The organism is Belnapia moabensis DSM 16746, from assembly GCF_000745835.1.
In the GTDB taxonomy this organism is placed as follows: Bacteria; Pseudomonadota; Alphaproteobacteria; order Acetobacterales; family Acetobacteraceae; genus Belnapia; species Belnapia moabensis.
On sequence record NZ_JQKB01000027.1, the window covers coordinates 1 to 56,843 of the forward strand.

Consider the following 56,843-nt stretch of genomic DNA (forward strand, 5'->3'; position numbering starts at 1 on the left):
TTGTGCGAGGCGCTGACCATGACGCCGAGATCGGCGCGGAGGCTGCGCGTCAGCAGGGCGATGGCGGGCGTCGGCATGGGGCCGACGAGGACGGCATCCATGCCGGCGCCGACGAAGCCGGCGGTCAGCGCGGGCTCCAGCATGTAGCCGGAGAGGCGGGTGTCCTTGCCGATCACCACGCGATGGCGGTGGGTGCCGCGGTTGAAGTACTGGCCCGCGGCCTGGCCGAGGCGGAGGGCGGTGGCGGCGTCCATCGGCGCCTGGTTGGCCTTGCCGCGGATGCCATCGGTGCCGAAGAGGCGGCGGTTGGGCTGGGTCATGCTGTTGGATTAGCGCCCGTCGGGCGGCGTGTCACCGGAAAGCGCGGCCTGGTGGACGCGGAGGGCCTGCACGGTTTCCGTCACGTCATGCACGCGGAGGATGGCGGCGCCGCGGGCGGCGGCGAAGAGCGCGGCGGCGATGCTGCCGGGCATGCGGGCCTTGCCCCCTTCTGTGGCGCCGGAGAGGCGGCCGATGGAGCGCTTGCGCGAGGCGCCGACCAGCAGCGGGCAGCCGAGGCCAGCGAGCAAAGGCAGGCGGTGCAGCAGGGCGAGGTTGTGTTCCAGCAGCTTGCCGAAGCCGAGGCCTGGATCGAGAGCGATGCGGTGGCGGGGAATGCCGGCGGCCTCGGCAGCGGCGAGGCGGGTGGCGAGGAAGGCGGCGACGTCGAGGGTGACGTCATCGTAGCGCGGGTCGTCCTGCATGTGGCGGGGGTCGTCGCCGAGCATGTGCATGAGGATCAGCGGGGCGCCGGATTCGGCGACCACGCGGGCGGCGTCCGGGTCGTGGCGGAGGCCGGAGACGTCGTTGACGATGCGGGCGCCGGCGGCCAGCGCCTCGCGCATGGTGAGGGCGTTGCGGGTGTCGACAGAAAGGGGGGCGAGCGGGGCGAGCGCCTGGATGACGGGGAGGATGCGGTGGCATTCCTCCTCCGGCGTGACGGGGGCGGCGCCGGGGCGGGTGCTCTCCCCACCGATATCGAGCAGGTCAGCGCCGGAGGCGAGCATCGCCTGGCCCTGGGCGAGGGCGGCTTCGATCAGGGCCTCGCCGGTGAGGCCGGCGGCGAGGAGGCCATCGCCAGAGACGCTGTCGGGGGTGACGTTGACGACGCCCATCACCAGCGGGGCACCGGAGCCAAGCTTGGGCACGAGGCCGGCGAAGGGTGGCGGGGCTTCGATCAGCGGCAGCAGGAGATCGCGCCAGTCGGCGGGGATGGCGGCGGCGGGGACGAGGTCTGGGTCGCGGCCGATCAGCCGGGCCAGGGTGAAGGCGGTGGGGCCGCCATGCAGCGGCAGGGCGAGACCGGCCGCGATGGCCGAGGCGGCGGCGGGGCCGGTCAGCAGGCCGAGCGGTTCGATCCAGCGGTCGGGCATGGCGTCCCCCGAAACGCAATCAGCGCGCCCGGGGGCGCGCTGATCGGTGGGTCGGTTGTGGACAGAGGCTAGGTGGCGGGAGCCGGGCCGGGGTTCAACCCGCCGCTCGGGCGAGCGGGGCGACCGCTGCTCGGCACGCTGCCGCGGCCCTGCGGCACCGGCTCGTCCGGGCGGTCGCGCACGATCGGCTCGCCGCGGATGATCAGCTTGATCTCGTCGCCCGAGATGGTCTCGTGCTCGAGCAGGCCCTTCGCCAGCAGGTGCAGCTCGTCGATGTTCTCAGAGAGCAGCTGTTTGCAGCGGGCATAGGCCTCGTCGATGATGCGGCGGATCTCGCCGTCGATCATCTGCGCGGTGTTCTCGGACAGGTTCTTCGACTGGGTGACGGAGTGGCCGAGGAAGACCTCCTGGCTGTTCTCGCCATAGGCGATCATGCCGAGCTTCTCGCTCATGCCCCACTCGGTGACCATCATGCGGGCCTGGTTGGTGGCCATCTTGATGTCGCCCGAGGCGCCGTTCGAGACCTTGTCCGGGCCGAAGATCAGCTCCTCGGCCACGCGGCCGCCCATGGCCATCGCCAGCTCGGAGAGCAGCTTCGACTTATGCTTGGAGTAGCGGTCGCCCTCCGGCAGGGACATCACCAAGCCAAGGGCGCGGCCGCGGGGGATGATAGTCGCCTTGTGGACGGGGTCGCACTCCGGGAGCTTCATGGCGCAGAGGGCATGGCCGGCCTCGTGGTAGGCCGTCATGCGCTTCTCGTCCTCGGACATGACGAGGCTGCGGCGCTCGGCACCCATCAGCACCTTGTCCTTGGCCTGCTCGAACTCATGCATGCCAACGGTGCGGCGGCCAGTGCGGGCGGCGAGCAGGGCAGCCTCGTTGACGAGGTTCGCCAGGTCGGCGCCGGAGAAGCCGGGGGTGCCGCGGGCGATGACCTTCGGGTCGACATCCGAAGCCAGCGGGACCTTCCGCATGTGGACGCGGAGGATCTTCTCACGGCCCGACACGTCCGGGTTCGGCACCACGACCTGGCGGTCGAAGCGGCCGGGCCGGAGCAAAGCCGGGTCGAGCACGTCGGGGCGGTTGGTCGCGGCGATGAGGATGACGCCCTCATTCGACTCGAAGCCGTCCATCTCGACGAGCATCTGGTTCAGGGTCTGCTCGCGCTCGTCATTGCCGCCGCCGAGGCCGGCGCCGCGATGACGGCCGACCGCGTCGATCTCGTCGATGAAGATGATGCAGGGGGCGTTCTTCTTGCCCTGCTCGAACATGTCGCGGACGCGGCTGGCGCCGACGCCGACGAACATCTCGACGAAGTCGGAGCCGGAGATGGTGAAGAAGGGAACGTTCGCCTCGCCGGCGATGGCGCGGGCGAGCAGCGTCTTACCCGTGCCGGGCGGGCCGACGAGCAAGCAACCCTTCGGGATCTTGCCGCCGAGGCGCTGGAACTTCTGCGGGTCGCGCAGGAACTCGACGATCTCCTCGAGCTCACCCTTGGCCTCGTCGATGCCGGCGACGTCCTCGAAGGTGACGCGGCCCTGCTTCTCGGTCAGCAGGCGGGCGCGGGACTTGCCGAAGCCCATGGCGCGGCCGCCGCCCGACTGCATCTGGCGCATGAAGAAGACCCAGACGCCGATGAGGAGCAGCATCGGGAACCAGGAGAGCAGGTAATGGAAGAGCGGGTTGACGTCGCTCTCCTCCGGCCGGGCGACGACGCGGACGCCCTTCTCGGTCAGGCGGGAGACGAGGTTGGGGTCTTCCGGCGTGTAGGTCTGGAAGGTGCGCCCGTCCGAGAGCTGGCCGCTGACGGTCCGCCCCTGGATGGTCACGTCCCGGACATGGCCGGCGCCGACCTCGTTGAGGAAATCCGAATAGGCGACCTGTTGGGCGCCCCGTTGCGCCGAACCGCTAGGCTGGAACACGTTGAAGAGCGCCACCAGCAGCAGCGCCACGATCACCCAGAGCGCCAGATTCCGGCCGAAATTATTCACCGATGCGTATCCCGTTCCCGCCAAGGCCCCGTTCGGGCCCTGGTGCCTCAGGCTCTGCCCGAGGCCCGCAGCCCTAAGATAGGGAGGCGAACCCCGGCCGTGAATGCCCCCGATGCGACAAGACCGTGCCGCCCGCGGAATTGACCATCCCGACCGCGAGAGACCCAACCGGAGCGAAAACGACCCCGACGCTCATGCAGCGATCCGGATCAGGATAGTCCAGAGCGGGCACGGCCACCAGCATTCCGTTGTGGCGGATGGCGGGGAGGCCGGCGAGCAGCGCGGCGGGCCAGGCGGGGGCGAGGCGGCGGAGCCGGGCGGCCTCGACGGGGCCGAGGGCGCCGAGCATATGGCCGGGGGCGCCGGGGGCGGCGAGGCGGAAGCGGCCGTCCCAGATGGCACCGGGCCGGGCCTCCACGGGCGCGGCGAGGGCGGCGGGTTCGCGGAAGAGCAGCCAGCCGCCGCGGCGGAGGCGAAGCCAGGCGCCGGCGAGGGTCCCCTCCCCTCGCCTACGGAGCGCGGCGATGGCGGCGGCGGGCGGGGCGTGGCGGGCGCCGCCGATTGCCTGGACCAGGCGGGCGAGCAGGGCATCGGCGAGGGCGTCGGTGCCGAGGGCCGTGGGGTCGATCTCGGCGAAGCCGGCGGGGCGGAGTGTGGTGCTGGCGGCGAGGCGGGCGGCGAGCGCGGCCTCCTGCCGGGCGCGGCGCAGGGCGAAGGCGTGGGCGGCCTCGGCCAGGGCCTCCGTCGCCGCCGGGTCGAGCAGGGCGCGGAGGCGGGCGCGGGCGAAGCGCGGGTCGGCGTTGCTCGGGTCCTGGATGGGGGTGAGGTCGGCGGCGACCGTCGCGGCGAGGCGGGCAGGAGGGATGGGGAGGAGCGGGCGGAGGATCAGCGCCGTATCCGTCATGCGGATGGCGGGGATGGCGGCGAGGCCGCTGGGGCCGCTGCCGCGGAGGGCGCGGAAGAGGAGCGTCTCGGCCTGGTCCGCTTGGTGGTGGCCGAGCAGGAGCCACGGCGTGCCGGCCTCGGCGCAGGCCGCAAGGAGGGCAGCGAGGCGGGCGTCGCGGGCGCGCTCCTGCAAGCCGGGGCCGGGGGCGAGGCCGAGGCGGAGCAGGCGCGTCGGGATGCTGCGGGTGGCGAGCTGGCGGAGGGTTGCCTCGGCCTCCTGCGCGCTGCCGGTACGGAGACCGTGATCGGCCACGAGGGCGAGGAGGCTGCCGCCGCGGGCACGGGCCCAATCGGCGGCGAGGAGGGCGAGGGCGAGGCTGTCGGGGCCGCCGGAGACGCCGGCGGCGAGGCGGGGAGCTCGGCCGAAGGGGCCGAGCGGAGCCATCAGGGCGGCGAATTCCTCCGCCGATAAAGGCTCAGCGGCAGCCGGCGCGGCGGCGGGCATCGGCGGCGCGCTCGGCCAGGGCGCCGCGGAGGTTGGGGAAGTTGCTCCGCAGGTCGTCCAGCGTGTCGCAGGATTCGCGCTTGTTGCCGAGGTTGTTGAAGGCACTGGCCAGGCCGAGCAGCGCCTCCGGTGCGCGGGGGCCGGTACGGCCGCGGGTATAGGCGTCGTTATAGGCCAGTGCCGCGCCGGCATGGTCGCGCTTGCCGGAGAGGGCGTCGCCGAGCAGGAGCTGGGCGTCCGTCGCGCGGGGGGAGTTGCGGTTGGCGAGGACCTCGCGGGCGGCGGCCTCGGCGGCGGGGTAGTCACGGCGGGCGAGCGCGGCCTGGCCTTCGGAGATGGCGCGCTCCGGGGTGCGGCCGGCGGCGGGGGCGGGCGTCGGCGCGGGAGCCGGGGCGGGCGTGGGCGCTGCCGCCGGGGCGCGGGGCGCCGGTGCGGACTGGCGGCCGGCGGGCTGGTTCTCGACCTGCTGCAGGCGGTAGTCGATGTCGCCCTGCATCTTCTCGACCGTCTGCTGCAGCGTGCGGTTGCGGTACTCGACCTCGTCGAGCCGGCCGCGGAGGCGGCGGGTCTCCTCCTCCAGGGCGTTGACGCGGTCGAGCAGGGTGCCGACCAGCTCGCTCCCCGGGACGCTGCCGCGCGGGGCGCTCGGCGCCGGCAGGGCGGAGGCGCCGCTGCGGCGCACTTGGTCGAGTTCCTGGCGGAGCTGGAGGATCTGGTTCTGCAGGTAGATGCCCTCGCGGCTCTCGGCCTGGGCCCAGGCGCCCTGGGCGGGCAGCAACAGCGGGACGGCGACGAGCAGGGTGGCGAGGAAGGGGCGGGTCACGGGGCCTCCGGAAGGGCGCGGGGCGGAAATGGGTGCGGGCCGGCTGGATAAGCCAGCCGGCTCGTATCGGCCAGTGGGATTAAGCTGTGGGATTAAGCTGTGGGATTAAGCTGGGGTGCTGCCCCCGGAAGCGTGCCGCCATCGCAGCGCGGGACCGGCCCCGCGATGCGATGGACGACGCTCAGCGGACGACGGTGACGGCGCGGCGGTTCTGCGCCCAGGCATCGTCGGTGGAGCCAAGGGCGGCCGGGCGGTCCTTGCCGTAGGAGATGGTGGAGATGCGGGCTCCGGCGGCGCCGTTGGCGACCAGCACGTCGCGCGCCGAGTTGGCGCGGCGCTGGCCGAGGGCCAGGTTGTACTCGCGGGTGCCGCGCTCGTCGGCATGGCCCTCGACCTGCACCGTCACCTGCGGGTAGCGGGCGAGCCAGGCGGCCTGGCGCTCGAGCACCGGGCGCTGGTCGGCGCGGACGCTGCTCTCGTCGGTGTCGAAGTAGACGCGGTCGCCGACATTGGCGACGAGGTCTTCCTGGCTGCCCGGGCGCGGACCGGCCGAGGTGTTGCTCGCCGCGCCGGCGCCGGTGGCGGCGTTGTCGGCGGTCGAGGACCCGCAGGCGGCGAGCAGGGCCAGCGCCGCGAAGGCGGTCATCACCTTGGTGTTCAGCATGGGGGTCGTCCCTTTCCTGTCTGCCATCGCGCAGCCCGGCACTGCGGAATTCTGCTCGGGGCCGTTACAACCGGTGCGCTACAGCGTCAAGGAAAACGGGCCTGATATGGCAACGGCGGCCTGGTTCCATGCTTTTGGTGCAACACAGCCGTTGCTCGTGCGAACGACGGCTGTTCCGCTTTGTCGGCCAGCCCGCCGCTACGCCAGCAGGGGCGACCAGGCCGGGTCGGACGCATCGGTCGGGGTGACGATCTGGCGCTCGTTGAAGCCGGCGATGTCGATGCTGGAGAGGCGGGAGGAGAAGCCGCTGCCGCGGGCGTCGCGCGCCGGCGTCTCGCGGAAATACATCATCACCCGGCCATTGGGGGCGAAGGTCGGGCCTTCCATCCCCCAGCCCTCCGAGAGGATGCGCTCGCCGGAGCCGTCGGGGCGCATGACGCCGATGGCGAATTGCCCGCCGGAGATGCGGGTGAAGGCGATGAGGTCGCCGCGCGGCGACCAGACCGGCGTCGCATAGCGGCCGCGGCCGAAGGAGATGCGGCGCACGCCCCCTCCCCCCGCATCCATGACATAGAGCTGCTGGTCGCCGCCGCGGTCGGAGTTGAAGACGATCTGCGAGCCGTCCGGCGAGTAGCAGGGCGAAACGTCGAGCCCGCCGCCGGAGGTGAGCTGGCGCTCGCGCCGGCTGCCGAGATCGACGACATAGATGTTGGCGTCGTTGCCGCGCGTCGAGGAGAGCACGACGCTGCGGCCGTCGGGCGAGAAGCGCGGGGAGAGCGTCATCCCCTGGAAGGTGCCGAGCACTTCCTGCCGGCCGCTGTCGAGGTTGAAGAGATAGACCCGCGGCTCGTTGCGGGCATAGGACATGAAGGCGATCTGCTGTGCGTTCGGGTGGAAGCGCGGCGTCAGCGCGGCGAAGGAGCCGTCGGTCAGGTAGCGCTGGTTCTCGCCGTCCTGATCCATGATGGCCAGCCGCCGGGTGCGGCGGTCGCGCGGGCCCGTCTCCGCCACATAGACGACGCGGGTGTCGAAATAGCCCTTCTCGCCGAGCAGGCGCTCGTAGATCACGTCGGAGATCAGGTGCGCGATGCGGCGCCAGTTGCCGGCGGGCGCGGTGAAGGCGGTGCCCTGGATCTGCGTCTCCGGCAGCACGTCCCAGAGGCGGAATTCGACGCGGAGGCGGTCGCCGGAGACTTCGGCGCGGCCGGTGGTCAGCGCCTGGGCGCCGATGACGCGCCAGTCCTGGAAGCGCGGCGTCTGCGCCGCGGCCTCGGCGGTCTGGATGTAGGCGGCGCGATCGACGGGACGGAAGAGGCCGCTGTTGCGCAGGTTGGTCTGGATCACGCCCGCGATGTTCTGGCCGAGGCGCTGCGCCTCGTCCGAGCCGCCGGCGAAATTCGGCACGGCGATCGGGATCGGGTCGGTGCGGGCCTTGGTGATGTCAACGACGGAGCTCTGAGCGAAGGTCGCGCGGGCGCCGATGAGCGGCAGGCCGAGCGCGGCGCCGCCGAAGATCGCGGCGCGGCGGGAGAGCTGGCGGATCGCAGCCTCATCCTTCCAGGTCATGCGGCTTCTCCTCTGATTTGGTTGCGCGCGGGGCTCAACGCAGGCCGAGATCGCGCGGGTTGAAGCGGAAGATGGTGTCGCGCAGCGCGGCCAGGCGCTCGCGCGGCAGCGGCAACGGGTTGCACTTCGGATCGAGCAGGGCGCGGCGGGCGGCCTCGTAGACGGCGCGGGCGCGCGGCTCGGAGGGCGGAGAGCCGTTGGGGCGGACATTGCGGACGGTGCCGCCCGGATCCACCTCGACGCGGAACTCGACGACGATGCTCTGGATGTTGAGGCCGCCGGCATCGACGCTCCAGCACTCGCTGATCTTCTCGGCGAGGCCGGCGCGCTCGCCGGCGCTGAGCGAGGCGGTGCCGGTGGGCGTGCCGCCGCCTTGCTGCGGCGCGCCGGGGCTAGGCTGCGGGCGGCCGCGCGGCGCCTCGTTCGAGGCCTGCATCTGGCGCAGGCGGTCCAGCGTGCTTTGCACGCTGTTGCTCAGCTCCTGTGGGCGCGGCGGCGGCGGCGTGCGGCCGGTGCCGGCCTGCTGGCTGGTCTGGGGCGGCGGCGGGACGGGCGTCGGTGGCGCCGGGCGCGCGTCGGGGCGCGGCGGGGCGGGCGTCGTCTGGGCCTGCTGCTGCTGCGGGCGCGGCGGCGCCGGCGGGGTGGGCGGCGTCGGCTGGGCCTGCTGCTGCGGGCGCGGCGGCTGGGCGGGCGGCGTCGGTGCGGGCGGCGTCGGGCGCGGCGGCTCGGGCACCGGGGGCGGCGGCAGGGGCAGCGGCGCGACCTCGGCCACCTGCTGCTGGGGCTGCGGGCGCGGGGGCGGTGGGGCCGGCGGTGTCGGGGCCGGCTGCGGCGGTGTGGGTGTCGGCGGGCTCGGACGCGGCGGCGCAGCCTGGGCCTGGGGCGCGGGCGGCGGCGGGGCGGCCGTAGGAGGTGGCGGCGGCGGGGGTGGCGGGGTCGGCAGGCGATCCTCGCGCACCGGCTCCGGCGCCGGCGGCTCGGGGCGCGGCGGCTGGGGCACGGAGGCCGGGGCGGCGACGGGCGCCGCCTCGGAGGCGCCCTGGGCTTGCTGGGCGGGCAGGCTGGCGACCAGCTCGACGGCGATGGCCTCCTCCTTCGGCTCCTCCAGCTTGGGAGGCAGGCCGAAGACCAGGCCGAGCAGGAGGGCGACGACATGCAATGCCGCCGAGACGAGCCCCCAGAAACGCATTCCCCTGTTCTGCATGACCGCGCCCCCGCGCGTGGCCTTTCTGTCGCTTAGCGGGTCGGACGGGTGGCGGGGCGGGCAGCCGGGGCCGCGCCAGCGGGCGGCCGGCCGGCGGGCTGCTCGGCGAGCAGCGCCACCTTGCTGAAGCCGCCGGCGCTGATGACGCCCATCACCTCCATCACCCGGCCATAGCTGATTGCCTTGTCGCCGCGGACGAAGATGCGGCGCTCCTGCGCATTCGGCCCCTGGCTGTTCTCGCCGGCGATGGCCTGGAGCTGGGCGACCAGGTTCTCGAGCGGCACCTCGGTCTCCTGGAGGAAGATCTTGCCCTCCGGGTTCACCGTGATGGTGATCGGCTCGTTGTCCTGGTTCAGCGCGCTGGCCTGGGTCTTCGGCAGGTCGACGGGGACGCCGACCGTCATCAGGGGTGCGGCGACCATGAAGATGATGAGCAGCACGAGCATGACGTCGACCAGGGGCGTCACGTTGATCTCGGCCATCGGGCGGTAGCGGCCGCGGCCCTTGCCACGGCCGGCGTTCAGGGAAGCGGCCATGGGGTTACTCCGCCACCGCGGCGGGGGTGCGGGTCTCGGTGCCGATCACCGCGCTCTCCGACTGGCGGGAGAGGATGCCGCCGAACTCGGCCGCGAAGCCCTCCAGCCGGCTGGCGAAGCGGGCGAGGTCGGTGCTGATCTTGTTGTAGGCGAGCACCGCCGGGATGGCGGCGACGAGGCCGATCGCCGTGGCGAAGAGCGCCTCCGCGATGCCCGGCGCGACGACGGCGAGGTTGGTGTTCTGCATTCCTGCGATGGCGGCGAAGCTGTTCATGATGCCCCAGACCGTGCCGAACAGGCCGACGAAGGGGCCGACCGAGCCGACCGAGGCGAGGAAGACCATCCAGCGCTCCATCCGGTCCATCTCGCGCTGCACGGCGAGGTTCATGCTGCGGTCGATGCGCTCCTTCAGCCCGGCGGCGACGAGGTCGGAGCCGGCGAGGCGCTGGGCGCTGCGGCGCCACTCCCGCATGGCGGCGGCGAAGACGGCGGCCATGGGGTGCGAAGGCTGCTCGCCCTCCTTGCGGAAGAGGTCGTCGAGGCTGCCGCCGGACCAGAAGCTGTCCTCGAAGGCATCGGCGGCGCGGTTGGCGCGACGGAGGGTGGTGATCTTCTCGAAGACGATGGCCCAGACCCAGACGGAGGCGAGCAGCAGCCCGACCATCACGAGCTTCACCACCCAGTCGGCCTGGAGGAACAGGCCCCACAGGGACAGGTCGTGCAATGCGCCGCCCAGATCCGTCGCCGTCACGCTGCGGTCCACCGCCTCTCTCCTCTCTATCCAGCCGCGCCCGGCGCATCGGCCAGGGCCGCGCGCCAGGGTTCGGGTATGCGCTTCGGCCGCAGCGTGTCCCGGTCGATGCAGGCCAGTTCCACATGCAGGGCGGCGAGCGCCTCCTCCCCCCGGACCATGCGCTGGTCGAGCTGGAGGGTAACGCCCTTCACCGCCATGACCCGCGTCTCGACCACGATTGCGTCATCGAGTCGCGCGGGGCGCCAATACTCTACTTCGATGCGGCGCACCACGAGTATCGAATGGTGACGCTCCATCATCAGTTGATGCGGCAAGCCCATGTCGCGCAAGGATTCCGTCCGGGCGCGCTCGGCCCAGCGGAGGTAGTTGGCGTGATAGGCCACGCCGCCCGCATCGGTGTCCTCGAAATAGACGCGAATCGGGAAGCGATGGGCAGGCCCGGGTGGTGGAAGCTTCACGGCTCGCCGCCCGAGAGCAGGTCGGGCTGGATTGCGAAGCTCGCGGGCGGGCTGAGGCCGAGATGGGTCCAGCCGGACATGCCGAGCATCCGGCCGCGTGGGGTGCGCAGGACGAGGCCTTCCTGGATCAGGTAGGGCTCGATGACGTCCTCGATGGTGTCGCGGCTTTCGGCAAGCGCGGCGGCCAGGGTCTCGACGCCGACCGGGCCGCCATTGTGGTGCTCGGCGATGCGGCGGAGGTAGCGGCGGTCCATCGCATCGAGCCCCTTGCTGTCCACTTCCAGCCGCGTCAGGGCGCCGTCGACCATGGCGCGATCGGCGGGGATGCCGGCGACGCTCGAGAAGTCGCGGACGCGGCGCAGCAGGCGGCCGGCGATGCGGGGGGTGCCGCGGGAGCGGCGGGCGATCTCCAGCGCGCCGGCCTCGGCCAGCTCGAAGCTCAATTTCTCGGCGCCGCGGCGGACGATCCGCAGCAGCTCCTCCGGCGTGTAGAATTGCAGGCGGAGCGGGATGCCGAAGCGGTCGCGCAGCGGCGTCGCCAGCAGGCCGGCGCGCGTCGTGGCGCCGACCAGGGTGAAGGGCGGCAGGTCGATGCGGACGGTGCGCGCCGCCGGGCCCTCGCCGATGATGAGGTCGAGTTGGAAATCCTCCATCGCCGGGTAGAGGGTTTCCTCCAGCGCCGGCTGCAAGCGGTGGATCTCGTCGACGAAGAGCACGTCGCGGGGCTGCAGGTTCGTCAGGATGGCGGCGAGGTCGCCGGCGCGTTGCAGGATGGGGCCGCTGGTCGCGCGGAAGCCGACGCCCAATTCGCGGGCGACGATCTGGGCGAGCGTCGTCTTGCCGAGGCCGGGGGGGCCATGGAGCAGGACGTGGTCCAGCGCCTCGCCGCGGGCGCGGGCGGCCTGGATGAAGACGGCGAGGTTCTCGCGCAGCGCCTGCTGGCCGGTGAAGTCGGCCAGGACCTGCGGTCGGAGGGTGGCCTCGGCGGCGTCCTCGTCGGTGCGGGCGGGGGTGGTGATGCGGTCGTCCGGCACTGCCTCGGGTGGAGGCGGCGGCGGGGGGCGACGGCGGGAGCCGCTCATCGGGCGAGCTCCTTCAGGCTGTCGCGGATCAGGGATTCGAGCGGGACGCCTTCGCCGAGGCGGGCCTGCGCGCGGTTGACGGCGGCCTGGGCTTCGGGGCGCTTCCAGCCGAGATTGATCAACGCCGAGACTGCATCGGCGGCGGCCCCGGCCGGGGGCGCCGCGGTGGCAGGGCCGGCGGCGATGCCGCTCGGGGGCTGGATGCCGCCGGCCCAATCGCGGAGTTCGGTCACCAGGCGGTCGGCGAGCCTGGCGCCGACGCCGTTGGCCTGGCGGAGGCCGGTGCGGTCGCCGCGGCGGACAGCCTCAGCCAGATCCTCGGGGGCGAAGGCGGAGAGGATGTCGAGCGCCAGCTTGGTGCCGACTCCTTGGACCGAGGTGAGCTTGCGGAAGGTGTCCCGCTCCGCCGCGCTCCCGAAGCCGACCAGGACGATGGCGTCCTGGCGCACCTGGGTCTCGACCAGCATCGCGGCTTGGCCCTGCACGTCGCGCAGGCGGTCGAGGGTCTTGGTGGAACAGGACAGCAAGTAGCCCACGCCGTTGACGTCGAAGATGCAGCCGCCTTCGAGTAGCGCGTCGAGCTTGCCGGTTAGTTTCCCGATCATGCCGGCACGTAGCCCTTGGCGTAGGCGAGCTTCGTGCCGCGGTGGTGGGCGTGGCAGATGGCGACCGCGAGCGCATCGGCGGCATCCGAGCGGCGGATGGTGGCGCCGGGGAGCAGGCGGCGGACCATCGCCTCCACCTGGGTCTTGTCGGCATGGCCGGTGCCGACCACGGCGCGCTTCACTTCCATCGCCTGGTACTCGGATACATGGATGCCGGAGAGGGCGGGTGTCAGCAGCACGACGCCGCGGGCCTGGCCGAGCTTCAAGGCGGCGCCGGGGTTCTTGTTGACATAGGTATGCTCGACCGCCGCCTCCTGCGGGCGCCACTGCTCGATCAGCACCGCGAGGCCGCGGTGGAGGGTGCAGAGGCGCTCGGCGAGCGGCTGGTCGGCATCGGTGGAGATGACGCCGTCGGCCAGGTGGCGGAGGCGGTTGCCGATGCTCTCCACCAGGCCCCAGCCCGTATGCTGCAGGCCGGGGTCGAGGCCGAGGAGGCGGACGGAGCCGGTCAGGCGGAGAGCCGCTGCGACACGGCCTCCGACACCTCGAAATTGGCGTAGACGTTCTGCACGTCGTCGCTCTCGTCGAGGCGGTCGATCAGCTTGAGGATGTCCTGCGCCTTCTCCTCGTCGAGGTCGATGCGGATATTCGGCACCCATTCGATGCGGGCGCTTTCCGGGCTACCGAAGCGGGCCTCGAGCGCGTCGCGGACGGCGAAGAAATCCTCCGGCGCGCAGGTTACCTCGTGGCCTTCCTCGTCGGACTCGACGTCCTGGGCGCCGGCCTCGATGGCGGCTTCCAGCATCGCCTCCTCCTGGCCGGGGAGGCCGGGGAACCAGAGGACGCCCTTCCGCTCGAACTGGAAGGAGACGCTGTTGGTCTCGCCGAGCGCGCCGCCCGCCTTGGCGAAGGCGCTGCGGATGTCGCCCGCCGTGCGGTTGCGGTTGTCGGTCAGGGCTTCCACGATGATGGCGACGCCGTAGGGGCCGTAGCCCTCGTAGCGGACCTCCTGGTAGTCCTCGCCCTGGCCGGCCTGGCCGGCGCGCTTGATGGCGCGGTCGATGGTGTCGCGCGTCATGTTCGAGGTGAGCGCGGCCTTGACCGCGGCGCGCAGCCGCGGGTTCATTGCCGGATCCGGCAGGCCCATCTTGGCGGAGACCGTGATTTCGCGGATCAGCTTGCCGAAGGCGCGGGCCTTCTTGGCGCCTTGGGCCGCCTTGCGGTGCATGATGTTCTTGGCGTGCGAGTGGCCGGCCATGGCCCCAGCCTTCTCCCGTTCCTGAGATTCCGAATGAAGAGCGGCTTATAGCGAGCGCGGAGCCCGAGCGCCACGGGGAGGCTTGCGGATGTGGGGCGCGGGCTGGCAGGCTTCCTCTCCATGGATGCCATGCCGCCCGCCGATCCCTTCGCTGTCGCCACGCTCGAGGAGCTGGCGCGGCATTACGACCCGCCACGCGAACTGGTGCTGAAGAAGGTGATCCCACGGCTGGAGGCGAAGGCGATGGCCTTCATCGCCGCCTCCCCCTTCGTCATCCTGGCGACGGTCGGGCCGGAGGGGGTGCATGCAACGCCCCGCGGGGATGCGCCGGGCTTTATCCAGGCACTCGACGACCGGACGCTCGCCTTGCCGGACCGGCGGGGGAACAACCGGCTGGATGCGCTGAGGGACATCATCGCCAACCCGGAGGTGGCGCTGCTCTTCCTCGTCCCCGGGGTAGGCGAGGCGCTTCGGGTCAACGGGACGGCACGGATCACGGCGGACCCAGCGCTGCGCGGGCGCTTCGAGGAGCGGGGCAAGCTGCCGGCGACCGTGGTGCTGGTCAGCCTGCGCGAGGCCTATATGCAATGCGCCAAGGCGGTGATGCGCTCCAAGCTCTGGGGCGAGCGGGAGCGGCCGGGGACGGTGCCGAGCATGGGCGAGATCATCTCGGCCCATACCGGCGGCATGGTCGACCCGGCCTCCTATGACAAGGAAGCGCCGCAACGGCTGATCGATACGATGTACTGATCAGGCTTCCGCCGGCTCACGCTCGCGGCGGGGCTGGGTCTGCGGGGCGGGGACGGGGCGACGCTGGCCGGCCTCGCGGCGGCGGGCGGCGGCCTCACGGGCGACGGCGTCGCGGAGCGCGCCCTCATAGCTCAGCCCGCCGGCGGCGCCGCCGAGGATCGAATTGCCGAGCCCGAAGCGGCGCGTGTCCTGGCGGTCCATCTCTGCCATCCCTGGCTGCCCCGCGGATTCGTGCATACCTGCGGGGGTGATCGCGATAACAAGAGCGCGATCAGAAGGGAACTTACGCCTTTACAATATGTGGCCCAATGAGGCCGAGCCGGGCGCAGACATTGCGGGTGTCGATCAGCAACGGAAGTCCGGCGGCGAGGTCGGCATAGTCGATGCCGTCATGGTCGGTGACGATGAGGCCGGCCTGGATGCCGGACAGCGCCTCCCGCCCCGGGCCGATGCCGCGGCAGCCGGCGAGGCCCGGGTGGTCGGGCTGGGGCGGGATGACCGGGACCAGCGGGTCGAGATGGAGGACCTCGGCGCCGCGTTGCACCAGCATCTCCATCAGGACCAATGCGGGGCTGTGGCGGAGATCCTCGAGGTTGCGCTTGTAGCCGAGGCCGATGACGAGAATCCGGCTGCCGCGGAGGCCCCTGCCCTGTTGGCGATCCAGCGCCTCGGCCAGGCGGTCCAGCACGTGGCGGGGCATCGCCGCATTGATCTCGCTGGCCAGGTCGATGAAGCGGGTGGCGACGCCATGCGCTCGCGCCTGCCAGGTGAGGTAGTGCGGGTCGACCGGGATGCAGTGGCCGCCGAGTCCCGGGCCGGGGAAGAAGGGCATGTAGCCGAAGGGCTTGGTGCGGGCGGCTTCGATCACCTCCCAGATGTCGATTCCCATCGGCTCGAAGACCAGCTTCAGCTCGTTCATCAGGGCGATGTTGACGGCGCGGAAGGTATTCTCGGTGAGCTTCACCGCCTCCGCCAGATCGGACGAGGAAACGGGGACGGTGCGGGCGACGAAGGCGCCGTAGGGGGCAAGGGCGAGGTCCAGTGAGGGCGGGTCGATGCCACCGATGACGCGAGGGATGCTGGCAGTGCGGTGCTGGGCATTGCCGGGATCTTCCCGCTCCGGCGCGTGGGCGAGGAAGAAGTCCTCGCCGCAACGGAGGCCGGTCGCCTCCAGGATCGGCTGCACGACGCCGCGGGTGGTGCCGGGGTAGCTGGTCGATTCGAGGACGATGAGCTGGCCGGGGCGGAGATTGGCCGCGATCAGGCGGGTGGCGGATTCGACCGCGGAGAGGTCGGGCTCGCGGTGGTGGCCGAGCGGCGTCGGGACGCAGACGAGGATGGCGTCGGCCTCGACGAGCGCCCTTCCCTCCCCGGTGAGGCGCAGGCGGTCGGTGCAGAGGGCGGCGCGGATCGAGTCGGGGTCGATCTGGCGCAGCGGGCTGCGGCCGGCGGCGAGTCCGGCGAGGCGGGCCGGGTCGGCATCGAGGCCGATCACGTGGAAGCCGGCCTCGACCAGGGCCAGGATGAGGGGCAGGCCGACATAGCCGAGGCCGATGACGGCGATGGTCGCGTCCCTATCACGGAAGCGGGCGTTGAGCGACTCGGCGAGGCCGACGGAATGCGGCAGGCATGGCGGCAGCGAATCCGGCATGCGGTATTGCTACGATATCGATACGGTATAATCAATCGAAATCGAAACGTACTGGCTTGGGCAGGCGGCAATTGAAAAGGCCGGGCTTCGGGCCCGGCCTTCGCCATGGTTGGACTGAGGGGCGAGAACCCCTCCGACCAGGCTTTAGGTGAAGATGAAGTCGCTGGTGGTGAGGATTCCGTCAGCGAGGATGGTGATGTGGTTGCCGCCGAAGGACACCTCGCCATCCGAGGTGAAGTTGACTTGGCCAGAGGTGAAGCCTTTAAGCTCCAGCTTGTCCACGCCGACCTTGAAGTCGAGGATCAGGTCGTCGCCGGAGCCACTGGCGAAGACGAAGGTGTCGGCCCCGTCGCCGCCGGTCAGCGCGTCGTCGCCCGCGCCGCCGACAATCGTATCGATGCCAGCGCCGCCAGTGATTTCGTCATTGCCGGCGCCGCCATCGAGCAGGTTGGCGGCATCGCTGCCGAGGATGGTGTCGTTGCCCAACCCGGTCTTGATCCCTTCGACCGCGACCAGGTTGAAGTCGAAGACGTCGCTGGGGGCGCGGTTCAGGTCGATCGAAAGGTCCACCGCGGCGTCGCCCATGTCGACCGTATCGAATCCGAAACTGCCGTCGATGTAGTCCGAAGTGCCATGGACGTAGATCAAGTCGTTGCCGCTACCCGCGACGACATAGTTCGAGCCCGTACCCGCGTCGATGGTATCGGCTCCGGTGCCGCCGACGATCGTATCGTTGTCCGCCCCGCCCAGGGCAGTTGCACCGACCGAGCCGACAATAAAGATAACATCGTTGCCAGCGCCACCGTCGGCGGTATCGCCACCATGGGCCACGATGTAGTCGTTGCCATCGTCGCCGTACATCTTGTCGGCGCCGTCACCACTGACGAGCATGTCTTTGTCAGCGCCGCCATGAACGGTTGCGCCAAGCGAACCGATGATGTCGATCCGATCGTGGCCGGCGCCGCCGTCGGCGCTGGCGCCCCCACCGACCACGATGTAGTCGTCACCGTCATCGCCGAAGATGGTATCGGCACCGGTCCCGGCCATATGGACGATCGTATCATCGCCGTCGCCGCCATGAACCGTGGCGCCAACCGAGCTGGTGATCTCAATTCGGTCAGCGTCCGCGCCACCGTCGACGCTGTCGCCGTCGCCGGCCAGGATGAAGTCGCTCCCGTCATCGCCGAAGATGGTATCGGCACCAGCGCCACCGATGATTATGTCGCTGTTGGCGCCGCCATGTACTTCGGCACCGTCGCCGCCAAGACGGATGTTGTCAAAACCGGCGCCACCGAAGATGGTGTCCCGCCCACCCGCACCAGTGATGGTGTCGTTGCCTTCGCCACCGATGATGCTGTCGGCACCGGCGCTGCCGGTGATCGAGTCATTGCCGATGCCGCCATCGATTGTTGCCGCGGCGCCGCCGAAGATGTTGATCTGGTCGTTGCCGGCGCCGCCCTCGATGGTAGCGAGGCCGCCCCAGATGGTGTCGTTGTAGTCCGTCGCGACGAGTTTCTCGAACTCGCCGAACCAGAGGCTCTCGCCGGCGATGTTGCCCGCCGCGGCGTAGATCACCTGGCCAGCGGCCGCGCGGGCCATGTCGAAGGTATCGGTGCCGAGGCCGCCGCGGATCTGGCCGCCGACACCCTCCTTCCAGGAGACGAGGTCCTGGCCGCCGCCGGCAACGATCCAGTTCGCTCCGCCGCCGGCATAGATCGTGTCATTGCCATTGCCGGTGGTGATGGCGTCGCCAAGCGCACCGGGCCCAGAGTCGGCGTCGGCGATCACCGTGTTGTTGCCGTCGCCGAGCTGAACCTGGTCCGCACCGGTGCCGAGGTCGACCGTGGCGTTGCCGAGGTTGCCGCCCCAGATGGTGTCGTTGCCAGCGCCGGCGAAAATCGTGTCATCGCCAGCGAAGGGGATGATGACGTCGGCATCGTCGGTCCCGTTGATGGTATCCGAATTCTGCGTACCAAACCTGTTAGCCATAAGAGGCGCCTCCGCATGAACGAAGCGAACAGGAGCCGACCCCCCTATGGGACGCCCCATTCAACCGATACCGTTTGGTTTATACGCCGTTCACAACCGCTGGTGAAGAAGGCATGCCGTCTCAATTTGTACCAGGGGTGTAGATGGCATTATCTAACGCACGCTTAAGCCTTGCCGGAACCAGAACCATCACCGTTTGTAATTTTGGTTTCGTCATGGACGGACCAGACAGAAACTGGCTGATATGGATGGGGTATGCGTGGATTGCCGCACTGCACAATGGCAATTTGAAGCGGTCCTGGGCAGGTCCGGCCCGGTGTAAAGACTTGTCGCCATGATTGCCTGCAGATTGACCAAGCCGCAACCGATGGTTAAACATTGCCCCCATAAGACGGCGCCTTACCGGTGCCCGACATCGACGGTGGGGTGTTTGTCATGGCGGATTTTGCATCGATTGCCGGGGGGCAGAAACTCAATCTGGCCGAATTCGGCTGGGTGCCGGGCGACGTGGATGCCTTCTATCACATCGAGACCGGCGGGCTGTTCATCGACCGCAGCCTCGCAACCGGCTTTACCGGCATCGACGCCAGCGGCGCCAATGGAGGCATCGCCTATAAGGGCGGCGACGTCAGCGATACCGGCGCCGGCAACATCGGCAGCCTCAACGTCGAATGGGGCTTCAAGGGCGGCGAGTACAACGACACGGTCAATGCCGGCGGCGGGGCTGACAAGATCGACGCTGGTAACGGCAGCAACTACGTCGATGGCGGCTTGGGCGACGACACCATCGTCGCGGGTAAGGACAACGACACGCTGCTCGGCGGCGCTGGCAATGACTCGATCGTCGGCGGCGACGGCCGGAACAACATCCAGGGTGGCGCCGGCAACGACACACTGGTTGGCGGCAGTAATGCCGACAGCATCTCCGGCGGTGTCGGCAATGACAGCCTCTGGGGCGGCGACGGCAACGACACGCTGCTGGGCGGCGATGGCATGGACACGCTGACGGGCGATGCAGGCAACGACCTGCTGGTCGGCGGCGCCGGGGCCGACTACTTCACCTATGAGGACGGCCTCGCCGGCAACGACACGATCCTCGGCTTCAGCTACGGTGAGGACTTCGTGCAGATCAAGGCTGGCATGAACGGCGTCAGCAGCTTGGACGACCTGACCGGCAAGATCACCGTCGACGGCTCGAGCGTGAAGATCAGCCTGAGCACCGGCGACACCATCGTCATCAAGGGCGTCACCGGCGCCTCCGCTTCCGAGCTGGCTGCCAACCCGGAGCAGTGGATCAAGATCGTCAGCTGATCCGGCCAAGGGTAAAGACTGCGGAAAGCTTTCTCTGATACCCGTGTCTCATGATGACGGGGGCAAGAGTTCTGGAAACGATGCACCCAATGCCGGCGACATCCTCGGATGTCGCCGGCTCCGCTTCTGCCCTTCTGCTGACGCTGTCGCCCGGCGTCGTGCTTCTCGTCCTGCCGGGCGGGCTTCCGGGCATCGATACGGGCAGCCTCTCCCTCGCCTCTGCGCATGGGCCGGTTCAGCCGCCGATGTCCTTGCAGTCGGTGCCGGGGGCGGCGCCGGGCTTCTCCCTTCTGTTGCTGCGGGCCCAGCCCGGCCTCGCTCCGGGCGAATGGCTGGAGGCCGCTGACGAGGCGGGCGGCCGGTTGCGGCTGCTGCCCGAGGCGGCAGCCCCCGACCGGGCCTTTGTCGAAATGCCTCCGGCCGCCATCCTGCGGGTGCTGAGCTTCCTGACGTCGCGCGGGCGTCGCCTGCTCCGCGGCACCGAGGATGCGGCCTTCGCAGCCGCCTGCCATGCCATCGCGGCCCTCGCCGGGTCACCGGAGCGGAGCGCCCGGGCGGTTGCGCTCTGCGGGGCGGATGCGTTGCTCTGGTCCCTCCCCCAGGGCCTGGCGGCGGAGCCCGCCACCTCCCATGTCGTCGGCCGGGACCGGCTGTCCCGGGTCAGCCATAGCGGCCAAGCGTTGATCCTCGGCGACTGTTGCTTCGAGGGGGCTTACCTGCTGGCGAGCGGCGCGGAGGGGCCAGTCTGTCCGGCGCCGGCGCCGGAGCGGTTGCCGACGCTCGGCGAGTTGTCGCGGCGGCAGGACCCGGTGGGGCGCCGCCTCTATCGCCTGGCGACCGCTGAACTCGCCCGGCGCGCCGTGACCGAGGAGGAGGCAAGGCGGCTGCTGCGCGACCACCAGCTGGTGCAGCCTGCGCAGCCGGCGGCACAGTTGAACCGGCTGGAGGAGCCATTCGGCGGCGCGCTCGAGCTCGCGGTCGACGACCATGGCGGTGGCTTGTTCCTGCCGGCTGGCTGCGCGACCCGCTCGGGCTTGTCGACCAGCTCACCCTGCAGGGGCGGTTCAGCGAGCAGCGGCTGCCGCCGGAGCGGATGATCCGCTTCCCGCGGCCGGACATCGTCAAGGCCTTTGCCGAGGCGCCGCATGGCCGGGCGGAGCTGAAGACCGGATTCGTCACCTATCTGCCGCGGGCGGCGCTGCGGCCCTCGCTGCAGTGGCGGCTCCAGGTGCGGCTGAGCACGGGCGACGAGGTGGCGCTGGTGGCGCCGCCGGCCATCGCCACGCCGCAGCTGGCGCGCGACCGGATACTCGGCGGCCTCGCCCCGGTGCATGTGACGCCGGAGATCATGGCGCGCTGCATCGCCCCGCCGGTCGAGCGGCTGCACCGGCAGGTGATGGCGGCGCGGCGGGCGCCGGAGGTGGTGCGCATCGGCCAGCCGGTGACGGCGCCGGTGGTCAGCCTGGTGATCCCGATCTACCGGAACGTCTTCTACCTGCGGCACCAGCTGGCGGCCTTCGCGCGGGATGCGAGCCTCGACGATGCCGAACTTATCTTCGTGCTCGACAGCCCGGAGCAGCGGGAGGACCTAGAGCACAACCTGCGCGGCCATCACGGCATCGGCGGGCGGCCGGTGACGCTGGTCGTGCAGCCGGCCAATTACGGCTATGGCAGCGCCTGCAATGCCGGTGCGGCGGAGGCGCGGGCGCCGGTGCTGCTGCTGATGAACTCCGACGTGGTGCCGGCGCGGCGCGGCTGGATCGGGCCGCTGCTCGGCATGCTGGCGGCGGCGCCGGGCCTCGCCGCGGTCGGGCCGAAGCTGCTCTACGGCAACGACTCGCTGCAGCATGCGGGATTGTATTTCGAACGGCTCGGCGGCGATGGCGATTGGTACAACAGCCACTACTACAAGGGCCTGCCGCGCCGCTTCCCGGCGGCGGATGTGGCGCGGGAGGTGCCGGGGATCACCGGTGCGGCCTTCTGCGTGCGGCGTGCAGCCTTCGAGGCGGTAGGCGGCGTCACCACCGATTACGTGGTCGGCGACTACGAGGATTCGGATCTCTGCCTGAAGCTGCGGGCGGCGGGGCATGGCATCGGCTATGTGCCGGCCTCGGAACTCTACCATTTCGAGCGGCAGTCGATCACGCTGCATGGCGGCTACGCCACGACGTTGACGGCGGCCTACAACCGGGGCCTGCATCACCGGCGCTGGGCGGGCGACATCGCGGCGCTGATGGCGCGTGGGTGGCCATCGGGCAGCCTGCCCGGTTGCGGCGAGGCGGCGTGATGGCGATGCGCGTGCTCTTCCTATGCCACAATCATCCTACGCTGCAGGCCGGGGGGACCGAGGTCTTCGCCCGCAACCTGTTCCGCGAATTGCGCGACCGGCATGGTGTGGAAGGGCTGTTCCTCGCCGCCGTCACCGGCACGCACCGCGAGCCGCTGCCCGGCACGATGGTGCAGGCAGTCGGCGAAGCGACGGACGAGATGCTGCTCTGGCTGAACAATTTCGATCGTTTCTTCCTGACGCAGCCGGACACCTATGGGCTGGCCTCGCTCATCCCGCTGGTCGAGGCGCTGGCGCCGGATGTGGTGCATGTCCACCATGCGCTGCAGCTCGGCACCGAGACCATCGACCTGGTGCGGCGGGCGGCACCAAGGGCGCGCTTCATCTTCACCGCGCATGACTTCTTCCCGATCTGCCCGCAAGAGGGGCAGTTGCTCACGACGGATGGGCGGCTCTGCAACGGGCCGACGCTGGATGGCTGCCTGCGCTGCTTCCCGGAGCGGGGGGCGACGGACATCGTCATGCGGCAGCTCGAGCTGCGCGATGTCTTCGCCGATTTCGACCATATCCTGGTGCCGAGCGAGTTCGCCCGCGGCCGCTACGTGGCGAGCGGCTGGCCGGCGGCGCGCTTCAGCGTCATGCCGAACGGCGTGCCGGAGCTGCCGGCGGCGTCGTTCCGCGCCGCGCCGGACGGGCGGCGGGACCGCTTCGGCTTCTTCGGGCATATCAACCGCTTCAAGGGCAGCCTGATGCTGCTGCGCGCCTCGCACCAATTGAGCGAGGCGGGGGTGGCACACCGGGTCACGCTGAATGGCGGCGCGGCCTATCAGTCCGACGCCTTCATGGGGGAGTTCAATACCGCCCTCGCCGCGGCGCCGGCAGCACATTACCGCGGCGCCTATGTCGCGGCGGAGCTTTCCGGGCTGATGGAGCAGGTGGATTGGGTGGTGGTTCCATCCATCTGGTGGGAGAACGCGCCGCTGGTGGTGCAGGAAGCCTTCCGCCATCGTCGCCCGGTCATCTGCAGCGGGATCGGCGGCACGGCGGAGATGGTGCGCGACGGCGTCGATGGGCTGCATGCGCCGGTGAGGGACCCGGCGGGGCTGGCCGAGGTGATGCGGCGGGCGATCGAGACCGAAGGGCTGTGGCAGCGGCTGGTCGAGGGCATCGCCCCGCCGGTGACGCTGGCCGATTCTGCCTGCCGGCACCTTAAGTTGTATAAAGCTGCGCTGGCAGTCGCGTCCGGCTAGATTGGCGCCTGATGCGGGGCGGCCTTCGCCCCGGCCTGCCGTTTCGATCGAGCGACTTCCCCGGTCTCGGGGGCCGCTCCAGGGGAATCTTCGCCGATGCCGATGGATGCCACACTGGTGGATGCCACCCTGGCCGAGGAAGCCTTGCCGGCCGGTGAGGCGGTCCCCCCCTCAGATGTCCGCGGGCTGATCGACAATGCGACGGCCGACCGGCTTTATGGCTGGGTCTGGGATGCGGCGCATCCCGGCTACCGGGTGAAGGTCGAGCTGCGGCTGGCGGGCGAGGTGGTGGCCACGGGCGTCGCCGCCAATGCGCGGCCGGACCTCGCCAAGCATGGCATCGGCGATGGTCGCCATGCCTTCGAATTCCCGCTGCAGCGCCAGTGGTTCCGCCAGATACGGGACCTCTCGGTCATCGCCTATGGCCGGGACGGCACGGCGACGCAGGTGCCGGTGCATGCGCGCCGGCAGGAGGAGGCGCTGGTGCCGGCCACGGCCACGGCGCAGTTGCAGGTCGCGGCGGAGTCGTTGGTGGCCGAACAGGCAGCCGTCCGGCAGGAAATCGAGGCGCTGCGCCAGCGCGTGGCCGGGCAGCCGGACGGCGCGGCGCTCCACGCCGTTGCCCAGGCCGGGCAGGAGATGCAGCGCCGGCTGGACACGATGGAGCTCTGGCTCACCCGGCTCGACGAGAAGCTCGCCCAGCTCGTGGCGCCCCAGGAGACGGGAGCGAAAGGCGGGGTCGATGTCTGGCAGGTGGTGCTGATCGCCCTGCTGGTCGGCCTAGGCTGCGGCGTCGTGGCCTTCATCTTCGCCCGCTACGGGGCCTAGCCCTTGGCCCGCGCGACGGTGGAGTCCGGCCTCCAGACCACGCTGTCGGAGGCGATGGGGCCGGTCAGGCTGGCCGTCCGGCGGCTGGCGGCCTTCCTGCTGATGCTGGGCCTGCTCGCTGCGGGGATCGGCTTCGCCATGGTCGAGACGGGGGCGATCCTGCTGACCTCGGTGCCGCAGACGCGAAGCTTTGAGACGACGGGCACCATCCTCTGCATTTGGGCGCTGCTGCTGGTGATTGCGGCCACGCTCGGGTTGCAGCAGGGGGCGGGGCTGCGGCGGCTGTCGCGCTTCCTGGCCGGGCGGCTGGGCGTGGCGACGGCGCTCGCCATGGTGCAGCGGGCCGGGCGGCCGGAGGCGATCGGCAGCGCCGCGCTCGAGGATTTGGCGACGATGCGGCGCGGCCTCGCCGGGCTGGCGGGGCGGGCGCTGGTGCAGATCATCACCCTGCCGGCGCTGATCCTGCTGGCCTTCGGGGTGCATTGGGCTTTCGCGGTGCTGTCCATCCTGTTCTACGGCCTGGCCGGGATGCTGAGCCTTGCCCTCATCCGGGCGCTACGGCGGGAGGCGGAGCTGGTGCGGGCCGGCGAGGCGCAGGCCCAGGGGCTGGCCGCCGATGCGATGCGGGCGGGCGAGGCGATCCTCGCCATGGGGATGCTGCCGCGGCTGGCGGGCCATCTGCTGGCGAGCGGGGCCCAGGCGGCGGGTGAGGCCTTCCTCGCGCGGCGGCGGGCGAGCCGGCTGCGGCTGGCGCTGGATGTGCTGCTCGGTCTGTTCGGCGGCAGCTTCCTGTTCCTGATGGCCGTGCTGGTGCTGAACGGGATGACCGGGCGCGGCGTCGGGATGGGGTTCTTCTTTCTCGGCCTGGCGCTGGTTGGGCCCTTCGCCGCCTTCGCCGGAAGCAGCCGGGAGGTGGCCGAGGCCATGGCGGCCTGGCAGCGGCTGCGGCGGCTGATGGCGGAGACGCCGAGCATCAATCGCGGCACGCCCTTCCCTTGCCCGCAAGCGCGGCTGGTGGCGGAGCATGTGACCTTCAGCTTCCGCGGCGTGCAGCCGGTGCTGCTGCGCAATGTCGACCTGGCACCGGAGCCGGGCGAGGCGGTGGCGATCGTCGGGCCCTCGGGCTGCGGCAAGTCGACGCTGCTGCGGGTGCTGGTGGGGCTCTATCCGCCGGCCGCGGGTGGCGTCTATCTCGACGGGCATGCGGTGCATCAGTGGGACCGCGAGGATTTGGCCAGGCATGTCGGGTTCCTGCCGCAGCTGCCGCTGCTCGGGCGGGGGACGGTGGCGGAGGTCATCGCCCGGCTCGGCGCGCCGGACATGGCGCAGGTGCTGGAGGCGGGGCGGCGGGCCGGGGTGCATGAGGCGGTGATCGCGCTGCCGCTCGGCTATGCGACGCCGGTGGATGGGGCCTGGCCGCTCTCGATGGGGCTGCAGCACCGGCTGGCGCTGGCCCGGGCACTCTACGGCCGGCCACGGGTGCTGGTGCTGGACGAGCTGGCCGGCGGGCTGGATGCGGCGGGCGAGGCGCATGTGATCGCGCTGCTTGGCGAGTTGCGACGGGAGGGGGTGGCGGTGGTCTTCACCACGCATCGGCCGGCGCTGATCGGCGCGGCGGACCGGGTGCTGGCACTGCGCAACGGCTCGCTGGTGCCGGCGGGGGTGCAGGACGGGCCGCAGCGGCTCGGCAACGCCGCGGAGGCACCGCGCCTGCCCGGGCGGAAGGCGGCGGCGGCATGAGTGCGACCCTTTCGCACAGGCGCGGCTGGCTGCGGGCCATGGGGCTTGGTCCGATGAGCGTGCTGACGATCCTGCTGCTCGGCCTAGGCGGGGTGCTGGGGCTGTTCGACCTGGTGCTCAGCATCGCGCACATCACCGATGGCGTGCTGGAAACTAAGAACGGCAATACCGTGCTGGCGCTGATGATGGTCTTCGCGCTGGCGACGCTGCTCTCGGCCTATTACCGGCACCGGCGCGAGGCGCTCATGCAGGCGATGGCGGAGCGGCTGGGGCTCACCTTGCCGGCCGAGGCCTTGCAGGCGGCGATCCGCCGGGCGGCGCGGCGCGACATGGTGGCGGGGCTCGGCGTCCTGCAGGACATCGCGGCGGCGCAGCGCTTCGTCACCGGCGAGGCGGTGGCGGGGCTGCTCGACCTCGCTGGGGCGGCGGCGGCGCTGGGACTCGTCTTCTACCTGCACGAGGGATTCGGCTGGATCCTGCTGGCCGGGATGGCGGCGACGGGATTGCTCGGGCTGGTGTTGCGGCGGGTGGCGGGGCCTGCGGCGGCCGAGGCCGAGGCCGGGTTGAGCGGCGCGGCGCATGAACTGGCGGGGCAGCTGGTGCATGCGGATCTGGTGCGCGGGCTCGGGCAGATGCCGGCGCTGCTGGCGCGCTGGCAGCGGCGCCATGAAGCGGCGCTCGGCCTCGCGGACCTCGCCGAGGCGCAAGGCGATGCGTTGCGCGAGGCGCAGGCGCTGATCGCGGCGCTGACCATGATGGGCCTGGTCGGCTTCGGCATCCTTCGCATCGTCGAGGGGCGGGGGACGATCGGGCTGGTGCTCGGCGCCGTGCTGCTCGGTCTGTTCGCCATGCGGCCGCTTGCTGGGCTGGTGCTGCATTTCGAGGCCTGGCAGGCGGGGATGCGCGCCTGGGGGCGGCTGCGGCAGGCGCTGGCAGAGGAGGCGGCGGTCGTCGCCCGGCCACCGGCGGCCGGGGCGCCGGCGGGGCTGGTGGTCGAAGACTTGGGCTTCCATCCGGCGGAGCGTGAGCGGCCGGTCCTGGCCGGGCTCGATATCGCCCTGGCGCCGGGCGAGGTGCTGCTGGTCGAGGGCGGCAACGGCGCGGGCAAGACGACGCTTCTGCGCCTCGTCCTCGGGCTGATGCCGCCGGGCCAGGGGCGGGTGATGCTGGATGGGCAGGACACCTGGTTCTGCGACCGCGGCCTGCTCGGGGCGCGGATCGGCTACCTGCCGCAGGATGTCCAGCTGCTGGAGGCGGACATCTTCACCAATATCGGCCGCGGGCCGGGAGCGCCGGCGGAGCTGGTGGTGGCTGCGACGCGGGCGGCGGGTGCGCATGAGATGATCGGGCGGCAGCCGATGGGCTACCAGACGCCGGCCGGGACCAGCGCCGGGCTGTCCGCCGGGCAGAGGCGATTGGTGGGGCTGGCACGCGCCCTCTACGGCATGCCGCGGCTGCTGGTGCTGGACGAGCCGGAGATCGGCCTCGACGGCGCGGCGCGGCGGGCGATGCGGGCGGCTGTCGGCCAGGCGAGCGCGGCGGGCGCCGTGGTGATCGTGGTGACGCATGAGCCGGCGACCTGGGCCGACCTGGCGGGGCACCGGCTGCGGCTGGAGGCCGCGGGTGGGTTTGAGTGGCTCGCGGGCGGACCTGGCGAGAGTGACATGGAGCGGCATCGTGCAGCAGCTGGTTAAGCATGGCGGGGCCGCGGCGCTGCCGGCGCCCCTCCCCCAAGAGTCACTGCAGAAGCAGCTGGAGCGGGCGGTGCAGAGCCCGCCGGTGCATCGGCTGGTGCGGCGCTCGCTGCTGACGCTCGCCATCACCCTGCTACCGATTGCCGGCTGGGCGACGATGACCATCGCCGAGCGGGCGGTGCTGGCCGGCGGGCAGCTGGTGCCCGAGGGGCGGCGGAAGACGGTCAACCTGCTGGAGCCGGGCATCCTGCGGCGGCTGCTGGTGCAGGAGGGCTCCGTGGTGCAGGCGGGGCAGCCGCTGCTGCAGCTCGATGTGACCCAGGCGGAGGCGACGGCGGGGCAGGCCAAGGCCGCCTATTGGAGCGGGCGCGCGCGCGTTGCCCGGCTGCGGGCGGAGCAGGCGGAGCAGCGGCAGCTCGCCTTCCCGGTCGATCTGGAGGCGGCGGCGGGGGCGGACCAGGCGATCCAGATCTTCATTCGCGCGGAGCAGGCGCTCTTCGCCGCGCGTTGGGCGAATTTCGACGGGCAGGTGGGCGTGCAGGAGCGCGCGATCACCCAGTTGCAGGAGCAGGTTGCCGGCGCCCAGGCGCAGCGCGAGGGCGCCGGGCGGCAGCTGATGGCGGTGCGGGAGCAGATCGCGGGCTACAACCGGCTGCTGACGCAGGGCTATGCGTCGCGCTTCACGGTGCTGAACCTGCAGCAGCAGGAGGCGGGGTTCGTCGCCACGATCGGGCAGGCGAATGCGCAGGAGGCGCAGCTGCGCGAGGGCATCATCCAGGCGCAACGGCAGCTGGAGGGGCTGCGGCTCGCACGGCTTTCCGAGATTGCCAACGACCTGCAGACGACCGAGGCGACGACGGCCGCAGCCTTGCAGCAGCTGCGTGCGGCGCAGGATGTGCTGACGCGGCGCGAGGTGCTGTCGCCCGAGGCCGGGAAGGTGACGAATATCCAGGCTTTCACGCCGGGGGCGACGATCCAGACCGGGCAGCCGATCCTCGACCTGGTGCCGTTGAATGACCGGCTGGTGGTCGAGGGCCGGGTGCAGCCGACGGATATCGAGCAGGTGTCGGTGGGGCAGCGAGCGAATATCCGGCTGAGCAGCTACCGCACGCGCAATGTGCCGATGCTGGAGGGGCGGGTGATCGTCGTCGGCGCGGATGTGCAGATGCCGCCGAACAATGGCGGCGATCCGTATTTCCTCGTGCGCGTCGAGTTCGATGCCGGGCAGCTGAATTCGGTGCCGGATCTCGCGCCGGTCGCAGGCATGCCGGCGGAGCTCTACATCCTCGGCGAAAGGCGGACGCCCTTCGCCTATCTGTGGACGCCGTTGAGCGCCGCGGCCCGACGGGCGCTGCGCGACTAAACTGGAGGGTTCCAAGGGCCCTTCGGCCCTTGGTGGGTAGGGTTTGAGGAGGGCGACGCCCTCCTCAACGCCGCTGGCTGACCTGCGCGATGTAGTTGTCGAAGGACAGCTCCGCCACGCGAAACCAGGCCCGCATGTCGTCGCGCGACTTCGACCAGGCGGCGTGAATCTTGGCGTATTCCGGGCTCTTCTGGGCCAACTCGGTCTCGAGGGCCATGGCCTCGCGGTAGCAGGCATCCATCACCTCGCGCGGGAAGGCACGGAGCTGGGTGCCGGCGGCGAGCAGGCGGCGGAGGGCTTCCGGGTTGCGGGTGTCGTAGCGGGCGACCATCCAGTGCGTCGCCTCCGAGCAAGCGGTGCGGATGGCGGCCTGGTAGCTCTTCGGCAACGCGTTCCACTGCTCCAAATTGGCGACGAAGGTGGTGTTGGCCGCACCCTCCCACCAGGCGGGGTAGTGATAGAAGGGCGCGACCTTGTTGAAGCCGAGCTTCTCGTCGTCATAGGGGCCGAGCCATTCGACGGCGTCGATGGTGCCGCGCTCGAGGGCCGGGTAGATGTCGCCGCCGGCCAGCTGCTGGGGGACGCCGCCGACGCGCTGGAGCACGGTGCCGCCGAGGCCGGCGATGCGCATCTTGAGGCCGCGCAGGTCCTCGACCGTCCTGACTTCCTTGCGGAACCAGCCGCCCATCTGGGCGCCGGTGGTGCCGAGCGGCAGGGCATAGGTGTTGTACTGGCGGAAGAGCTCGTTCAGCAGGTCGATGCCGCCGCCTTCGTACATCCAGGCATTCTGCTGGCGGGTGTTGAGGCCGAAGGGGACGCCGGTGGCGAAGGCGAAGGCCGGGTTCTTGCCGACATAGAAGGAGGAGGTGGTGTGGCAGCACTCCACCGTGCCGGCCTGGACGGCATCGAGCGCCTGGAGGGCGGGGACGACCTCGCCCGGGCCGAAGACGCGGATCTGGAAGCGGTCCTCGGTCAACTCGGCGACGGTGCGGGCGAAGACATGGGCGGCGCCGTGAATAGCATCCAACGAAGTCGGGTAGCTGCTGGTGAGGCGCCAGCGGAGCGTCGGCGAGGATTGCGCGAGGGCGGGCGTCGCCAGGGTGGCGGCGAGCGCGGTCTGGCCGAGGATGGCTCTGCGGTTCATTGCTGGGTTCCCTCCGGGGTGCTTTCGGAGGCGGGAAGAACCATGGATGGGCCGGGTGGGGAAGTCCCCGCATGGGCTGGCCGGATGACGCAAGGCGTATAGACTGCCGGAAAATCCCGGAGGAACGCCGCCCTGCCGGACGATGTGCGGGTCTATTGGATGACTGGCTGCACCAGCTGCCTGCGTACCAAGGAGTTCCTGGCGCGGCACCGGGTGCCCTTCGCCTCGCGCAACGTGCTGGTCGACGAGGCGGCCTATGCGGAGCTGGAGCGCTTCGGGCTGCGGCAGGTGCCGATCGTCACGCGGGGCGAGGCCTGGGCGAATGGGCAGGTGCTCAAGGATGTGGCGGAGTTGGTCGGGATCGACCTCGGGGCGCCGCAGATCCTGCCGGTGGCGGAGCTGCGGCGGCGGCAGGAGGCGATCCTTGGCGGGGCGGCGCGGTTTGCGGCGCAGCTGCCGGAGGAGAGCCTCGGGACGCTGCTGCCGGACCGGCCCCGATCCTACGCCGATCTCGTCTATCATATCGTCAATATCGTCGATGCCTTCCTCGAGCATGAGGCGGGGATTCCGCTGCGCTACGAGGCGTATTTCCGGCTGCCGCCGAAGGCGGAGAAGGCCGAGCTGCTGGCCTATGCGGCGGATGTCTCGACGCGACTGAAGGCCTGGTTCGACGGGCCGGGGCGCGGGCGGGATTGGACCGAGGCGGCGGAGGTCTATTACGGCCGGCAGTCGCTGCACGAATTCTTCGAGCGGACGGTCTGGCACAGCGGGCAGCACACGCGGCAGCTGATGTGGGTGCTGGAGCGGATGGGCATCGCGCCCGACGGAAAGCTTGGGCCGGAGGTCTTCGCCGGCCTGCCGATGCCGGAGGAGGTGTGGGGATGAAGCTTGGCCTGTCGATCGGCTATTCGGGGGCGCGGATGGACGTGCCCGTCGAACTCGTGCAGCGGGCGGAGGCGCTCGGCTACGACTCCGCCTGGACGGCGGAGGCCTATGGGTCGGACGCCGTCTCGCCGCTGGCCTATCTGGCGGCGGTGACGAAGCGCATCAAGCTCGGCACGGGGGTGATGCAGCTCGCCGCGCGGACGCCGGCGAATGCGGCGATGTGCGCGGGCACGGTAGACAGCCTCGCGGGCGGCGGGCGGTTCATCGCGGGGCTCGGGGTGAGCGGGCCGCAGATCGTCGAGGGGTGGTACGGGCAGCCCTGGGGCAAGCCCTATTACCGTGTGAAGGATTATGTCGCCATCATGCGGAAGATCTGGGCGCGCGAGGCGCCGGTGACGCATGACGGGCCGGAGATCCCCCTGCCCTATACCGGGCCCGGCGCGCTCGGCATCGGCAAGCCGCTGAAGTCGATCCTGCACATGAACCCTGCCATCCCCGTCTACTTGGGGACGGAGACGGATGCGATGGTGCGGCTGACCGGCGAGATCGCGGATGGGTGGCTGGCGCTCGGCTTCGTGCCCGGCACCATCGGGCATTTCCTGCCGCTGCTGGAGGAAGGGTTCCGGCGCGCGGAGAAGGCGACGGGCAGGAAGAAGACGCGGGCGGACTTCACCATCCAGGCCAGCGTGCATGTGGAGGTGTCCGACGACGTGCGGGGCGCGCTGGCGAAGCTGAAGCCGGAGATCGCGCTCTATGTCGGCGGCATGGGGCACAAGGACAAGAATTTCCATCGCGACATGATGGAGCGGCGCGGCTTCGGCGAGGCGGCGGCGCGTATCCAGGAGCTGTACCTGGCGGGGCGGAAGGAGGAGGCGATTGCCGCCGTGCCGGATGACTGGGTGGACATGAAGTCGCTGGTCGGGCCGCCGGCGCGGATCAGGGAGCGGTTCCGCGCCTGGGCGGAGAGCGGGGCGGATGCACTCAACGTGCGCTCGCGCCAGCCGGAGGCGATCGAGGTGATGGCGCAGGCGGCGGGGCTGGCATGAGCGACGCGGTGCTGTTCGAGATGGTGGAGCCGCATGTGGCGCTCGTCACCATCAACCGGCCGGAGGCGCGGAACGCGGTGAATGGCGCGGTCGCCGCGAGGCTTGAGGCGGCGGTCGATCGGGTGGAGGCGGACCCGGTGATCTGGGCCGTGGTGCTGACTGGGGCGGGGCCGCATGCCTTCTGCGCCGGGGCCGATCTCAAGGAGGTGTCGGCGGGGCGGAGCGCGGGGCTGGCGACGGAGCGGTATGGCTTCGGCGGCTTCGTCAAGGCGACCCGGACGAAGCTCTGGATCGCGGCGGCGCAGGGGCATGCGCTGGCGGGCGGGCTGGAGCTGCTGCTGGCCTGCGACATGGCTGTCGCGGCGGAGACGGCCACCTTCGGCCTGCCGGAGGTGAAGCGGAGCCTGGTGGCGGCGGCGGGCGGCGTCTTCCGCCTGCCGCGGGCGCTGCCGAAGGCCATCGCCCTGCAGATGATCGCCACCGGGGAGCCGATTCCGGCGGCGCTCGCCTTGCAGCACGGGTTGGTCAACGCCGTGGTGCCAGCGGCGGAGGTGCGGGAGGCGGCGCTCGGCCTCGCCCGACGGGTCACGGCCAATGCGCCGGTGGCGGTGCGGGAGAGCCTTGCCATCGCGCGGCAGGCGCTGGTGCTGGATGACGAGACGCTGTGGCGGCTGAGCCGCGAGGCCAGCGCCCGCATCAAGCAGACCGAGGATTTCCAGGAAGGCCCCAAGGCCTTCGTCGAGAAGCGCGCCCCCCGCTGGGTCGGGCGCTAGACACGGACCGGTCCAGGCCGGGTTTCGGCCTGGTGGGAGGCATTCGGGGAGGGCAAGGCCCTCCCTGACTGGGAGGAAACAATGAAGCGCAGAACGCTCATCGCCGGGATGGCGCTCGCCACGCCTGCCCTGGCCCAGGCCGACCGCTGGCCGAGCCGGGAGATCAGCCTCATCACCGGCTTCGGCCCGGGCGGGGGGACGGATGTAGTGGCCCGCGCCATCGCCGCGCATATGGAGAAGACGCTCGGCGTCGCCATTCCCGTCCGCAACACGCCAGGGGCGGGTGGGACGCTGGGGCCGGCGCGGATCGCCCAGGCGCGGCCGGATGGCTATACCTTCGGCCTGGTCGGGCTGTCGGCGCTGGTGGTGGCGCCGCTGACGATGGATGTGCCCTACAAGCCCTGGGAAAGCTTCGACTTCCTCGGCTGCACCTCGGAGCTGCGGATCGGGGTGCCGGTCGGGCCGTCCATGCCGCAAGTGCGGACGCTCGCCGACTTCATCGCGGAGGGGCGGCGGCGGCCGATCACGGTGGCCAGCACCAATCCCGGCTCGGCGGTCAGCTTCTTCGACCTGGCGCGGCTGGCGGGTATCCAGATCAGCTACGTGCCCTTCGGCAGCATCACGGAGGCGGCGAGCCAGGTGGCGGGCGGGCATGTCGATACTTATTCCGGCACCTCCGAGATGATCGGGCTGGTGCGGGGCGGGCAGCTCCGGATGCTGGCGAGTGCGAGCGTCGATCGCTGGCCGGACTTCCCGGATGTGCCGACGCTCATCGAGCAGGGCTACCAGACGGCGACGCGGCAGCTCATCGTCTGGGCCGGGCCGGCGGGGATGCCGGCGCCGATCCGCGAGCGGCTGGAGGCGGCGCTGATGGCGGCGGCGCGGGACCCGGAGGTCCAGGCGCGGCAGGCGGCGGGCGGCATCGCCAGCCGGGTCATCGAGGGGGCGCGGACCCTGGCCGCGATCCGCGAGGTGCAGCCGGGGGTGGAGGCGGCGCTGGTCGCTTCGGGGATGAGCCGGAAGCGGAGCTAATCAGGCGGCGCGCGGGTTGCGCTGCCAAATAGCGTAGTTCAGCGCGCCGGCGAAGGTGACCCAGGCGAGGTAGGGCGCCATCAGCCAAGCGGCCGTCGCGCTGATCGGGGCGAAGAGCAGGATGCAGCCGAGGATGGAAAGCCAGAGCAGCACCAGCTCGGCGAAGGCAAGGTCCGGGCGCTTCATCCCGAAGAAGATACCGGACCAGGCGGCGTTCAGCACCAGCTGAACGGCATAGAGAGCAAGCGCGGGGACGATGCCGGCCTCGCGCCAGACCAGCCAGCCGGCGATGGCGATCAGGATGTAGAGCAGCGTCCAAGCCGGGGCGAAGAGCCAGTTGGGCGGATTCCAGCTCGGCTTCGCCAGGCTCTCGTACCATTCGCCGGGGCGAAAGACGGCGCCGGAGCAGGCAACGAGGAAGCAAGCGGCGAAGAAGCCGAGCAGGGCGAGGGTGCTGTTCATCGGGGCAGGATAGAACAATTCGGGCGCATGGTTGCCCCCTCCCCTCGCCCCGGCCATGCTCCGGCGGGATCGGGAGGAGATGCGCATGGGCGAGGCGCCTGAGTTCGAGGCCGCGCGGCTGGATGGCTTCCTGCGGAGCGCCATCCCAGGGCTTCAGGGGGAGATGGCGGTGGAGCGCATCTCCGGCGGCCAGTCGAACCCGACCTTCTTCGTCACCTATGCGAACCGGCGGCTGGTGCTGCGGAAGAAGCCGCCGGGCGAGGTGCTGCCCTCGGCCCATGCCGTCGACCGCGAGGCGCGGGTGCTGCGGGCGCTGGCGGGGAGCGAGGTGCCGGTGCCCCCGGTCGTGCTTTTCCATGAGGGGACGGAGGTGGTGGGGACGCCCTTCTACGTCATGGAGCGCGTCGAGGGACGGGTCTTCGGCACCTGCGACCTGCCGGGCGCGGCGGTGGCGGAGCGGCGGGCGATGTATCTCTCCTTCGCCGAGACGCTGGCGCGGCTGCACGACGTGGACTGGCAGGCGGCCGGGCTGGAAGGCTTCGGGCGGCCGGGCAACTACTTCGAGCGGCAGGTCGGGCGTTGGACGAAGCAGTGGGAGCAGCAGCGCTTCCGCGATATCCCGGAGCTGGCCGAGCTGGCGGGGTGGGTCGCGGCGCATATCCCGCCGGATGATGGCGAGGCGAGCATCGTCCATGGAGATTACCGGCCGGGGAACGTGATGTTCGCCCCGGACGGGCCGCAGGTGGTGGCGGTGTTGGACTGGGAGCTTTCGACCATCGGGCACCCGCTGGCTGACCTCGCCTTCAGCACCATCCCCTGGCGGAGCACGCCAGAGGAGTATGGCGGGATGCGGGGGCTCGACCTGGCGGCGCTCGGGATTCCGGGCGAGGAGGACTACGTGACGCACTACTACGCCTGCCGCCGAACGCCGGCGCCGCGGCTGGAGCCCTTCCACCGGGCCTTCGCCATGTTCCGCTTCGCCGTGATCTTCGAGGGGATCGCGGTGCGGGCGCGGACCGGGACGGCGGCGTCGGCGGATGCGCTGAAGGTCGGCGACCTGTCGATGGCCTATGCCCGGCGCGGCCTGGAGTGCATCCAAGCTTAGGAACGCCGATGTCCGGCGGATGGCGTCGCCCGGAACGACGCCGTCCCGGTCCTCAGCCGCAGGGCTAGAGCGGTTTCCGTTCGCGCTGGCTCACGGATCCCGCTCCAGCTTATTGTTTTGACGAGCAAATTACTCCGGTCAGGTGATTCCACCTGACCGAAGTTTGCTCTAGCCGACGTTCCAGTCCACCGGCGTGCAGATGAAGGGCGTCCGGGGGTTTAGATAGACCTGGGTGGCGCCGCCCGAGAGCATCGAGGCCGAGGCAGGCTCCGTCCTTGTTGGGGCGAAAGTCGGTTGGGGCGCGATCGGCCCCTCGACGCCCTCGACGGTTTCCGAGCCGCGCAATTCGATCTTCCAAAGCTCGTTGTCCCGAAGGTCGTTCCAGTTCCGGCAGATCGCCGTGATCTCCCGGTAGTAGTTCTTGGCGACCCGCGAGATCTCTGCCCCGGTCAGCATGCCCTCGAACTGGCTGGCCCGCCCGAATGCAGACCCGATGGCCGTGCCGTCGACCCAATAGTTCGGCAGGTAGATGGCGTTCTTCGCCTTCTTGCCGTGGAACCGCAGGAACAGATGCGGCGCGGCGTACATGTAGACCCGGAGCGCCGCGCCTTTCGTGAAGGAGTTGATGACCTCGGAGATCTTCTCGGGCGTATGGCCAAGTTCCTGCAACCATTGTTCTGGTGTCTTGTTGATGATTGCCGAGCGCATCTCTCGTTTCCCTTCACTTGCGTGCCTCCGGCCATCCAACCTTTGGCACAGGCCGGAAGGTGTCGGTGAACGCTGGGCGGTTGATACCGCCAAGCCAAGGTTTCAGGCAAAGAGCATTTCGGGAAATTCAGAATACCAACGAAAAGGCCGGCAGTGCCGGGCTGAAGCGCGGGCGCAAAGCATCGAAGCCTCCCCGCTGCTTCGCAGGGGGAGGCTTCGCCTGATATTGCCCATAGGCTGCCGCGCCGTGGAGGCGCGGCGGCGGATCACATCCCGCCGATATAGTTCGGCCCGCCGCCACCTTCCGGCGTGCGCCAATCGATGTTCTGCGTCGGGTCCTTGATGTCGCAGGTTTTGCAGTGAACGCAGTTCTGCGCATTGATGACGAGGCGCGCGCCGCCGTCGCCGGCCTCGACATCGCCGCCGGGGCCGGTGGCCTCGGGGTCTGGCGTGCCCTTCAGCTCGCGCTCCGCATCCGGCCCGACGGCCTCGTAGACCGCTGCCGGGCAGTAGCGGCTTTCGGGGCTGCGGAACTGGTCCCAGTTCACGCCCTTCCAGCGGCCCGGGTCGCGGAGCTGGAGGTGGGCGGGCTGGTTCTCCTCATGGTTGGTGTTGGAGAGGAAGACTGAGGAGAGGCGGTCGAAGGTCAGCACGCCGTCCGGCTTCGGGTAGACGATGCGCTTCGCTTGAGAGGCGGGCTTCAGCGTCTCATGGTCGGCGTGGTGCGGCCAGGTCCAGGGCGCCTTCCCGCGGAAGACGTAGGTGTCGAGCGCGGCATTGGCGAGGCCGCCCCAGAAGCCGTACTTGGCGAAGCCCGGGCGGATATTGCGGACGCCCTTCAGCTCCTCCCAGACCCAGCTCGCCTCGAGGGCGGTGGGGTAGCTGTCGAGCACCGGCACGCGCGTCTCCTCCGCAATCGCCGCGGCGGCGGCCTCGGCGGCGAGCATGCCGGTCTTCATGCTGGTATGCGTGCCCTTGATCTTCGGCACGTTGAGGAAGCCGGCGCAGTCGCCGATCAGCGCGCCGCCGGGGAATACCAGCTTCGGGATGGCCTGGAAGCCGCCCTCGTTCAGCGCGCGGGCGCCGTAGGCGACGCGCTTGCCGCCTTCCAGCATCTTCCGCACCTCGGGATGCGTCTTGAAGCGCTGGAACTCGTCGAAGGGCGAAAGCCATGGGTTCGAGTAGTCGAGGCCGACGACGAAGCCGATGGAGACCAGATTCTCGCCCAGCATGTAGAGCCAGGAGCCGCCATAGGTGTCGGAGGTCAACGGCCAGCCCGTGCTGTGCCAGACGAGGCCGGGCTTGTGCTTCTCCTTCGGGATCTCCCACAGTTCCTTCATCCCGAGCGCATAGGTCTGCGGGGCGACGCCCTGGCGCAGGTCGTAGCGCTCGAAGAGCTGCTTGGTCAGCGAGCCGCGGCAGCCCTCGGCGAAGAGGGTGTAGCTGGCGCGCAGCTCCATCCCCGGCTCGTAGGCGGGGCCCTTGGTGCCGTCCTTCTGGATGCCGGCGACGCCGGCAATGACGCCCTTGACCTGCCCGTCCTCGACGATGGTCTCGGAGGCGGCGAAGCCGGGGTAGATCTCGACGCCGAGCGCCTCGGCCTTGGCGCCGAGCCAACGGCAGACATTGCCGAGAGAGACGATGTAGTTGCCGTGGTTGTTCATCTGCGGCGGCGTCGGCAGCTTGAAGGCGCGCGTCTCCGTCAGCAGCATGAAGCGGTCATCGGTCGCGGGCGTCGCCAGCGCCGGCGGGTCCTCGCGCCAGTCAGGCAGCAGCTCGTCGAGGGCGCGAACCTCGAGCACGGCGCCGGAGAGGGTATGGGCGCCGATCTCGCTGCCCTTCTCGACCAAGCAGACCGTGGCATCGGGCGCGACCTGCTTCAGCCGGATCGCGGCGGCGAGGCCGGCGGGGCCTCCCCCGACGATCAGGACATCGAACTCCATCGACTCGCGCGCTTCGGCCTCGGACATGCCTGGCTCCTCCTGGTTCGCCACCGCATGTAGCGTCGCTTCGGGTTGCACGGAACCCCGGGGGCAGGAATATAGGCCGTTGACGGGGGCGCGGATGGAGGCGGAGACACAGGACGCGCTGATCGCGGCGCTCAGGCTCCAGCTCGACTGGGGCGTCGACGAGGCGCTGGAGGCGGAGCCGCAGGACCGGGCGGTGCGCGCCCCGGAGCGCGTGGAGGCGCCGGCGGCGCGGGCCCCCTCCCCGGCTCCGGCAGCGTTGCGGGCCCAGCCGCAGCTGCTGCCGGCCTCCGTCGCGGGGACGCGGGCGCAGGCCTTGGCGGCCGGGGCCGACAGCCTGCCGGCGCTGCGCGAGGCCATGGCGCAATTCGAGGGGAGCCCGCTCAAGGAGACGGCGATGAACCTCGTCTTCGCCGATGGCGTGGCGGAGAGCGGGCTGATGTTCATCGGCGAGGCGCCCGGGGCGGATGAGGACCGGCTGGGGCGGCCCTTCGTCGGCGTCTCGGGGCAGCTGCTCGACCGGATGCTGGCCTCGGTGGGGCTCAGCCGGGAGCGGGATTTCTACATCACCAACATCCTGCCCTTCCGCCCGCCCGGCAACCGGACGCCGACGGATGCGGAGATCGCGCTCTTCCTGCCCTTCATCCTGCGGCACATCGAATTGGCGCGGCCGCGGCTGCTGGTGCTGCTCGGCGGCGTCTCGGCCAAGGCGCTGCTGCGCTCGCGGGAGGGCATCACGCGGCTGCGTGGTCGTTGGCATCAAGTAACGATCAATGAAGGACAAGCCTTGCCGGCGCTCGCCACCCTTCATCCAGCCTATCTGCTGCGCACACCTTCGGCCAAACGCGAAGCTTGGAACGACCTGCTGATGCTGCGTCGGAGGATCGACGGTACCGATTAGATGCCAACGGGATTGTTATACATGCCAATCTCCACGGCATGTCGGGCATTTCACGCTCCGGTGGAACGTATCTCATCCTGATCCCGCAATTGAGGGGTTGCGCTTCAGTGCCCGCGACCGCTAACGGGAACGTGCCATGCGCGTGATCAGCCCCATGGCCCGTTGCCTCCTTCGCCCCCTGCTCCGCGGGGTCCTGCTGGGGGCGGCGCTGACGGCAGGGGCCACGGCCTCGGCCCAGGCGCAAAGGGCCACAGCCTCGACCGCCATTCCGGCCTCGCTTGGCCAGACTGCGATGATCCAGCCACGCCCCGCCCCGCCCGGCGGGGTGGCCGGGCTGCCGCAGGTGCTCGCCCCGTCCGAGGCGGCGCGGCTCCGGCGCATTTTCCAGGCCCAGGCGTCGGGCGACCTTGCCGCGGCGGAGCGGGAGACGGAGCGGCTGGAGGACCGGCGGCTGCTCGGCGCGGTGCTCGCCGATCGCTGGCTGCGGCCGGGGGCGCGGCCGAGCCCGGCGGCGCTGCAATCCTGGCTGTCGCACCACCCGGATCACCCGGATGCGGCACGGATCCATGCCCTGCTCGCCGAGTTGCTGCCGCGCGGCACGGCGCTGCCGGCCCCGCCCGAGGCGGCGGAGGTGCTCTCGCCCGACCAGTCGCTGGCGCCGGAAGAGCGGGATGGTGCGGCCGTCACCCGCAACCCGGCGCTCGACAAGGCGGTGCGGGACAAGGCGCGCGAGGGCAATGCGGCGGCGGCGCTGGCGCTGATCGGGCGGACACGCGGCCTGTCGCCGGCCTATGCGGCGTTGCTGCGGGCCGACCTGGCGATCGGCCTGTTCCGGGCGGGACGTGACGAGGAGGCGTTCCGCATCGCCTCCGAAACGCTGCAACGGTGGCCGGGCAAAGGGGAGAACGGCGTTGCCGCCTTCGCCGCGGGGCTCGCGGCCTGGGGGATGGAACGCTACGACCTTGCCCTCCCCTATTTCGAGCGGGCGGCGCGGACCGAGGCGGCGGCGCCGGCCCTGCGCTCGGCGGCGGCCTTCTGGACCGGGCGGGCGGCAGTCAGGGCGCGGCAGCCGCAGCTCTATGTCTCCTGGATGACGCAGGCGGCGCAGGAGCCGCGGACCTTCTACGGCCAGGTGGCGCGGCGGGCGCTCGGGCTGCCGAACAAATTCGCCTGGGAGGGCGAGCTGGCCGGCGAGGCGGAGACGGCGGCGCTGGCCGAGACGGCGGGCGGCTGGCGGGCGCTGGCCCTGTTGCAGATCGGCCAGGGCGCGCGGGCCGAGGCGGAGCTGCGGCAGCTCTGGGGCCAGGCCAGGAACAACCCGACGCTGGTGCGGGCGATGCTTGCCGTGGCCTCGGCGGCGGGGATGAACGGGCTCTCCTCGCAGCTGGCGGCGGCGAGCCAGGGGGCGGATGGACGGCCGCGCGACTTCGCGCGCTTCCCCCTGCCTAGGCTGCAGCCGCAGGGCGGGTTCCGGGTCGATCCGTCATTACTCTATGCCCTCGCCTTGCAGGAAAGCCGCTTCGATGCCGCGGCGGTCTCGCCAGCCGGGGCGCGCGGGCTGATGCAGCTGATGCCGGCGACGGCGAGCTATGTTGCGGGCGACCCCTCCCTCTCGGCGGAGAATCGGGACCGGCTGCACGATCCGGGCTTCTCGCTCGATCTCGGCCAGCGCTACGTGCATTACCTGGCGCGGCACGAGGGGGTGGAGGGCAACCTCATCCGGCTGCTGGCCGCCTATAATGCGGGGCCGGGCAATCTCCAGAAGTGGCTGCCGGCGAGCGGGCACAGGGACGACCCCTTCCTGTTCATCGAGGCCATCCCGATCGATGAAACGCGGGCCTTCGTGCAGCGGGTGATGGCCTATTCCTGGATCTATGCCAGCCGGCTCGGCCTGCCAGCGCCGAGCCTCGACCAGATGGCCGCCGGGAGCGTGCCGAAATTCGCCGGGCCCGAGGATGTGGTCGCCATGCTGCGCGGTCGGAGGACTGCGCTACGTTAGGTGCCGACGAGATCACGGAGCGCCTGCCATGCCGATCGACGAGAGCCTGCCCTTCATCCCGGTGAACATCGCTGTCCTCACCGTCTCCGACACGCGGGACCTCGCCTCCGACCGCTCGGGGCAGACCTTGCAGGAACGGATCGAGGGCGCGGGGCACCGCTGCGTCGCGCGGGAGATCGTCCGCGACGAGGCGGATGCGATCGAGGCGGTGCTGCGGCGCTGGATCGAGGATCCGAACATCGATTGCGGCATCACCACCGGCGGGACGGGCATCACCGGGCGCGACGTGACGCCGGAGGCTTTCAAGCGCGTGCTGGAGAAGGAGATCGAGGGTTTCGGCGAGCTGTTCCGCATGCTCAGCTACCGGAAGATCGGCACCAGCACGATGCAGAGCCGGGCGGTCGGCGGCGTGGCCAATGGAACCTATCTCTTCGCCCTGCCCGGCTCGACCGGGGCCTGCAAGGATGCCTGGGACGACATCCTGCTGTTCCAGCTCGATGCCCGGCACCGGCCCTGCAACCTGGTGGAGCTGATGCCGCGGCTGAAGGAGCATATGCGGGCGGCCTAGACTTCCCCTTGCTTTCGCAGCTGCGAAGGCGCATGTAGGCGGTACCGGCGGCGCCATGCCCCGGTGGTGCCCGGCCGCGTGAGCGGCCACCCTGTCCGGTTTCAGTCCGCGCGCGGCCTCCCTGGCCGCCTTTGCTGGGCGAAGCGGGACCCGGTCGAACTGCCGGCGCACAGGAAGCCATCTTCCGGATCGACCCAGCCACGCGGGGTCTCCACCTGAAACCCCGCGGCGACCCATGACCGGGTCCGCGTCAGGCGCCGCGTGTCTGGGATTACCGATTTCGTGACAAGCTTTACCGATCTTGGCCTCGCCGCGCCCCTCCTGCGCGCGCTCGATGAGGCCGGCTACACCACCCCGACCCCGATCCAGGCCCAGGCCATCCCGCTCGTGCTCGAGGGGCGCGACTTGCTGGGCATCGCCCAGACCGGCACGGGCAAGACGGCGGCCTTCGCGCTGCCGATCCTCAACCAGCTCATCGCCAAGGGCGGTCGGCCGCCGCGCGGCGGCAGCCGCGTGCTGGTACTCTCGCCGACGCGGGAGCTCGCCACCCAGATCGCCGACAGCTTCAAGGCCTATGGCGCGCATCTCGGCTTCAGCGTGACGACCGTCTTCGGCGGCGTGCCGCATGGCGGGCAGCGCCGGGCGCTGGCGGCCGGCATCGACGTGCTGGTGGCCACACCCGGCCGTCTGCTCGACCATATGGCGGCGGGCACGGCGCGGCTCGATCGCGTCGAGACGCTGGTGCTCGATGAGGCCGACCAGATGCTGGACAAGGGCTTCCTGCCCGCCATCCGCAAGCTGATCCCGGCCCTGCCGAAGGCGCGGCAGACCCTGTTCTTCTCCGCCACCATGCCGACCGAGATCGGCCGGCTGGCGGGCGACCTGCTGAAGGACCCGGCCCGGGTCGAGGTGGCGCCGGTCGCCACCACCGCCGAGCGCGTGGCGCAGCGCGTGCTGCATGTCGAGACGGCGCGGAAGCGCATGCTGCTGGCCAGGCTGCTGAAGGGCGAGGGCGTCGGTCGCACCCTGGTCTTCGCCCGCACCAAGCACGGCGCCGACCGGGTGGTGAAGCAGCTGGCGCAGGACGGGCTGCAGGCCAATGCCATCCATGGCAACAAGAGCCAGGGCCAGCGCGAGCGGGCCTTGCAGGAATTCCGCGAGGGCAGCGCGCCGATCCTGGTGGCGACGGATATCGCCGCGCGCGGCATCGACGTGGATAACGTCACCCATGTGGTGCAGTACGACCTGCCGGACGTGCCGGAGAGCTATGTGCACCGCATCGGCCGCACCGCGCGGGCCGGTGCCTCGGGCGAGGCGGTGGCGCTGGTGGCGGCGGAGGAGCTGGACAAGCTCTGGGCCGTCGAGAAGCTGATCCGCACGCCGATCCCGGCCGAGGACCATCGGCAGGACCAGTCGAGCCCGGTGACGCGGCCGGTGCAGACCGGGCGTCCGGCCGGGCGGCCCCAGGGCAACCGCGACGGGCATCGGGGCGGTGGCCAGGGGCGTGGGCGCAGCGGGGCGTCGCGGCCGCAGGGCCAGCCGGGCGGCGGCCAGTCGCAGCAGCGGCCGGCCGCGGCCAGTGCGAACCAGACGCGGCGGCGGGCGATGCCGGCCGCGATCAGCGACCAGACCCGGAGCGACCGGCGCTGGCGTGATGGCGACTTCCGCGACGGCGGCGGCGCCAAGCCGGGCAGCCGGACGCAGACCTGGCGCGTCGGCGGGGACGACTAAGAGTTAAGATCATGATCGCCCTGAGTGGACAGGCTCAGGGCGTCATTGCCGGCGCAAGCGCGGCTCAGTCCTCTTCCTGCGCGAGGCGGCTCGGCAGCAACTCGCCGCGCCGCTCCAGCAGCGGATGGGCGACGGCGGCGAGATGGCTGCCGACCCGGCGCAGGTCGCGCACCGCATCCAGCAGCAGGCCGGCGGCGCCGCCACCTTCGGCGGCCGTAAGGGCTCCGGCCTCGGCCATGCGCCGGGCGGCGTCGCGTTCCGCGGCGCGCAGGCCTTCCTTGCCGCGGACCAGCCGGCGGGCGGCCTCGGCATCCTCCATCATGAAGACGGCGATCGCCAGGCGCAGCTGCTCCAGCAGGGTCACATGCAGGGCCTCGATCTCCTGCGCCGGCTCGGCGCCGAGGGCGAGGCCGCGGCGCAGGCGCTTGGCGGCATGGCGCACCAGGTCGCGCTCCACCACATCGGCGGCGTGCTCGAGGGCGACGGCGAAGGCCTGGATCTCGGCGAGGCGGCGGCTTTCCTCATCGCCCAGCGTCTCGCGCGGGATGCGGGCGAGGTAGGAATGGACCGCGCGGTGCAGGCGGTCCACCACATCGTCCATGCGGTTGATGGCGCGGGCGGCTTCGCGGTCCTGGCCGCGGAAGGCGGCGGCGGAGCCCCGCAGCATCGCCTCCAACTGGTCGGCGATGCGGAGCACCTCGCGGGCCGCATTGGCCAGGGCGACGGAAGGGGTGGTGAGCGCGGCTTCGTCCAGGTAGCGCGGGGTGCCGGCATCGGCGGCGGCGGACCGCTCCGGCAACCAGCGGCGGAGCAGCGCGGCGAGGGCCGGCACCAGGGGCAAGGCGAGCAGGCCGGTCGCCAGGTTGAAGGCGAGATGCGCATTGGCGACCAGCCGCGCCGGGGCCGGGTCGAGCGCCTGGAGCCAGGCGGTCGCCTGTGGCAGGAGCAGGAGGCCGAGCGCACAGCCGATCAGCCGGTTCAGCAGGTTTCCGGCGGGGACGCGGAGGCGGGCGCGGTCATCGCGGTCGCCGCCGGCTTCCAGCAGCGGGTTCAGCGCGCTGCCGAGATTGGCGCCGAGCACCATCGCCAGGGCCGCTGCCGGGGCGACCGCGCCGCTGCCGGCGAGGCCGGCGACGAAGAGCAGGCCGGCGACGCTCGAATGCGCCGCCCAGGCGATGGCGGCGGCGAGCAGCAGGTTGGGCAGGGGCTGGTCCGCCACCGCCATCAGCAGGGCGCGGAGCGTCGGCGAGGCCTCGACCGGAGCCATGCTGCCGACCAGCTCGTGCAGCGCCAGCAGCATCAGCCCGAGGCCGATGGCGACGCGGCCGAGATCGCGCGTCCGCGCCCGGCTTCCGCGGCGGAAGGCGAGCACGCCGACGAGCACCAGCGCGGGGTAGGCGGCCGTCGCGTCGAAGGAGAGGAGCTGGACGATCAGCGCGGTGCCGAGATTGGCACCGAGCATCGCCGCCAGCGCCGGAGCCAGGGCGACCGCGCCTGAGGCGGCGAAGGAGCCGACCATCAGCGCCGTCGCCGTGCTGCTCTGGAGCGCGGCCGTCACCCCGAGCCCGGCAAGGAAGGCGCGGCCCAGCCCGCCGAGAGCGATGCCGAGCGCCTGGCGCAAGCGGCTGCCGAAGGCGCGCTGCACGCCGCTCTGGACCATGTGCAGGCCCCAGAGCAGCAGCGCCGCCTCGCCCGCCAGTTCCAGCAGCAGCCTCGCCTCGCCCATCCCCACTCGCCTTTCAGGCGGCGAAGTCGGCGGCGGAGATGAAGCGCACTCCGGCCGCGGTCAGCCTCGCCTTCGCCGCCGCAATGGTGTCCCCGCCCTCGGGCAGGGACAAGCCGATGCCACGACACGCATCCTCGATGACGCAGACCTCGTAGCCGAGGCCGGCGGCGTCCTCGGCGGAGAAGGCGACGCAGTAGTCGGTGGCAAGGCCGGCGAGGAAAAGGCGGCGGATTCCGCGGGCGCGGAGCCAGCCATCGAGGCCGGTGGCGGTGGTGCGGTCGTTCTCGAAGAAGGCGGAATAGCTGTCGATGACGGGGCGGAAGCCCTTGCGGATGATGAGCTCGATGCGGCGCTGGTCGAGCGCCGGGTGCAGCGCGGCCTCGGCGCTGCCCTGGATGGCGTGTTCGGGCCAGAGGGTCTGCGGGCCGTAGGGCATCGCGATGCTGTCGAAGGGCGCGCGGCCGGGATGGCTGGAGGCGAAGGAGGAGTGGCCGGGCGGGTGCCAGTCCTGGGTGGCGAAGGCCTGGGCGAAGGGTCCGGCCAGCAGGTGGTTGATGACCGGGACGACCTCCTCGCCCCCGGTCACGGCCAGGGCGCCGCCGGGCATGAAGGTCGGCTGCACGTCGATGAGGCCGAGCATGTCGGTGTCGGTGGGCCGGATCGGCGGCATGACGGTTGGTCCCCTGCGGATGGCGCTGCACCCCACCATCCGGCCTGTAGCTGCTTCCGATTGCCTTCGCCATGCGGGAGGGCGCCCCGCTGGCCACCGCGGGCCGGCGGCTGGCGGAGCGTTTCACCGGCGATGCAGCTGCTCGCGGGTCAGTTCGGCAGGATGACGCCTTTGCCCGAGTTCTGCTGGTCGAAGAGCTTGTAGGCCTCCTCCGCCTGATCGAGGCGCCAGCGATGGGTGAAGAGCTTGTCCACCTCGATGCCGCGATCGGCGATGTAGCGGGCGCATTCGGCCTGGCCGACGGTCGAGAAGGTCCAGGAGCCGATGAGCGTCACCTGCCGGCGCAGCAGGTCGGGGCTGACATCGAGCGTCACCTCGCCCCCCTCCCCCACATAGCAGGCCTTGCCCCAGGTGCGGATGCAGCGCACCGCCTGGGCCCGCGCCTGCGGGGAGGAGGAGGCGTCGAGCGAGAGATGCGCGCCGAGGCCGTGCGTCGCGTCCTTGATGGCGCCGACCACGTCATTGGTCTCGATCGGGTTGATGACGAGGTCGGCGCCGAACTCCTTGGCGCGGGCCAGGCGCTCCGGGCTGGTGTCGAGGGCGATGACGCGGGCGCCCATCGCCGAGGCGAGTTGCGTCGCGGAGAGGCCGACCGGGCCCTGGCCGAAGATCGCGATCGTATGGTCGCCCTGCAGGCCGAGGCGTTGCAGCGCGCCCCAGGCGGTGCCGGTGCCGCAGGAGATGGCGGCGCCGGTCTCGAAGGAGAGCTCCTCGGGCAGCGTCACCACCGTCCGGGCCGGGCAGACCATGTAGTTGGCATGCGCCCCGTGGCCGGTGGCGCCATAGACCTGGTCGACGCCGTCGTCGCAGAGCTGCATCCAGCCGGTCGAGCATTGCGGGCAGACGCCGCAACCGACGTAGTGGTGCTGCATCGCCCGCTGGCCGACCCGCGCCTGCTTCGGCGAGACGTTCTTGCCGACGGCGACCACGACGCCGCAGGGCTCGTGCCCCCGGATGATCGGGCCCTGGAGCCCCTTGGTGAAGCCGAGCGAGGCGGAGGCACCGCCCGCGGGGGCGCGGTAGAATTTCAGGTCGCTGCCGCACATGCCAGAGGCTTTGATCTCCAGCACCACGTCGTCGGGCCCGGGGGTCGGGTCCGGGAAGTCCTGCAAGGCCAATTGCCGGTCGCCGAGGAAGACCACGCCCTTCATGCCGAATTCCCTCCCATTGCAGGCCGTCTGGCCCGGGCGGGTATGATGCGGCGGGATCGGGCGGAGGCCCAGGGGGTTCGGCGGCGAAACCTCGGATGCGGGGCCCGAGGAAGGGGGCTAAGCTGTCAGCAAAGGGAGTTTCGCCTATGGATGCCATGACCCAGCCGCCCGTCATCCGCCTGCATCCGGAGGATGGCGTCGTCATCGCCCGCCAGGTGCTGCCGCCGGGGACGCCGGTGGCGCCGAATGTACTCGCTGCAGCGCGCATCCCGGCCGGGCACAAGGTGGCGGTGCGCTTCCACGCGCAGGGCGAGCCGGTGACGCGCTACGGGCAGATCATCGGCTTCACCACGGAGCCGGTGGCGCCGGGGCAGTGGGTGCATACCCACAACCTCGCCATGGGCGACTTCGCCCGCGACTACGCCTGGGGCGTCGATGCCAGGCCGACCGACTACGTGGCGGAGCCGGCGACCTTCCAGGGCATCCGGCGGCCGGATGGGCGGGTGGCGACGCGCAATTACATCGGCATCCTGACCAGCGTGAACTGCTCAGCGCATGTGGCGGACCTCATCGCCCAGGCCTTCCGACGCAACCCGCTGACCGGCGAGGACCCGCTGGCGGAGTGGCCGAATGTCGATGGCGTCGTCGCGCTGACGCACAAGACAGGTTGCGGGATGACACAGGGGGAGCCGCTCAGCCTGTTGCGGCGGACGCTCGGCGGCTTCGCGCGGCATGCGAATTTCAGCCATGTCATCGGCATCGGTCTCGGCTGCGAGGTGAACCAGATCGGCGGGCTGCTGGAGGAGCAGCGGCTGGCCGGGCGGCTGCGCAGCATGGACATCCAGGAGATGGGCGGCAGCCGGAAGACCGTGCAGGCGGGGATCGACTTCGTGCGCGAGGTAGTGGCGGAGGCGAACCGGGTGCAACGCGAGACAGTGCCGGCGAGCGAGCTCTGCGTCGCGCTGCAATGCGGCGGCTCGGACGGGTATTCGGGCATCACCGCCAATCCGGCACTCGGGGCGGCGAGCGACCTCGTGGTGCGGCATGGCGGGACGGTGATCCTCTCCGAGAGCCCGGAGACCTATGGGGCGGAGCATCTGTTCACCCGACGCGCGGTGAGCCAGGAGGTCGGGCAGAAGCTGGTCGATGTGATGCACTGGTGGGAGGAGTACACCTCGAAGCTCGGCGCCGAGATGGATGCCAACCCCTCCCCCGGCAACAAGCTCGGCGGGCTGACCACGATCCTCGAAAAGTCGCTCGGTGCGATGGCGAAGGCGGGCTCGACCAACCTCGTCGACGTCGTGCGCTATGCGGAGGCAGTGACGCAGAAGGGCTTCGTCTTCATGGACACGCCCGGTTACGACCCGGTGGCGGCGACCGGCCAGGTGGCGGGCGGGGCGAACCTGCTCTGCTTCACCACCGGGCGGGGCAGCGTCTTCGGCTGCAAGCCGACGCCCTCCATCAAGCTCGCCACCAATACGCCGATGTACGAGCGGATGGAGGAGGACATGGACATTAATTGCGGCACCATCGTCACCGGCGAGGAAACGGTGCAACAGGTGGGTGAGCGCATCTTCCGGCACATGCTGCGGACCGCGAGCGGCGAGCGGACCAAGAGCGAAGAGTTCGACTTTGGCGGGGCGGAATTCGCACCTTGGCCGATGGGGGCGACGATGTAGCGCGAGCCGCAGCGCCAGCGGTTTTCCCGCAATATTGCCATTGCGGCAACATTTTTCATAACCGAAGCAGTCTGTCCCGGAATTTATCCTGTCTGATATGTGAGCAGCCCGGGCCTGCGTCCGGGCCGCCGCCTCGCGTTGCGGGGGAGCGAGCAGACAGGCGGCCGGGCGGGTTCCGGTCCGCGGCGAAGCGACCCATGCAAGGGAGCCTGGCCTCGCGGAGGGACTCCCATGGCACAGACGGTCTACAGCCTGCTCACGCCAGCCAACAACTCCGGCGTTCTCGGCCTTGCGCGGGTGACGCTGGACGGCAACCTGCTCACCACCGAGGTCGCCGCCTCGGGCCTGACGCCGGAGCAGATGCACATCTTCCACCTGCACGGCTTCCTCGACGACCGGCCGGAGCGGCTGGCGCTGGCAACCGACGACGCCGATGGCGACGGCATCGTCGAGACGCGGGAGGGCGAGGGATCGGCCTATGGGCCGGTCATCGCCGGGCTCACCGAATCCGGGCGGGCCGGGTACTTCCTCGAAACCTGGCCGACCGACTTTCCGAAGGCGGATGCCGCGGGGACCATCAATTTCCGCCAGACCTATGAGCTCGACCCCGATGATGCCGGCCAGGCGGCAATCCAGGAGCGGCTGGACGCGCGGCTCGAGGGGCGAGTGCTGGAATTCCACGGCCTCGAATTGCCGCGCGGCTATGGCACCGGCACGCCGGGCGAGGTTTTCGGGCCGGGCGGCTACAATCCGCAGGTGCCGGTGGCGCAGGGGCAGCTGCTCGACCTGCCGGGGCTGGACAAGGCCTTCGGGGGCGATGGCGCCAGCTTCCTCGACAAGGCCTCGGCCGTGCTGGCGCAACTGGCGCCCTATACGCTGAGCCCGGAGGCCGAAGGCCGGGAGGCGCTGGCGCCGGAGCGGCCGGAGGTTGCCACAAGCGATGCCGACCGGTTCGTGGCGCTGATGGCGCCCTCCAACGGCTCCGGCGCACTCGGCCTTGCCGGGGTGCAGATCGACCGGGAGGCGGCGACCATCTCAGTCGAGCTCTGGATGACGGGGCTCACGCCGGAGCAGGTCCACGCCGCGCATATCCATGGCTTTGCCGATGACAGCCCCTCACTGTTGCCGAACTATCGGCTGGACGCAGACCGGGATGGCTTCGTCGAAGATAGCGAGGGCGCGGCCGTGGTCGGGCCGGTGATCCAGGCGCTGACGGCGAACGGCTCGGTCAGCAATGCCAAGACCGGCGTGGATTTCCCGCAGGCGGATGCCGACGGGACGCTGCGGCTGAGCGAGACCTACCGCTTCGACACCAGCGATCCAGCGCAGGCGGCGATCTTCGCCGAGCTGGAGGATCGGTTGGCCGGACGCGAAGTACAGGTGCATGGCCTTGCCCTGCCCGCGACCGAGGGCGAGGGCACGCCGGGTGAGGTGAACGGCACGGCCGGCTACAAGGAGACGCTGCCGGTCGCCAACGGCATCCTACTGCCCATCGGCGACGACCCGACCTCGGCGGATCTGCTGGCGCTTGGCGATGCGCTCTCGGCCGCGCTGCGCTCGGAGGTAGACGCCGTCATCGCCTGAATGGCCGGTGGAGGGGGATGCGCCGCCTTGGCGCGTCCTCCGTGGCGTGCGGGCGAGTGGTGGGCCCCCTTGCGGTCACGCCAGCGGGAGCGGACAGCCCGGAAGTCACACTTGCCATGCTTCAGCCGCAATCCTGCCCCAATTGCCTTGCGGCCCTCACGGTGTTTTGTATATCTCATCCCGTACTGATTTCAGACGGGAGATTTCGCCTTGGCCGCTTCCCGCATCCAGCCCCCTTCCCAAAGCGCCTTCCGGCGCATCTGGCGCATGGCGCAAGGCTGGTTTGGCTCCGAGGAACGGGGCGTGGCCTGGGCGCTGACGGCGGCGACGCTGGCTCTCACCCTGGCGCAGATCGGCACCCAGCTCCGCCTCAATCTCTGGCACCGCGACTTCTTCAACGCTCTCGAGGCGCGGCAGGCGGCGGCGAGCGCGGGGCAGGTCTCGACCTTCCTCATCCTCGCCGGGCTGAGCATGGCGATCGCCGTCGCGCTGCTCTGGGCGCGGCAGATGCTGGCGCTGCGCTGGCGGCGCTGGCTGGTGCATCACCTGCAGGAGCGCTGGCTGGCGGATGCCTGCCACTACCGCATGGGGCTCATGGCGGATGCGGCGGACAACCCGGACCAGCGGATCAGCGAGAACACGCGCTGGGCGACGGTCATGGCGGTCGACCTGACGGTTGGGCTGCTTCAGGCGCTGCTGACGCTTGTCTCCTTCACTGGCGTGCTTTGGACGCTCTCGGATGCGGTGCGGCTCGGCGGGATGGAGGTGCCAGGCAGCCTGGTGATCGTCGCCGGCCTCTACGCCCTGGCGGGCGGGACGCTGACTTGGCTGATCGGGCGGCCGATGGTCGACATCAACATCCGACGCAATCAGGCGGAATCCGACCATCGCTTCACCCTGTTGCGGTTGCGCGAGAGTGCCGAGGCCGTTGCGCTTATCCGCGGCGGGTCGGATGAGGCGGCGGGGCTGCGCGGCAGCTTCGGACACGTTGTCGGGGTGATGCACCAGCTGCTGCGGACGGAGCGGCAGCTGATGTGGCTCGGCTCGGGCTATGGGATGGTCGCAGCCGTCATCCCGCTGCTGCTGGCGAGCCCGCAGTACTTCGCGGGCGCGCTGACGCTCGGCGCATTGATGCAGATGGCGCAGGCCTTCACAGAGGTGGTGCGCGCCCTTTCCTGGTTCCAGGAAAGCTGGCCGCGGCTGGCGGACTGGCGCAGCCATGTCGAGCGGATCGTGGCGCTGGAGGACAGCCTCGATGCCGCTGAGGCGCTGCGAGCCGAGAGTGGGATCGAGGTCGAGGAAGGCGGCGAGGTGCTGGCCTTCGAGGCGCTGACGCTGCGCGGGCCGGAGGGCAACGTGCTGATCGCCGGCGCCTCGGCCGAAATCCGCGCCGGGGAGCGGGTGCTGATCCGCGGCGAGAGCGGCACGGGGAAGAGCACGCTGTTCCGGGCGGCCGCCGGGCTCTGGCCCTGGGGCGAGGGCGTGGTCCGGGCGCCGGCGCGGGAGACGACGATGATCCTGCCACAGCGGCCCTATCTGCCGCTGGGGACGCTGCGGGAGGCGGTCTGCTACCCGGCGCCGGCGGGGCGGTTCGGCGATGCGGCGGTGCAGGCGGCGTTGATCCGCTGCGGGCTGCCGGGGCTGATCAACCGGCTGGACGAGGCGGGGCGATGGGATCGCTCGCTCAGCCTCGGGCAGCAGCAGCGCATCGGCTTCGCCCGGCTGCTGCTGCACCGGCCGCGCTGGGTGCTGTTGGACGAGGCGACTTCGGCGCTCGACGATGCCGGGCAGGCTGCGCTGATGGGGCTGTTCTCCACCGATCTCGCAGAGGCGACGCTGGTGTCGATCGGCCACCGGCCTGGCCTCGCCGAGCACCATGACCGGGTGCTGCAGCTCGAGGCCGGGCCGCAGGGCGCGCGGCTTACGGCGCCGCGCCCTGCGGTGGTGCTGCCGGCGCTGGTGGTGGCGCCGTACCGTTGAGCACTACAACTCGACCTTGCCGGTATGCAGGCGGAGCCGGATGTGGTCCGGCACCTCCTGCCCGGCATCGGTGAAGGCCTTTCGGAGCGCATTCATGCTCGGGCCGAAGATGCCGCTGCGGTTCTCGCTGCACCATTCGCGGGACTGCAGCGGCATGGTCAGGCTGCCCTGGAAGCGGGGCATGACCCAGCGGGCGAAGAGCTCGTAGCTGCGCAGCGTGTCCTCGCGGTTGGCCCATTCATGGGCGCGGAAGAGCACGGCACCGGCGCCGCCTTCGGTGTATTCGAGCAGGCGCTCGATGCCCTTCGCCACTGTCTCCGGGCTACCGACCAGGGTGGTGCCGGCCTTCAGCCCGTCGCCTAGCGGGTTCTCGCTGCGCATCGGCGGGCGGCCCAGGGTCTCGCTGAAATAGCTGAGCGTCTCCAGCCGCTCGCCGCGGGCGACGTCGTGGAAGGCGCGCTCGTCCTCCTCAGCGCAATGCATGTTGACGACGAGGCGCCAGCCGTCGCGCGGCATGGTCTTGCCGTGCTTCGCCGCCTCGGCCTCGCCCTGGCGCCAGTGCTCGGCGAGCTTGGCATTGCCGCCGGGGAGGCCGGCGCCCAGCGAGAGCAGGCCGACGCCGTGCTTGCCGGCCGTCAGCACGCCGGAGGGGGTGGTGGCGCTGGCCACCGCGATCGGGAAGTGCGGGTAGGTGTAGGGGGCGAGGTGGAGGCGGGCCTGGTTCAGCTCGAACCAGTCGGTCTTCATCGTCACCGGCTCCTCGCAGGCGAGCAGCTTCATGATGGCGCCGAGGCTCTCATCCATCATGCGGCGCTGATCCTCGGCCTTGATGCCCATCATATAGGCGTCGGAGACGAGGGCGCCGGGGCCGCAGCCGAGCATGGCGCGGCCGCGCGTCATGTGGTCGAGCTGGACGAAGCGCTGCGCGACGAGGAAGGGGTGGTGGTAGGGCAGCGAGGTGACGCCGGAGCCGAGCTTGATGTGCTTGGTGCGCTCGGCCGCCGCGCCGATGAAGATCTCGGGTGAGGCGATGATCTCCCAGCCGGCGGAGTGGTGTTCGCCGATCCAGGCCTCGTCGTAGCCGAGGGTGTCGAGCCACTGGATCAGCTCGAGGTCGCGGCCGAGGGCGAGGGTCGGGTTGTCGCCGACGCGGTGGAAGGGCGCGAGGAAGATGCCGAAGCGCAAGCCGCGATGGGCCATCAGGGGTGCCTTTCTTCTCGGACGTCGAGACGAGGCTAGAAACGGGCGGCGGGGCGGTCAACCGAGTGGTTATCGCGGCCGGTCGGCCACCCGCAGCGCCACGGAGCCGCCGCCGATGCGGAGGCGCGGGCCGGCCTCGCTCAATTTGCCATCCTCGGCGACGCGGAGGACGGAGATGTCCTTCTCCACCATGTTGCCCACGAAGAGCATCCGCCCATCCGGCGAGAAGGCGGCGCCCTGCGACCAGGTACCGACCTGCGCCTCGGCGATGACCGAGAGGCGGCCGTTGTCGATGCGAAGGAGCTTCACCAAGCCCGGCCCGGCGAAGGGCGAGCCGGCGGGCTTGTTGGAGCCATTCATCACCGTGACCGCGACGAGGCGTGGGTCCGGCCCGGTCTGGATGCCCTCGGGTGTCTGGCCGACGCTCACCGTGTCGACGATGCGGTAGGGCTCGCGGGTCAGGTCGATGAGGCTGACGGTATCGGCATCGCCGCTGCCGCGGCCGATATTGGCGACGGTGGCGTAGCGGCCATCGGCGGTGATGGCGAGGCCGTAGGGGCGGACGCCGGTGGTGATGTCGCGGTCGAGCTTCACCACCCGCTCGCCCTCGATCTGCAGCACATTCACCAGATGGTCGCCGTAGCGGGTGACCAGGGCGCGGCGGCCGTCCGGTGTGAAGGCGACATGTGAAACCTCGGAGGAGACCGGACCGATCTCCACCTTGCCGATGGCGGTCACCTGGCCATGGGCGATGCGGAAGACGCCGACCGTGCCCTCCGCGCGGTTGGCGACAAGGGCGAGGGTGCCGGCGCGGTTGATGGAGACGCCTGCGGGCGCCACGCCGGTCGGCAAAGTCGCCACGACGCGGGGTGGCGAGGTGGTGAGGTCCACCACCGCCATGGTGTTGCCGGCGATGAGGCGGGCGGGATCGGCCGGGTCGCGCTGCTGGTTGCCGGTGACGAGGGCGAGGCGCTCATCAGGCGTGATGGCGACGGAGACGGGCGGGCCGACGACGCTGGCGGCGACGGCGATCTCGGCGCGGATGCGCGGCGTGCCGGAGGCGAGGTCGATGACCGTCAGGGTATCGGCTGGAGACTCGCGGAGGGTGCGGGCCGCGCCGTTGTCGAGCACCATCTTGTTGTCGTTCGCCGAGAGCAGGAGCTGCGCCGAAACCGGGCCCATGCCAAGGCTTGATGCGATGATGCCGGCCAGCAGCCAGTGACGCATGTGTTCGTTCCTCCCGCGGGCCTGGAGCCCGTGGCGGAGTGTCCGCCGCAGGCAAGCCGCAGGCAAGGCTTGTGCGGCGACCGGCCGGGGTGGGAGATTGCGGCGATTCGGGGGTTCGATTCTGTATGGCATTGAGTTTGCGTGCGGTGCTGCGCCGCATCCGGATGAAGAACGTTCCCCTGCCCCCTCCCCCGGCCCGGCCCGTGCAGCCCTATTGCTATCTCGGCGGAGGCCGGGCGCTGGCGCTGACGCATCGCGGACAGATGATCTACCTCGATACGCGCGACCTCGGCCTAACGCCGCATATCGCCGTCCATGGCACCTGGGAGATGGATGTGGAGGCGGTGCTCGGCCGGCTGCTGCGGCGCGGGGACCGGGTGGCTGAAGTCGGAGCCAATATGGGCTACCACACGCTGACCATGGCGGAGGCGGTGGGGCCGGAAGGGCAGGTCCACAGCTTCGAGGCAAATCCGGCGGTACTGCCGCTGTTGCGGGCGACGATCGCGGTGAACGGCTTCGGTGGGCGGGTGACGCTCTATCCAGTCGCGGCGCTGGACGCGCCGGGCGACGTAAGCTTCAGCAGCGACCCCGAGCATATCGGCAGCGGGCATCTTGCTTTCGAAGGGGAGGCGGCGAATTACTCGCGTCGCGTGACGGTGCCGGCCGTGACGTTGGATGCGGCACTGGCCGCGCTGCCCTCGATCCAGCTGCTACGGATGGATGCCGAGGGTTCGGAGCCGCGGGTGCTGCGTGGGGCGGCGGAGCTGATCGCGCGCTCGCCGGGGCTGCGGATCGTCACCGAATGGTCGGCGCCGATGATGGCGGTGCGAAGCGACCTCGGCGCGCTGATCGCCTGGCTGGGCGGCGAGCTGGGCTTCGGCTTCTGGCGGGTGGCGAAGGGCGGGATGCTGGAGAAGGTGCCGGCGGATAGCCTGCCCGGCCTGCCGCATGGCGACCTGGTGATGATGCGGCCGGCGCCATGAAAAAGGGCGGCGGGTTGCCCCGCCGCCCTCTCGATCTCAGCCCGCCTCAGCCTGATCGGCCTCGGGGCGCTCCGGCTTCGGGCCGCTGTCGAGGCCCTTCGCCGCCGGATCGCGGTCGACCAGTTCGATGACTGCCATGGTAGCGGCGTCGCCGTAGCGGATGCCGGCCTTCAGCACGCGGGTGTAGCCGCCGTTGCGGGCCTTGTAGCGCTCGGCAATGGTGGTGAAGAGCTTGTCCACCACCTTCTGGTCCATGATTTGCGCATAGGCCTGGCGGCGCGCATGCAGGCCGCCACGCTTCCCGAGGGTGATGATGCGCTCCACATAGGGGCGCAGCTCCTTCGCCTTGGGCAGGGTGGTGGTGATCTGCTCGTGCTTCAGCAGGCTCGTCGCCATGTTGCGGAACATGGCGAGGCGATGGGTGGAGGTGACGCCGAGCTTCCGGCCGGCAATCCCGTGACGCATGGTATGGGCTTCCTAATCCGCCGGACTCAGAACGGCTCTTCGAGTTTCTTCGCCAGGTCTTCGATGTTCTCGGGCGGCCAGCCGGTGACGGTGAGGCCGAGCCCGAGGCCCATCGAGGCCAGGACTTCCTTGATCTCGTTCAGCGACTTGCGGCCGAAATTCGGCGTGCGGAGCATCTCCTGCTCGGTCTTCTGCACGAGATCGCCGATATAGACGATGTTGTCGTTCTTAAGGCAGTTCGCCGAGCGGACGGAGAGCTCGAGCTCGTCCACCTTGCGGAGCAGGTTGCGGTTGAAGGGCAGATCGTCCCGCTCCTCCTCCACCTTGCGCTCGCGCGGCTCGTCGAAGTTGATGAAGAGCTGCAGCTGGTCCTGCAGGATGCGGGCGGCGAGCGCCACGGCGTCCTCGGGGGCGACGGTGCCGTCGGTCTCGAGGGTCATGACCAGCTTGTCGTAGTCGGTCACTTGGCCGACGCGGGTCGGCTCGACGCGATAGGCGACGCGGCGGACCGGCGAGTAGATGGCGTCCACCGGGATGAGGCCGATCGGCGCATCCTCGGGGCGGTTCATCGCCGCAGGCACGTAGCCCTTGCCGGTACCGACCGTCAGTTCCATCGAGAGGCGGGCGCCGTCGTCGAGGGTGCAGATGACGAGATCGGGGTTGGCGATCTCGATGTCGCCCGTGGTCTGGATCTGGCCAGCCGTCACCTCGCCAGGGCCGGTTGCGGTGAGCGCCAGGCGCTTCGGCCCCTCGCCCTGCATCCGGATGGCAAGCTGCTTCACGTTCAGCACGATATCCGTGACGTCCTCGCGGACGCCCTGGATGCTGCTAAATTCATGCAGCACACCGTCGATGCGGATCGCCGTAACGGCCGCCCCCTGGAGGGAGGACAGCAGCACGCGGCGGATCGCATTGCCGAGCGTCATGCCGAAGCCACGCTCCAGCGGCTCGGCGACGATGGTCGCGGTGCGCTCGGGGTCGGCGCCGACCTCGACGCCCAGCTTCTCGGGCCGGATGAGCGACCGCCAGTTCCTCTCGATCACGAACAGTCTCCTAGGCCAACCACACGCAAGGACAAGAGCCGCGTCTTAGACGCGGCGACGCTTGCGCGGGCGGCAACCATTATGCGGGATGGGCGTCACGTCCCGGATGGCGGTGACGTAGAAGCCGACCGCCTGCAGGGCGCGGAGC

The 56,843-nt window shown here is 70.7% G+C and carries 51 protein-coding genes and 1 pseudogene (1 of these 52 running past the window's edge); 22 read left to right on the forward strand and 30 right to left on the reverse strand.

The genetic code is table 11. The annotated features are described in order from the left end of the window. From EP26_RS17255 to EP26_RS17325, 15 genes and pseudogenes are all read right to left on the reverse strand, one after another. Positions 1-320: pseudogene (locus tag EP26_RS17255) on the reverse strand (phosphoglucosamine mutase); the annotation flags it as partial. A 9-nt stretch (positions 321-329) separates the two neighbouring features. Further along, complete coding sequence (gene folP, locus EP26_RS17260; RefSeq protein WP_043340357.1) at positions 330-1,412, reverse strand: dihydropteroate synthase; 1,083 nt, start codon at positions 1,410-1,412, stop codon at positions 330-332. A gap of 68 nt (positions 1,413-1,480) precedes the next feature. Further along, positions 1,481-3,403: an ATP-dependent zinc metalloprotease FtsH gene (gene ftsH, locus EP26_RS17265; protein ID WP_043340358.1), complete on the reverse strand. Its 1,923-nt coding sequence runs from the start codon at positions 3,401-3,403 to the stop codon at positions 1,481-1,483. Between the two features lie 73 nt (positions 3,404-3,476). Beyond that, complete coding sequence (tilS, locus tag EP26_RS17270; protein WP_052389309.1) at positions 3,477-4,793, reverse strand: tRNA lysidine(34) synthetase TilS; 1,317 nt, start codon at positions 4,791-4,793, stop codon at positions 3,477-3,479. Continuing rightward, a complete protein-coding gene (locus EP26_RS17275; RefSeq protein WP_043340359.1) occupies positions 4,765-5,616 on the reverse strand; it encodes a tetratricopeptide repeat protein in 852 nt (283 codons plus the stop codon). The genes tilS and EP26_RS17275 overlap by 29 nt, the downstream gene beginning before the upstream one ends. 181 nt (positions 5,617-5,797) lie before the next feature. Next, positions 5,798-6,277 (reverse strand): peptidoglycan-associated lipoprotein Pal, encoded by a 480-nt coding sequence (gene pal, locus EP26_RS17280; RefSeq protein WP_211259467.1) that lies wholly within the window; start codon positions 6,275-6,277, stop codon positions 5,798-5,800. 201 nt (positions 6,278-6,478) lie between these two features. Next, positions 6,479-7,846 (reverse strand): Tol-Pal system beta propeller repeat protein TolB, encoded by a 1,368-nt coding sequence (gene tolB, locus EP26_RS17285; protein WP_043340360.1) that lies wholly within the window; start codon positions 7,844-7,846, stop codon positions 6,479-6,481. Positions 7,847-7,880: 34 nt separating this feature from the next. Beyond that, complete coding sequence (locus tag EP26_RS17290; RefSeq protein ID WP_043340361.1) at positions 7,881-9,035, reverse strand: cell envelope integrity protein TolA; 1,155 nt, start codon at positions 9,033-9,035, stop codon at positions 7,881-7,883. 47 nt (positions 9,036-9,082) lie between these two features. Continuing rightward, complete coding sequence (gene tolR, locus EP26_RS17295) at positions 9,083-9,586, reverse strand: protein TolR (RefSeq protein WP_043340362.1); 504 nt, start codon at positions 9,584-9,586, stop codon at positions 9,083-9,085. 4 nt (positions 9,587-9,590) lie between these two features. Continuing rightward, entirely contained in the window at positions 9,591-10,349 is a 759-nt protein-coding gene (gene tolQ / locus EP26_RS17300; protein WP_043340364.1) for a protein TolQ, read from the reverse strand. Between the two features lie 14 nt (positions 10,350-10,363). Next, the gene (gene ybgC / locus EP26_RS17305) at positions 10,364-10,798 is read right to left on the reverse strand and encodes a tol-pal system-associated acyl-CoA thioesterase (RefSeq protein ID WP_043340367.1); all 435 of its coding nucleotides are present in this window, start codon (positions 10,796-10,798) and stop codon (positions 10,364-10,366) included. Next, positions 10,795-11,880 carry a Holliday junction branch migration DNA helicase RuvB gene (ruvB, locus tag EP26_RS17310; protein WP_084112622.1) on the reverse strand — a complete coding sequence of 362 codons (1,086 nt, stop codon included), beginning with the start codon at positions 11,878-11,880 and terminating at the stop codon, positions 10,795-10,797. Before ruvB ends, ybgC begins: the two co-directional genes overlap by 4 nt. Further along, the gene (ruvA, locus tag EP26_RS17315; protein ID WP_043340368.1) at positions 11,877-12,485 is read right to left on the reverse strand and encodes a Holliday junction branch migration protein RuvA; all 609 of its coding nucleotides are present in this window, start codon (positions 12,483-12,485) and stop codon (positions 11,877-11,879) included. The genes ruvB and ruvA overlap by 4 nt, the downstream gene beginning before the upstream one ends. Beyond that, positions 12,482-12,997, reverse strand: coding sequence for a crossover junction endodeoxyribonuclease RuvC (gene ruvC, locus EP26_RS17320; RefSeq protein WP_043340463.1), 516 nt, complete (start codon positions 12,995-12,997; stop codon positions 12,482-12,484). Before ruvC ends, ruvA begins: the two co-directional genes overlap by 4 nt. Continuing rightward, positions 12,994-13,743: a YebC/PmpR family DNA-binding transcriptional regulator gene (locus tag EP26_RS17325; RefSeq protein ID WP_043340369.1), complete on the reverse strand. Its 750-nt coding sequence runs from the start codon at positions 13,741-13,743 to the stop codon at positions 12,994-12,996. The genes ruvC and EP26_RS17325 overlap by 4 nt, the downstream gene beginning before the upstream one ends. Positions 13,744-13,833: 90 nt before the next feature. On the opposite strand from EP26_RS17325, the gene EP26_RS17330 reads away from it, so the two are divergent. Then, entirely contained in the window at positions 13,834-14,493 is a 660-nt protein-coding gene (locus EP26_RS17330) for an MSMEG_1061 family FMN-dependent PPOX-type flavoprotein (RefSeq protein WP_245624436.1), read from the forward strand. Here EP26_RS17330 and EP26_RS17335 read toward each other — a convergent pair whose 3' ends face one another. The 3 genes from EP26_RS17335 to EP26_RS17345 form a co-directional block, all read right to left on the reverse strand. After that, the gene (locus EP26_RS17335; RefSeq protein WP_043340370.1) at positions 14,494-14,694 is read right to left on the reverse strand and encodes a hypothetical protein; all 201 of its coding nucleotides are present in this window, start codon (positions 14,692-14,694) and stop codon (positions 14,494-14,496) included. A gap of 82 nt (positions 14,695-14,776) precedes the next feature. After that, positions 14,777-16,144 carry a nucleotide sugar dehydrogenase gene (locus EP26_RS17340; protein ID WP_084112624.1) on the reverse strand — a complete coding sequence of 456 codons (1,368 nt, stop codon included), beginning with the start codon at positions 16,142-16,144 and terminating at the stop codon, positions 14,777-14,779. A 144-nt stretch (positions 16,145-16,288) separates the two neighbouring features. Next, the gene (locus EP26_RS17345) at positions 16,289-18,133 is read right to left on the reverse strand and encodes a calcium-binding protein (RefSeq protein ID WP_043340371.1); all 1,845 of its coding nucleotides are present in this window, start codon (positions 18,131-18,133) and stop codon (positions 16,289-16,291) included. Between the two features lie 405 nt (positions 18,134-18,538). Between EP26_RS17345 and EP26_RS17350 the strand changes: the two genes are divergently transcribed. From EP26_RS17350 to EP26_RS17380, 8 genes are all read left to right on the forward strand, one after another. Further along, entirely contained in the window at positions 18,539-19,444 is a 906-nt protein-coding gene (locus EP26_RS17350; RefSeq protein ID WP_052389311.1) for a calcium-binding protein, read from the forward strand. A gap of 89 nt (positions 19,445-19,533) precedes the next feature. Further along, positions 19,534-20,541 carry a hypothetical protein gene (locus EP26_RS32095; protein WP_052389312.1) on the forward strand — a complete coding sequence of 336 codons (1,008 nt, stop codon included), beginning with the start codon at positions 19,534-19,536 and terminating at the stop codon, positions 20,539-20,541. Next, positions 20,538-21,731 (forward strand): glycosyltransferase family 2 protein, encoded by a 1,194-nt coding sequence (locus EP26_RS17355; protein ID WP_052389313.1) that lies wholly within the window; start codon positions 20,538-20,540, stop codon positions 21,729-21,731. The genes EP26_RS32095 and EP26_RS17355 overlap by 4 nt, the downstream gene beginning before the upstream one ends. Beyond that, on the forward strand, positions 21,689-22,981 hold the full coding sequence (locus EP26_RS17360) for a glycosyltransferase family 4 protein (RefSeq protein ID WP_211259463.1): 1,293 nt from the start codon (positions 21,689-21,691) through the stop codon (positions 22,979-22,981). Before EP26_RS17355 ends, EP26_RS17360 begins: the two co-directional genes overlap by 43 nt. Before the next feature lie 96 nt (positions 22,982-23,077). After that, the gene (locus EP26_RS17365; RefSeq protein WP_043340372.1) at positions 23,078-23,809 is read left to right on the forward strand and encodes a hypothetical protein; all 732 of its coding nucleotides are present in this window, start codon (positions 23,078-23,080) and stop codon (positions 23,807-23,809) included. A 3-nt stretch (positions 23,810-23,812) separates the two neighbouring features. Then, the gene (locus EP26_RS36825; RefSeq protein ID WP_157033600.1) at positions 23,813-25,549 is read left to right on the forward strand and encodes an ATP-binding cassette domain-containing protein; all 1,737 of its coding nucleotides are present in this window, start codon (positions 23,813-23,815) and stop codon (positions 25,547-25,549) included. Further along, entirely contained in the window at positions 25,546-27,243 is a 1,698-nt protein-coding gene (locus EP26_RS17375; RefSeq protein WP_043340375.1) for an ATP-binding cassette domain-containing protein, read from the forward strand. The genes EP26_RS36825 and EP26_RS17375 overlap by 4 nt, the downstream gene beginning before the upstream one ends. Next, positions 27,227-28,606: an HlyD family type I secretion periplasmic adaptor subunit gene (locus EP26_RS17380; RefSeq protein WP_043340377.1), complete on the forward strand. Its 1,380-nt coding sequence runs from the start codon at positions 27,227-27,229 to the stop codon at positions 28,604-28,606. Before EP26_RS17375 ends, EP26_RS17380 begins: the two co-directional genes overlap by 17 nt. 64 nt (positions 28,607-28,670) lie before the next feature. Here EP26_RS17380 and EP26_RS17385 read toward each other — a convergent pair whose 3' ends face one another. Further along, positions 28,671-29,750, reverse strand: coding sequence for a TRAP transporter substrate-binding protein (locus tag EP26_RS17385; RefSeq protein ID WP_043340379.1), 1,080 nt, complete (start codon positions 29,748-29,750; stop codon positions 28,671-28,673). A 144-nt stretch (positions 29,751-29,894) separates the two neighbouring features. Between EP26_RS17385 and EP26_RS17390 the strand changes: the two genes are divergently transcribed. From EP26_RS17390 to EP26_RS17405, 4 genes are all read left to right on the forward strand, one after another. Next, positions 29,895-30,635 carry a glutaredoxin domain-containing protein gene (locus tag EP26_RS17390; protein WP_043340382.1) on the forward strand — a complete coding sequence of 247 codons (741 nt, stop codon included), beginning with the start codon at positions 29,895-29,897 and terminating at the stop codon, positions 30,633-30,635. Beyond that, positions 30,632-31,681 (forward strand): LLM class F420-dependent oxidoreductase, encoded by a 1,050-nt coding sequence (locus EP26_RS17395; protein WP_043340383.1) that lies wholly within the window; start codon positions 30,632-30,634, stop codon positions 31,679-31,681. The genes EP26_RS17390 and EP26_RS17395 overlap by 4 nt, the downstream gene beginning before the upstream one ends. After that, positions 31,678-32,454, forward strand: a complete 777-nt coding sequence (locus EP26_RS17400) for an enoyl-CoA hydratase-related protein (protein WP_043340385.1) — start codon at positions 31,678-31,680, stop codon at positions 32,452-32,454. The genes EP26_RS17395 and EP26_RS17400 overlap by 4 nt, the downstream gene beginning before the upstream one ends. A gap of 81 nt (positions 32,455-32,535) precedes the next feature. Beyond that, positions 32,536-33,486, forward strand: coding sequence for a Bug family tripartite tricarboxylate transporter substrate binding protein (locus tag EP26_RS17405; RefSeq protein ID WP_043340387.1), 951 nt, complete (start codon positions 32,536-32,538; stop codon positions 33,484-33,486). On the opposite strand, the gene EP26_RS17410 is transcribed toward EP26_RS17405, so the two are convergent. Continuing rightward, on the reverse strand, positions 33,487-34,035 hold the full coding sequence (locus tag EP26_RS17410; RefSeq protein WP_245624437.1) for a TspO/MBR family protein: 549 nt from the start codon (positions 34,033-34,035) through the stop codon (positions 33,487-33,489). Here EP26_RS17410 and EP26_RS17415 point away from each other — a divergent pair. Next, positions 34,034-35,053, forward strand: coding sequence for a phosphotransferase family protein (locus EP26_RS17415; protein ID WP_043340389.1), 1,020 nt, complete (start codon positions 34,034-34,036; stop codon positions 35,051-35,053). The two genes, EP26_RS17410 and EP26_RS17415, sit on opposite strands and share 2 nt — an antisense overlap. Positions 35,054-35,221: 168 nt before the next feature. Here EP26_RS17415 and EP26_RS17420 read toward each other — a convergent pair whose 3' ends face one another. Next, positions 35,222-35,761, reverse strand: a complete 540-nt coding sequence (locus tag EP26_RS17420; protein WP_043340391.1) for a hypothetical protein — start codon at positions 35,759-35,761, stop codon at positions 35,222-35,224. Between the two features lie 266 nt (positions 35,762-36,027). Then, positions 36,028-37,731 carry an electron transfer flavoprotein-ubiquinone oxidoreductase gene (locus tag EP26_RS17425; protein ID WP_043340392.1) on the reverse strand — a complete coding sequence of 568 codons (1,704 nt, stop codon included), beginning with the start codon at positions 37,729-37,731 and terminating at the stop codon, positions 36,028-36,030. 79 nt (positions 37,732-37,810) lie between these two features. On the opposite strand from EP26_RS17425, the gene EP26_RS17430 reads away from it, so the two are divergent. The 4 genes from EP26_RS17430 (at position 37,811) to EP26_RS17445 (ending at position 42,927) form a co-directional block, all read left to right on the forward strand. Continuing rightward, the gene (locus tag EP26_RS17430) at positions 37,811-38,629 is read left to right on the forward strand and encodes a uracil-DNA glycosylase (protein WP_342669112.1); all 819 of its coding nucleotides are present in this window, start codon (positions 37,811-37,813) and stop codon (positions 38,627-38,629) included. Between the two features lie 136 nt (positions 38,630-38,765). Further along, a complete protein-coding gene (locus EP26_RS17435) occupies positions 38,766-40,628 on the forward strand; it encodes a lytic transglycosylase domain-containing protein (protein WP_245624438.1) in 1,863 nt (620 codons plus the stop codon). A gap of 28 nt (positions 40,629-40,656) precedes the next feature. Further along, entirely contained in the window at positions 40,657-41,196 is a 540-nt protein-coding gene (gene moaB, locus EP26_RS17440; RefSeq protein ID WP_043340396.1) for a molybdenum cofactor biosynthesis protein B, read from the forward strand. Between the two features lie 282 nt (positions 41,197-41,478). After that, complete coding sequence (locus EP26_RS17445; protein WP_043340398.1) at positions 41,479-42,927, forward strand: DEAD/DEAH box helicase; 1,449 nt, start codon at positions 41,479-41,481, stop codon at positions 42,925-42,927. Positions 42,928-42,991: 64 nt separating this feature from the next. On the opposite strand, the gene EP26_RS17450 is transcribed toward EP26_RS17445, so the two are convergent. From EP26_RS17450 to EP26_RS17460, 3 genes are all read right to left on the reverse strand, one after another. Then, the gene (locus EP26_RS17450) at positions 42,992-44,653 is read right to left on the reverse strand and encodes a Na/Pi cotransporter family protein (RefSeq protein WP_043340400.1); all 1,662 of its coding nucleotides are present in this window, start codon (positions 44,651-44,653) and stop codon (positions 42,992-42,994) included. A gap of 13 nt (positions 44,654-44,666) precedes the next feature. Then, a complete protein-coding gene (gene pncA, locus EP26_RS17455) occupies positions 44,667-45,323 on the reverse strand; it encodes a bifunctional nicotinamidase/pyrazinamidase (RefSeq protein WP_043340401.1) in 657 nt (218 codons plus the stop codon). Positions 45,324-45,472: 149 nt separating this feature from the next. After that, positions 45,473-46,534, reverse strand: a complete 1,062-nt coding sequence (locus EP26_RS17460; protein ID WP_043340403.1) for a zinc-dependent alcohol dehydrogenase family protein — start codon at positions 46,532-46,534, stop codon at positions 45,473-45,475. 146 nt (positions 46,535-46,680) lie between these two features. Between EP26_RS17460 and EP26_RS17465 the strand changes: the two genes are divergently transcribed. The 3 genes from EP26_RS17465 (at position 46,681) to EP26_RS17475 (ending at position 51,777) form a co-directional block, all read left to right on the forward strand. After that, positions 46,681-48,213, forward strand: a complete 1,533-nt coding sequence (locus EP26_RS17465) for a UxaA family hydrolase (RefSeq protein ID WP_211259465.1) — start codon at positions 46,681-46,683, stop codon at positions 48,211-48,213. 231 nt (positions 48,214-48,444) lie between these two features. After that, positions 48,445-49,797: a hypothetical protein gene (locus EP26_RS17470; RefSeq protein ID WP_043340404.1), complete on the forward strand. Its 1,353-nt coding sequence runs from the start codon at positions 48,445-48,447 to the stop codon at positions 49,795-49,797. A 210-nt stretch (positions 49,798-50,007) separates the two neighbouring features. After that, positions 50,008-51,777, forward strand: coding sequence for an ABC transporter ATP-binding protein/permease (locus EP26_RS17475; protein ID WP_052389315.1), 1,770 nt, complete (start codon positions 50,008-50,010; stop codon positions 51,775-51,777). 3 nt (positions 51,778-51,780) lie between these two features. On the opposite strand, the gene EP26_RS17480 is transcribed toward EP26_RS17475, so the two are convergent. Further along, positions 51,781-52,977 (reverse strand): LLM class flavin-dependent oxidoreductase, encoded by a 1,197-nt coding sequence (locus EP26_RS17480; RefSeq protein WP_211259466.1) that lies wholly within the window; start codon positions 52,975-52,977, stop codon positions 51,781-51,783. 69 nt (positions 52,978-53,046) lie between these two features. After that, positions 53,047-54,204: a YncE family protein gene (locus tag EP26_RS17485; RefSeq protein ID WP_043340405.1), complete on the reverse strand. Its 1,158-nt coding sequence runs from the start codon at positions 54,202-54,204 to the stop codon at positions 53,047-53,049. Positions 54,205-54,350: 146 nt separating this feature from the next. Here EP26_RS17485 and EP26_RS32105 point away from each other — a divergent pair, with 146 nt between their 5' ends. Further along, positions 54,351-55,187: an FkbM family methyltransferase gene (locus EP26_RS32105; RefSeq protein WP_169747426.1), complete on the forward strand. Its 837-nt coding sequence runs from the start codon at positions 54,351-54,353 to the stop codon at positions 55,185-55,187. 36 nt (positions 55,188-55,223) lie between these two features. Here the strand turns inward: EP26_RS32105 and rplQ are convergent, their stop codons facing one another. The 3 genes in view from rplQ to rpsK are tightly spaced (at most 45 nt apart) and all read right to left on the reverse strand, a layout consistent with a single transcriptional unit that may run on beyond the window. After that, a complete protein-coding gene (gene rplQ, locus EP26_RS17495; protein WP_043340410.1) occupies positions 55,224-55,652 on the reverse strand; it encodes a 50S ribosomal protein L17 in 429 nt (142 codons plus the stop codon). Positions 55,653-55,678: 26 nt separating this feature from the next. Further along, complete coding sequence (locus EP26_RS17500) at positions 55,679-56,695, reverse strand: DNA-directed RNA polymerase subunit alpha (RefSeq protein WP_043340411.1); 1,017 nt, start codon at positions 56,693-56,695, stop codon at positions 55,679-55,681. Between the two features lie 45 nt (positions 56,696-56,740). Beyond that, positions 56,741-56,843, reverse strand: partial view of a 30S ribosomal protein S11 gene (gene rpsK, locus EP26_RS17505; RefSeq protein ID WP_043340413.1) — the 3' end only. Its footprint extends 299 nt past the window's final position; 103 of the gene's 402 nt are visible here — the last part of the coding sequence; its start codon lies beyond the right edge, outside the window — the gene reads right to left on this strand; the stop codon is at positions 56,741-56,743.

Excerpts from the sequence above, each read along its gene's own strand:
- folP (WP_043340357.1), bottom strand. The coding sequence starts at position 1,412 with ATGCCCGACCGCTGGATCGAACCGCTCGGCCTGCTGACCGGCCCCGCC.
- tilS (WP_052389309.1), bottom strand. The coding sequence starts at position 4,793 with ATGCCCGCCGCCGCGCCGGCTGCCGCTGAGCCTTTATCGGCGGAGGAA.
- tolB (WP_043340360.1), bottom strand. The coding sequence starts at position 7,846 with ATGACCTGGAAGGATGAGGCTGCGATCCGCCAGCTCTCCCGCCGCGCC.
- EP26_RS17290 (WP_043340361.1), bottom strand. The coding sequence starts at position 9,035 with ATGCGTTTCTGGGGGCTCGTCTCGGCGGCATTGCATGTCGTCGCCCTC.
- tolR (WP_043340362.1), bottom strand. The coding sequence starts at position 9,586 with ATGGCCGCTTCCCTGAACGCCGGCCGTGGCAAGGGCCGCGGCCGCTAC.
- ruvB (WP_084112622.1), bottom strand. The coding sequence starts at position 11,880 with ATGAGCGGCTCCCGCCGTCGCCCCCCGCCGCCGCCTCCACCCGAGGCA.
- ruvA (WP_043340368.1), bottom strand. The coding sequence starts at position 12,485 with ATGATCGGGAAACTAACCGGCAAGCTCGACGCGCTACTCGAAGGCGGC.
- EP26_RS17325 (WP_043340369.1), bottom strand. The coding sequence starts at position 13,743 with ATGGCCGGCCACTCGCACGCCAAGAACATCATGCACCGCAAGGCGGCC.
- EP26_RS17335 (WP_043340370.1), bottom strand. The coding sequence starts at position 14,694 with ATGGACCGCCAGGACACGCGCCGCTTCGGGCTCGGCAATTCGATCCTC.
- EP26_RS17340 (WP_084112624.1), bottom strand. The coding sequence starts at position 16,144 with ATGCCGGATTCGCTGCCGCCATGCCTGCCGCATTCCGTCGGCCTCGCC.
- EP26_RS17345 (WP_043340371.1), bottom strand. The coding sequence starts at position 18,133 with ATGGCTAACAGGTTTGGTACGCAGAATTCGGATACCATCAACGGGACC.
- EP26_RS32095 (WP_052389312.1), top strand. The coding sequence starts at position 19,534 with ATGCCGGCGACATCCTCGGATGTCGCCGGCTCCGCTTCTGCCCTTCTG.
- EP26_RS17355 (WP_052389313.1), top strand. The coding sequence starts at position 20,538 with ATGATCCGCTTCCCGCGGCCGGACATCGTCAAGGCCTTTGCCGAGGCG.
- EP26_RS17365 (WP_043340372.1), top strand. The coding sequence starts at position 23,078 with ATGCCGATGGATGCCACACTGGTGGATGCCACCCTGGCCGAGGAAGCC.
- EP26_RS17375 (WP_043340375.1), top strand. The coding sequence starts at position 25,546 with ATGAGTGCGACCCTTTCGCACAGGCGCGGCTGGCTGCGGGCCATGGGG.
- EP26_RS17385 (WP_043340379.1), bottom strand. The coding sequence starts at position 29,750 with ATGAACCGCAGAGCCATCCTCGGCCAGACCGCGCTCGCCGCCACCCTG.
- EP26_RS17395 (WP_043340383.1), top strand. The coding sequence starts at position 30,632 with ATGAAGCTTGGCCTGTCGATCGGCTATTCGGGGGCGCGGATGGACGTG.
- EP26_RS17400 (WP_043340385.1), top strand. The coding sequence starts at position 31,678 with ATGAGCGACGCGGTGCTGTTCGAGATGGTGGAGCCGCATGTGGCGCTC.
- EP26_RS17405 (WP_043340387.1), top strand. The coding sequence starts at position 32,536 with ATGAAGCGCAGAACGCTCATCGCCGGGATGGCGCTCGCCACGCCTGCC.
- EP26_RS17415 (WP_043340389.1), top strand. The coding sequence starts at position 34,034 with ATGGGCGAGGCGCCTGAGTTCGAGGCCGCGCGGCTGGATGGCTTCCTG.
- EP26_RS17410 (WP_245624437.1), bottom strand. The coding sequence starts at position 34,035 with ATGCGCATCTCCTCCCGATCCCGCCGGAGCATGGCCGGGGCGAGGGGA.
- EP26_RS17420 (WP_043340391.1), bottom strand. The coding sequence starts at position 35,761 with ATGCGCTCGGCAATCATCAACAAGACACCAGAACAATGGTTGCAGGAA.
- EP26_RS17425 (WP_043340392.1), bottom strand. The coding sequence starts at position 37,731 with ATGTCCGAGGCCGAAGCGCGCGAGTCGATGGAGTTCGATGTCCTGATC.
- EP26_RS17435 (WP_245624438.1), top strand. The coding sequence starts at position 38,766 with ATGCGCGTGATCAGCCCCATGGCCCGTTGCCTCCTTCGCCCCCTGCTC.
- moaB (WP_043340396.1), top strand. The coding sequence starts at position 40,657 with ATGCCGATCGACGAGAGCCTGCCCTTCATCCCGGTGAACATCGCTGTC.
- EP26_RS17450 (WP_043340400.1), bottom strand. The coding sequence starts at position 44,653 with ATGGGCGAGGCGAGGCTGCTGCTGGAACTGGCGGGCGAGGCGGCGCTG.
- pncA (WP_043340401.1), bottom strand. The coding sequence starts at position 45,323 with ATGCCGCCGATCCGGCCCACCGACACCGACATGCTCGGCCTCATCGAC.
- EP26_RS17460 (WP_043340403.1), bottom strand. The coding sequence starts at position 46,534 with ATGAAGGGCGTGGTCTTCCTCGGCGACCGGCAATTGGCCTTGCAGGAC.
- EP26_RS17465 (WP_211259465.1), top strand. The coding sequence starts at position 46,681 with ATGGATGCCATGACCCAGCCGCCCGTCATCCGCCTGCATCCGGAGGAT.
- EP26_RS17470 (WP_043340404.1), top strand. The coding sequence starts at position 48,445 with ATGGCACAGACGGTCTACAGCCTGCTCACGCCAGCCAACAACTCCGGC.
- EP26_RS17480 (WP_211259466.1), bottom strand. The coding sequence starts at position 52,977 with ATGGCCCATCGCGGCTTGCGCTTCGGCATCTTCCTCGCGCCCTTCCAC.
- EP26_RS17485 (WP_043340405.1), bottom strand. The coding sequence starts at position 54,204 with ATGCGTCACTGGCTGCTGGCCGGCATCATCGCATCAAGCCTTGGCATG.
- rplQ (WP_043340410.1), bottom strand. The coding sequence starts at position 55,652 with ATGCGTCACGGGATTGCCGGCCGGAAGCTCGGCGTCACCTCCACCCAT.